Genomic DNA, 57671 nt, shown 5'->3' with positions numbered 1-57671 from the left:
GCGTCGGCATCAGCGAGCGGCGGATCTCCGCATCGATCTGCTGCGGCTCGAATTCACCGTAGGGCCGCATGCGGATCGCCCCACCGACCGTGTTGATCACGACATCGATGCCACCGAAGGTCTCCGCCGCGAAATGCATGGCGGCAGCCGCACCCTCATAGGCTTCAAGGTCGGCGTTGAAGGCCGCGGTTTCAGCATCCCGGGCCTCGGCCGCAGCATCGGCGACGAAGTCGGCGCGATCGACGAACAGAACCCGTCCGCCCTCTTCTGCCGCGCGGATCGCCACCGCACGACCGATACCTTGCGCCGCACCGGTCACCACCAGCACCTTGCCGGAAAACCGGCCTTTAAAGCGCCCCGCACTCATGCGGCCACCTTCGCGACCGCATTCGGCGTAAACTTCTCGTAGTGGAAGCTGTTCGGCGTCACGCCGTTCTCGTCGAAATGCCTGCGAACGGCATCGACCATCGGCGGCGGACCGCAGAGATAGACGTCGACGTCGCCGCCGTAGAGCACTTCGGCCGGCATGTGCTGCGTGACCCAGCCCTTGCGCGGATGACTGGAGGCTTCCTCGGCCACGACGGTCACAAAGGTGAAGTTGGCAAGCCGTTTGGCATAGGCCTCAATCTCGTCGACGAGGACCAAATCGAGATCGCGCGTGACGCCATAGATCAGATGGATGTTTTGCTGCGAGTTTTCGCGGGCGAGCACCTCCAGCATCGACAGGAACGGCGCAAGCCCGGTACCGCCGGCTAGAAACAGGAGTGGCCTCTGAACCTCACGGAGATAGAAGCTGCCGAGCGGCCCGGTCAGTTGCAGCGTGGTTCCGACCTCGGCACGCTCCAGCCAGTTGCTCATCAGCCCGCCGGGGATCTTCTTGATGAGAAAGCCGATGCGCGCCTCGCCAGGTGCCGTGCTGAACGAGTAGGAACGGTTCTGGCCGCTGCCGGGCACGTCGATGTTGGCATATTGCCCAGGCAGGAAAGCCGGCGCCTCGTCGATATCGAGCTCGAGCACGATCGCTGCGTCATTGTGCGGGCTCACGCGCGCAACCGTCGCGGAGAAGCTCTGCTGTCCGGTCTTGCAAGCGGCCGATGTCGTTGGAACTGCGACCACGCAATCCGATGTCGGCTTCATCTGGCAGGTCAGCACCAGGCCGCTTTCGGCTTCGTCCGAGGTCAGCGCATCATCGATGAAGTCATCGCCGAGGTCGTAGCTGCCGCTCTCGGCCCGGCACTTGCAGGTGCCGCACACGCCGTCGGAACAGTCCATCGGCAGGTTGATCTTGTTGCGAAAGGCGGCGTCGAGCACTTTTTCGCCGTCCTTGCATTCGATGAAACGGGTGACCCCGTCTTCGAAGTTCAATGCGATCCTGTAGCAGCTCATGGAACCCTCCTCTTCAGTCCCTGTTCCGACCGGCAACGTGCGTCAAAGGTGATAGACGTCGACGACCTGGCGGATGTAATCGTTCTTCAGCACGATCTTCTTGCTGGCGATCAGCAGCCTGTCGCCTTGCCTTTGCAGCGTGACGAACATGGTTCCGAAGAACAGGTCGGTAACCTTGTAGCGATGATTCAGGGTCTGGAAGTTGTAGCGCACGTCGACCGCACCGCCCCGGTCCTCCAGCACCTCGACATTCGTTACGTTGTGGCTGGTGCGCGGTTCCGGTGTGGAGGCGCCGGAGCGCTCGGTCTTGATGCGGAACACCCGGTCCTCCAATCCGTCGCGGCTCGGATAATAGATCAGCGAGATCTCCGAGTGCGGATCCTCGGTCAGTTGATCGTCGTCGTCCCAGGCCGGCATCCAGTAGGTGACGTCAGGCGCATAGCAGGTCAGCCACTCGTCCCATTGGCGATCATCGAGAAGGCGTGCTTCGCGATAGAGAAAGGCGCAGATGGCGTCGTAGGAAGTGCTCATGAGACCACTCCGCTCTTTTCGGCCACAAGCGCATCGCGCATCACCTTGGCCCAGTATTCGTGCTGGCGGACGAAAAGCCCCTCGTCCTCGCTGCGCTCGCCTGACAACAACGGCTCGATGCCCATGCGCCTGGCGTTTTCGTCCGGGCCGTCGATCCACAATGGCGCACCGCGCGACAGGTCGTTCCAGAGCGCTGTCGTTCCGGCGTAACCCTGCTGGCAGGCGCGGAATTCTTCGAGGTCGTCGGACGTGCCCATGCCGGAGACATTGAAGAAATCCTCGTACTGGCGGATGCGCAGCGCGCGGTCGGTGGCACTTTCGCCCTTCGGCGCGAAGCAGAAAATGCTGATCTCGGTCTTGTCGACGCTGATCGGGCGCGTCACACGGATCTGCGTGCTGAACTGGTCCATGAGGAAGACGTTCGGATAGAGGCAGAGATTGCGGGTCTGGTTGACGATGAAATCCGCCTTGTCCTCGCCAACCCGTGCCGCGATCTCGTCCCGCCGGTTGTAGACCGGGCGGACCTCGGGGTTCATGGTGTTGGTCCACAACAGGATATGGCCGTTGTCGAACCCGTAGACCCCTGCGACCGAGCGGCTCCAGCTGTTGGCGTCGACCGCCTTTGTGCCTTCCTCGTTGCGCCGGCCCATGGTGGCGGCGTAGTTCCAGTGCACGGAGCTGACGTGGTAGCCGTCGCAACCGTTCTCCATCTGCAGTTTCCAGTTGCCGTCGTAAATGTAGGACGAATTGCCCCGAAGCACTTCCAGTCCATCAGGTGCCTGGTCGACGATCTGGTCGATGATGACTTTCGTCTCGCCCAGATAGTCTTCCAAGGCTGGAACGTCTTCCTTGAGACTGCCGAACAGGAAGCCACGATAACTTTCGAACCGAGCGACACGCCTCAGGTCATGCGAGCCGTCCTTGCCAAACTGTGGCGGATACTGCGTGGACTTTTCGTCCTTGACCTTCAAGAGCTTGCCGCTGTTGGAAAAGGTCCAGCCGTGGAAGGGACAGGTGAAGCTGCCCTTGTTGCCGTGCTTGCGGCGGCACAGCATCGCGCCGCGATGCGCACAGGCATTGATGACCGCATGCAGTTCGCCGTGTTTGTCGCGCGTGACGACCACCGGCTGACGGCCGATATAGGTCGTGTAGTAGTCGTTGTTGTCGGGGATCTGGCTCTCATGGGCCAGATAGACCCAGTTGCTTTCGAAGATGTGTTTCATCTCCAGCTCGAACAGGTCTTCGTTGGTGAAGATGTCGCGGCGGCAACGGAATATGCCGGCCTCCTTGTCGTCCTGCACGGCGGTGGCGAGCAGATGATTGAGGTCCCGGGCCTTGTCGATGATCGCAGACATGATCTATCTCCCGCAAAGCGCGCACTTGAGGGCGCAGCCTTTGCAACACAGTCGTTTATGACGATGATTGTCGGGGATGGCGGCCCATCCGGGCCGCCGGTTTTGCCGCTCAGGCGGCCGCGCGCTTGCGCTGTTCGTTGACCTGGTTGTCGATGCCGTCGACCAGCGCCGTCAGGTGGATGTCGAACTTGATCTCCGCGAAGGGCCCGGCCAGGCCATTGGCCTTGATGCTGGCCTCGTCGGTCCGTTCGGTGACGGCCGGAACCAGTCCGTCCCTTGTGGCATAGGCGAAATCGTCATCGACCAGCGGATCGCCTTCGATGTTGATCTGCGTCGTCAGCTTGCGGTGATCGCCGGCGCTGATGAACAGGTGGATATGGGCCGGACGCTGGCCATGGCGGCCAAGCGCCGACAACAGCCGTTCGGTCGGGCTGCCGGGTGGTACCCCATAGCCATGCGGCACGATGCTCTGGAACTTGTAACAGCCGTTTTCATCCGCAACGATCGTGCGGCGCATGTTGAACGGCGCCTGCTTTCCCGTCGGGTCGAAGTGGGAATAGAAACCGCGGGTGTCGCAGTGCCAGACTTCGACGGTGGCCCCCGGCAACGGCTTGCCATTGGCGCCGAAGACGGTGCCGTGCATGATCAGGGTGTGGCCGTTTTCGTCGGTGCCATCGTCGAGGCGGGCAAATCCGTGCGACACAGGCGCGCCGGCCACGTAAAGCGGGCCTTCGATGGTGCGTGGGGTCGGATTTTCAATGCCGAGAGCCGCATCGATCGCATCGAGGCGCTCATCGAGGAAATGGTCGAGGCCAAGACCGGGCGAGATCAGCCCGGCCTGGCTGGTGGCGCCGATCTCGTTGAGCCAGGCGATGCCGGTCCAGTATTCATCGGGGGTGATGTCGAGATCGTCGATGGCCTTGAACAGGTCAGACATGATCCGGTGGACGATCTGCTTGACACGCGGGCTGCCGCCGTTGTTGTCGAGGCCGCTCAGAACCTTGAGAAAGTCCTGTGTCTCCGGCCTGTCGAAGATCTGCACGTTCATTTTTTATCCTCCTCTTGGATTGCTCAATAAATTCGCGCCATTCGCGTCCTCCCGGGCGCAGCGCCAAAGATGATCTAGCTATCGTCGTCGCGAACCGACGAGGGATGCCGCACGAGCGGCGTCACCTCGATCTCCATGAACTTGAACAGCGGAAGGCCGGAAAGTATCTCGTGCAGCTCCGCATTGTCCTTCACGTCGAAGACGCTGTAGTTCGCGTATTGGCCGACAATGCGCCAGATATGTCGCCACTTGCCGCTCTTCTGCAGCTCCTGCGAATAGGCCTTTTCCCGGGCGATGATCTCGGCCGCCTCGGCCTGCGGCAGATCGTCTGGAATGTTCACGTTCATGCGCACATGAAAGAGCATATTCAGCCTCCCTGCCCGGCAATGCTGATCGTCTTGCGTAGTCCATCGCGGGTGAAGAAGGCCACGCGCTCGGCATCCAGCTCGATGCCGAGTCCGGGCCCGGATGGCACGGTTAGTTCGAACTCGCTGTAGACGAGCGGTGTCGCCAGAATCTCTTCGGTCAGGAGCAGCGGCCCGAACAGTTCCGTCCCCCATTGGAGGTTGGCAAAGGTCGAGAACACCTGCGCCGACGCTACGGTGCCGACGGCGCCTTCAAGCATCGTGCCGCCATAAAGGCCGATGCCGGCTGCGTCGGCGATCGTCGCCACCCGCTGGGCATTGAAGAGCCCGCCGCTTTGCTCGATCTTGACGGCAAAGACGTCCGCACCACTGACTTTCGCCAGTTCGAAGGCGCTTTCGGCGCCGTGCAGCGATTCATCGGCCATCAGCGCGACGGGAAAGCGACGCACAAGCCGTGCGAGCGCCGCCGCCGAGGCGACCGGCTGTTCGACCAGATCGCAACCGGCGTCGGCCAGCGCGGCCATGCCATAGGCAGCATCCGTCTCGCTCCAGGCCATGTTCACGTCGACCCGCACCGAGGCGCGTTCGCCGAGCGCCCACTTGATCGCCGCAACATGGGCGATGTCCTGGCGCAGCGGTCGTGCTCCGATCTTGAGCTTGAAGATCCTGTGACGGCGCAGGTCGAGCATCTTCTCGGCCTCGGCGATATCGGTCTTCGTATCACCGGATGCCAGCGTCCAGGCGACCGGCAGGCGGCTTCGCAAACGCCCACCCAGCAGCTCGCTGACGGGCAGGCCGAGCCGCTTGCCATGCGCGTCGAGGAGTGCGGTTTCAACCGCACATTTGGCGAAGCGGTTCTCCTTGACCATCTTGCCGATGCGCGCCATCAGCGCCCGAACCGCGGTTGCGTCCTGACCGACCATGACGGGGCGAAAATAGGTATCGACCGCAAGCTTCATGCTTTCCGGGCTTTCGCCGCCATAGGCCAGGCCCGCAATCGTGGTGCCCTCGCCGATGCCGACGATGCCGTCGCTGCAATGGACTTTGACCAGCATCAGGGTCTGGCCGTTCATGGTCGCCACCGAGAGCTTGTGCGGCCGGATGGTCGGCAGATCGACGAGCAGGGTCTCGATGCGCTCCACCAGAGGGAACGCTGCTGCAGTCGGGCCAACGGATGTCAAGGTCGTGTTCATGGGGCGACTTTGCGCCGGGCACGAAGTCCCGTCCAACATCAATTGCGTCTGCTACGATACCTTTCTGGTATCATAGGCGAAAAAATGTCACCCTATCGGCACTTCCCGCGGTGCAGCATATCGTCGACACCAGCGAAATCGGCCTAAGGGGTGCAAGCAAATGATGGATCTCCGCCAGCTTCGCTATTTCGTAGCCGTCGCGCGCGAGCGAAATTTTACCCGCGCGGCCCAAATGCTGCACATCGCCCAACCGCCCCTGAGCCGGCAGATCCAGTTGCTCGAGGAGGACCTTGGCGTCCCCCTCATCATCCGCAAGAGCCGCCCGGTCCGGCTGACCGAGGCAGGGCGTCTTTTCTACGAGCAGGCGCTGCAGGTTCTCGGCCGGGTCGAACAGATGCAGGCGGCAACCCGCCGCATCGGCTTGAACCAGAACAGCGTCGTGTCCATCGGCTTCGTTGCCTCGACCTTGTATGGCGGGCTGCCCTCGCTCGTGCGAAAACTGCGCCAGCACGCCCCGGAAGTGGATATCCAGCTGTTGGAAATGGTCTCCGTCCAGCAGATCCCCGCCCTCAAGGAGGGTCGTATCGACATGGGGTTTGGTCGCCTGCGCCATAGTGATCCGAACGTGGTCGGCACAGTGTTGCGCGAAGAACGCCTAGTCGTCGCCATACCCAAAGATACGCCGCTTGCCGAGGATGCCTCGCCGCTTGCGGTCGCCGCCCTTGCCGGTCAGAAGGTCATCGTCTACCCCAAGGAACCTCGCCCCGGCTATGCCGACCATGTGCTCAACCTGCTGCAGAGCCATGACGCACGCCCGGCCGAGGTCCAGGAAGTGCGGGAGATCCAGACGGCCCTCGGGCTGGTGGCCGCTGAAGCCGGCGTCTGCATCATCCCCTCCTCCGCACGGCAGATGCGGTCTGACGTGCATTACCGTCTGCTTGAGGGAGAGGGCGCAACCTCGCCGGTCATTCTCAGCCACCGCGTCGGCGACAATTCCCGGTACATCGAACTCGTCAAACGGCTGATCGAGGAGATGTACGCGGAAAACCCGCCATGGCTGGATCCGGAATACAACCTTCTTCCCACCCGTGGCTCGACCGGCAGCCCAACGGCGCACCTAGAGAGGTTTTGACAGGCGCAATCCCCTCCTGGCAACCGCGCACGTCAAGCGGCTATCTCGGGCGACCGGTGGCCTCGCGATCATCCGATCGCTTTTATGACCCGGGCGCACCAAACGCAGCGACCGCGGCCAGGTCTTTCTTGAAATGGACCATCTCGACCTCTCGGCGGGCGGCATCCGGAATGCGCAGCAGGAAGGATGGATGAACTGTGACGAACACGGCCGGATCATGGTCTGAGCGCCGTATCGTTCCCCTGACATTGGCAATCTTCGGGCGCTCTCCGGTGAGCGCGAACAGCGCTGTCGCCCCCATCGCCACGACCAGCCTCGGTTTGACCAGTGCCAGTTCGAGGTCGAGCCACCACCTGCAATGTTCCACCTCGCCAGCATCGGGCCTTTGGTGCAGGCGCCGCTTGCCACGCATCTCGTATTTGAAATGTTTGACGGCATTGGTGACATAAAGGGAACGGCGATCGAGCCCGGCTTCGTGGGCCACCGCGTCAAAAAGCTTGCCGGCCGGTCCGACAAACGGTCGTCCGGCGAGATCCTCCAGGTCTCCGGGCTGCTCGCCGACGATCATGATTGGGGCATCGGCCGGCCCTTCTCCGAACACCGCCTGCGTGGCGCTGCAATGGAGTGGGCACCGAGTGCAGCGGGACGCCTCGGCACGAAGTTCCTCCAATGTCCCGGGCACCGGCGGCCCTTCTTCCCGCACTTTTGCTGCGGCCTCAATTCGCGCATGAAAGGCTGGCGGGTCTCGTGCCATTCGCTCGCCCATGGCAACGACGCTCGCCTCAGCACCTGCGATCATCGCGGGAATAAGCGAGGCCTCCGGAAGGTTTTTCCAGTACTTCTTCGGCATTTCCGCCTGCATCGCCTTCACCTTCAGTCGGGCGGGATTGAAGATGCTGGAAAAATAGGTGCGCCAGAGTTCTTCGGTGTCGTCCGACAACGCGGTCTTTTGGCCCGGGGTTGACGACACCTCCAGCAGCTTGCCGTCCCAAGCGGCGATGCCGCGCGGGGTTGCGATCATCCAATCCATGTCGAAGAACCGCCTGTGAAAGAACGGCGCGACCCGAGCGACGATGTAGTGATCCGGCTCGAACCACGCGACGAAACGACGACGGCCTGCGTCTCCACTCGGGCCGACCTCCTTGAAACGAACAAAGGCCGTCATCTTGTGACTGTCGCGCCGGACCGATTTGGCCAATCCGTGCAGCGCTGTGACGTCGCCATCCGTCGCGTTACCCAACAGGTCGCGATCCCGTTGCAGTCGATGGAGAACCCGGTAGAGAACGCCGAACCGAACCGGATCGGCATGACAGATGGCGGTGGCCGCAAGGTCGAGGAACAGCCTGGGCACCGTCAACGCCGGTGAGGCATGCTCCAACGGCACTTGCTTCTCCGGATCACCTCGCTCCCGATCAAACAGATCGGCGCTTGCATCGGCCTCTTGACGCCATTCAACCGCCTCCGGCGGCACGCCCGCAAGCAGCAGCCTGCGCGCCGCATCGCGCCATTCGCCGAGCTCACCTCGTCCTTCCAGGGCAACGACCCGCATCAAAACAGATCCAGCTGTTCGGGCTTGGGCTCGAACATCGAGCGTAAATCCGATCGGTCGATCAACTTGTGCGGCGTCCAGCCCTCCGTCGACAGGAATGACCGCACCTTCTTGACCGAGATGTGCAGCCGGGCAAGATCCTCCAACCTCAGACGACGCAAACGACGTGCCGAAAGAATGGCCCTGACGGCCTTCGTGCCAAGGCCGGGAACGCGCAAAAGCGCTTCTCTCGACGCGGAATTGACGTCGAGCGGGAAAAAATGCCGATTGACCAGCGCCCAGGAAAGCTTGGGGTCAAGCTTGAGATCAAGCATGCCATCCGGCTGGTTGGCGGTGATTTCATCGATGTCGAACCCATAGAAGCGATAGAGCCAGTCCGCCTGATAAAGCCTGTGCTCGCGCATCATCGGCGGCTTGATCAGCGGCAGCTTGCGGGATGCATCGGGAATGGGACTGAAGGCCGAATAATACACCCGGCGCAGTCCATAACTGCCGTAGAGCCTGGCGCTCGTGGCGAGGACCACGCGGTCATTCGCCTGGTCGGCTCCGACGATCATCTGGGTGCTTTGACCCGCCGGCACGAAGCGCTTCCTTCGCTTGGTCTGCAGTGTCGCGTCATTGGCCTCATCGATCTTCAGCCGCAACTCCCCCATCGATCTGCGGATGTGAGCCGGCCGCTTTTCCGGCGCGTAGGCCGCAAGACCCGCGTCTGTCGGAAGTTCGATGTTGATGGAAAGCCGGTCGGCATAGAGGCCGGCTTGCTCGACCAGCAGCGGCGATGCCTCGGGGATGGATTTCAGATGAATGTATCCGGAGAAATTGTGGTCAACGCGCAAAGCCCGGGCGATGCGGACCATCTCTTCCATCGTGTAATCCGATGACCGAATGATACCGGACGAGAGAAACAGCCCTTCGATATAATTGCGCCGGTAGAATTCCATCGTCAGCCAGACGACTTCTTCCGCCGTGAACCTCGCACGCTCGACATTGCTTGACGAGCGATTGATGCAATAGGCGCAGTCATAGATGCAGAAATTCGTCAGCAGTATCTTGAGGAGCGAAATGCATCTGCCATCGGGAGCATAGGCATGACAAATGCCGGAGCCTTCCGTCGACCCCAACCCGCCGGTATCCGCCGAGCTTCGCTTGACGGTTCCACTCGAAGCGCACGAGGCGTCGTACTTTGCCGCATCCGAGAGGATTGCGAGCCGTTCTTTGAGTGATTTCTTCATATTTGTTCACTATATGTTCCATTCGTGCTTGCGTCAACATCGACGTGCTTCATGCCGGTTCGTGCCCGGCGTCGCGATTTGCTGACTGTGGAAGACCGTGCCGGCAACGGGCCGGGTGATGCCGATGACACCGTCGAGCGAGGCGGTTGGACCCGCGTGTCCCCGGTCGGCCACCCTGGGCATCGCTCAGAAACGGCAAAGGCGCTCCAGCTTCGAGCCGGGGCGCCACAATGATCTCTACCGCAAATGGTCGGGCTGCAGCCTAGGCGGCCGCCTCCCGCTTGGGCAGCACCCAATTCGCCCGCGGAAAATGGCAGGTGTAGCCGTTGGGATAGCGCTTCAGGTAGTCCTGGTGTTCCGGCTCCGCTTCCCAGAAAGCGCTGGCCGGCTCGACCGCCGTCACGGTTTTTCCTGGCCAAAGGCCCGACGCATCCACATCCGCAATGGTATCTTCGGCTATTCGCCGCTGCTCATCCCCAAGAACGTAAATCGCCGATCGGTAGGAGGTACCGATATCGTTGCCCTGCCGGTCGAGCGTGGTCGGGTCGTGAATCTGGAAGAAGTACTCCAGAATCCGGCGATAGCTGATCATCTCGGGATTGAAAACGATCTCGATGGCTTCGGCGTGTGTGCCATGGTTGCGATAGGTGGCATTGGCCACATCGCCGCCGGTATAGCCCACGCGGGTCTCGATGACGCCGGGCAGCGCGCGGATCAGATCCTGCATGCCCCAGAAGCAGCCACCAGCCAAAACAGCTTTCTCGGTCATTTGTTATGTCTCCACTTGCTTGAGATCGGCACCATAGCGCTTGGCGTTCATTTCGCCGAGCGGAATGAACCGCAGTGCCGCGGAGTTGATCCAGGAACGCAGCCCGACACAGGCAAAGACGTCAGACCCGGCGCAAGGAAGGTCAAGGGATGGTGGCGTGCGGGCGGGAGAGTTGCCCGCACACCACCCCACGCTGCAAGGAAGCCGCATTGAGGCGTGAGCCCGAGGCGGCTTCCTTGCACGGCAGGATCGTTACTTGCTCGAACCGGCCTTCGGCAGAGCGGCCCATTCCGCGAGGAATGTGTCGCGGCTGCGGGCGGCCTCTTCCTCGTCGATCTTGAAGACCTTGATCGAGGCGAGTTCCGGCAGCTTCACGAAGTCGGAAACCTGGATGTCCGTGCGGCTCGGACGGCGAAAGGCGACCTTCAGTAACTCGATCTGCGCTTCCTTGGAAAGCAGCGTATCAATTGTCTTCTTGGCATTGTCGCCAGCCGGTGCGCCTTTGACGAGCGCAGCGAATTCCGGCGTCGTGAAGGTGCCGGAGGAGGGGTAGACGATGCTGATCTCCGTCTGGCCGCCGTCGACATAGCTGTAGCTGTTCGTCTCGAAGGTGATGCCGACGGCATATTCGCCCATGGCCACGCCCTTCGGCACGGCCGAAGACGAACTGCTGACGACGAGATTGGCAACCAGCGCCTTGTAGGTCGCTTCATCGAGCAGCTTCGACAGGCCCCAGACGATCGTGTAGCCGGTCGAGCTGTTGGCCGGATCGGGCAGGACGATACGACCCTTCCAGGACGGATCGGCCAGGTCCTTCCAGTCGGCCGGCGCCGCGGAACCGTTCAGCTGGTCGGTGTTGACCATCACGGTGACGACATGGACGTTGGCGGGCTGGAAGTAATCTTCGGGAACACGCAGGTCCGCAGGCATGGCGGCCAGTTCCGGCGAGGTGTAGGGTTCAAGCACATCCTTGAAAGCGCCCATCGTGTTGGCCGAGGACGACCAGAAGACGTCGCCCTGGGGGGCGGCCTTCTCCGCCTCGATGCGGCGCAGCAAAACACCGCTGCCACCGGTAATGATGCCGGTCGTCAGCCCGGCCTTCTCCTTGATGACGGCCTGCACGGCCTCTACGGCCGGGACCGGGTTGGTGGTGTAGATCACGGGATCGGCAGCGGCGGCGCCTGCTGCGGCAAAGCCGGCGAGAAGCATGGTCGTTGCGGCAAGTTTCATGATGGCAGTTCCTCCTGGTTGGTCTGAGATCGGCCGCGTCCCTCACGCGGCCGGATGGTCGTTGATCTTCACTTCGAGCCGAACAGGTCCACCTTGAACACGGTCGTGGCGATCACGACCGGCAGCAGGATCACGGCAACCAGCACCAGGCCATAGGCCGAGGCATAGGCCATCAAGCCCGAGTCGATCAGCCGGAAGATCTGGATCGGCAGGGTTTCGCGGCCGCCGGAATAGACAAGCAGCGAAGCCGAGAGTTCGGAGACGGTGGTCGTCCAGGTCAGGATCGCGGCCGAGGCGACGGCAGGCAGCATCATCGGCAGCACCACGCGCAGGAACGTCCTGAACGGCGGCGAGCCGAGGCTGATGGACGCCTCTTCGATGGAGTTCGGGATGTTGTGCAGGATCGCCTGGCCGTTGCGCATGCCGAAGGGCATGCGGCGGATGACATAGGCGAGCACGATGATCGTCGAGGTCCCGGTCAGCGAGAGGAAGCCGCCGTTGAAGGAGGCGAGCAACCCGACGCCGAGAACGGTGCCCGAGAGCGCCAGTGGAATGGCTGCGACATAGTCGATCAGCGGCGTTACCAGATTGGGCTTCTTGACGACGAGGTAGCTGACGAGCGTGCTGAAGGCGACCGAAATGAGCGTGGCGATGCCGGCAAAAAGGATCGAATTGACCAGCGGGCCGGGCGCCGTGATGAAGACGCGGGCCATGTTGTCGAGTGTCCATTCCCCCCAGCGCATGACCGGGCCACGCGAAACCGTGAAGGCGCCCACGGCAATAGTTAAGAGCGGCAGCAGCGAGATGGCGACGACGACGCCCGCAGCAGCGCTGACGAGCACGCCCCGGCCGCCCTTCAGCGGTTGGGGCTTGGCGCCCCTGCCCTGCACGATCTCGTAACGGCCCCTGGCGATGATGCGGCGATTGACGAAGAGCAGACCCATGACGATCAGCACGGAGGTGCTGGCAAGCGTGCTCTGCATGGTGAGGTTGCTCGCGCCCTCCGCCACGGCCGCCTGATAGATCGCGACCGAAAGCAGCGGCACGTTGTGGCCAAGGATGGTCGAGATCGCGAAATTACCGACGACCATGGTGAAGACGAGCAATGCCGAGGCAAGGATCGCTGGGCGAATGACCGGCAACATGACATGGAAGCGCGAGCGCACCGGTGCCGTACCGAGGCTTTGGGCGGCCTCCTCCAGCTGTGCATCGAATTTGCCGATGGCTGCCACCGTGCCGATATAGACATAGGTGTAGTAGATAAAGCTCATCGACGTGATGAGGCCGAACCAGCCGTAGAAACTCGGGAGGAAGATCCCGTGGCCCTTCAGGAAGCGGGTGATGAGGCCGTTGTTGCCCAGGATCATCAGCCAGGTCTGCGCCGTCACGACTTCCGGAATGACCAGCGTGATGAGCGGCAGCAGCGTGATCAGCAGCTTGCCGCGGAAACGGAAGCGCGCCGAGACATAGGCAAGCGGCACGCCGATCAGCGTCGAACACAGCGTGACGACGCAGGCGAGCACCAGCGTATTGCCGATGGCCGCCAGGCTGCGCCCATCATGCATGAGCTGGACCCAGCCCGAGCCGCCGTCTCCGAAGAAGCTCGCGGTGAAGATGTAAAGCAGCGGATAGACGACGAAGACGCCGAGTAGAGCAAGCGCCAGCGCGGAAAACCAGGGCCAGGGGGAGCGCAGAAGAGACGGGTTCATGACCGGATCACCCGTGCCGCGGCGGGATCGAAGCCGAGGTGGACAGAGGCACCCGGCAGGAAGGCGTCGTGCCCTGCACCGTGCAGTTCCGCATTGAGGACGAGGCCGCCTGCGCATTCGACGCTGTAGCTGGTACGGGCGCCGAGATATTGCCGGCCACGGATGGTTGCCGGCAACGATTGCAGGCCGGCAACCGGCGCTGAAGAAATCTTCAGGTCCTCCGGTCGAAGAACGAGGAGACCGTGCTCGGCTGGGCCCTCCAGTGCGTCCGTCGCCAGCAGGCGGTTGCCGGCGACTTCAAACTCGACGAGACCCGGAGAGGTCGAGCGCACGGCAACCTCTGTTCGGTTCGCTGCACCAACGAAATCGGCGACGTAGCCGGTGCGGGGCGTCGCATAGATCTGCTGCGGCGTGCCCAGCTGCTCGACCTTGCCCTTGTTCATCACACCGATCAGATCGGACATGGACAGCGCTTCTTCCTGGTCGTGCGTCACGAAGACCGTGGTGATATTCGCCTCGCGCTGCAATTCGATGATCGTCTCGCGGATCTGGACGCGGAGTTTCGCATCGAGATTGGAGAGCGGTTCGTCCATCAGCAGGACCGTCGGTTTGATCACCAGCGCGCGGGCGAGCGCCACGCGCTGACGCTGGCCGCCGGAAAGGGCTGCCGGATGGCGGGAAAGCAGATGGCCAAGGCCGACCCGCTCGAGTGCTGCCTTCACCTTGCGCTCGACACCCTCGCCCTTTTCGCCGCGCGCACGCAGGCCGTAGGCGACGTTGTCGGCCACCGTCTTGTCCGGAAAGAGCGCGTAGTCCTGGAACACCATGCCGATCGCGCGCTTGTGCGGCGGCAGTTCGGTGACGTCGCGTCCGCCGAAACGGATCTGGCCGCCGCTTGCCGGCGCAAAACCGGCAATGGTGCGCAACAGTGTGGTCTTGCCGCAGCCGGAGGGGCCGAGCAGCGTGAAGAAGCAGCCTTGCGGAATATCCAGCGACAGGCCGGAAATGACGGTCTCGGCGCCGTATCGCACCGACAGGTTGGAGATCGCTATGCCCATGAGTTCCCTCTTCTTTGTCTTCAGGCTTATGCGCTGACCGAAACGGCAGAGCCGGATTTCATGTCCTTGACGAGATCGAGCGCCTGGGCGTGCACCCTGGCGTCGCCCGCCCCCAGCAGCTGGCCGGAGCTTTCCAGCGTCAGCGGCGCGCCGGCCCAGTCCGTGACGATACCGCCGGCACCTTCGACGATGGGCCGGAAGGGCGCGAAATCAAAAACCTTCTGGCCGCCATCAAGCGCCAGATCGGTGCGCCCATCGGCAAGAAGGCCATAGTTGAGGCTCGCCCCGCCATAGACCCGCGCGCTGGTGGCCGCGCGCAGCCGGTCGAGCGCAGGGCGTTCGTTCTGTGCCAGATAATCCTGGTTGCTGTTGGTCATGATCGCCTCGGCAAGCGAGGCGCAGGAACGCACGCTGACCTTCTGGCCATTGCGCGTCGTGCGCCGGCCTTCAGCGCCGATCCAGCGCGAGTCGATTGCCGGAATGTCGATGATGCCGAGGCGCGGCACGCCGCCGACGGCAAGCGCGATCAGCGTACCGTAGACGGGCATACCGGCGATGAAGGCCGTCGTACCGTCAATCGGATCGAGCACCCAGACATGTTCGCTGCCGGGGCGGACCCAGTCGCGCTCCTCGCCGATGATGCCGTGGGAGGGATACAGCGCGGAAATCATGCCGCGCAGCCGGTCCTCGATGAGGATGTCCATGGCCGTCACAAGGCTGCGGTCCGCCTTGACCGAGACGTCGACCCGCGCCAGGCGGTTTTCCCTGAGCACGGCCCGAGCGATATCCGCCAGCTCCACGGCGAATGCCACATGTTTGTCTTCGATGAGGGCGGCGCTGGTCATTCTCTGTTTTACGCTTTCCCGTTTGCCGGCAGCCGCCATCGTTCCCGCAATGCATGCAGGTTGGGCGCCGGCCTTGGCTCCGACTGATTGAAGATGCTGATCGGGTAAGTCCGACCTGTGCGATCTACGTACAGGCAATTGTCGAATGTGGCAATATGCGTTTTTCGTGGCAATATGTGTTTTTATGCGGCGAGCGATATGGCGCTTGTGGCAATGCGAGGCGTCGCATATCAAGAAGCTGCAAGGGAGGCTTCGCGATGTGGCAAGAAGAGCGTCAACAGAAAATCCGTTCGCTGCTTGCGGCCTATGGCCAGGTATCGATCGACCGCATCGTCGATGATTTCGGCGTGTCGCGCGAAACGATCCGCCGCGACCTCATGGAAATGGAGATGGCAGGGGAGTTGCGTCGGGTGCGCGGCGGCGCTGTTCCGGTAACGCGGGAGGACACGACCTTCGGCGTGCGCATCACGCTGCGTCTGCAAGAGAAGCGTGCGATCTGCGCGGCCGCCCTCGGGTACCTCGAAAGCGGCCAGACCATCTTCATGGATGCGGGCTCGACCAGTTCGACGATGGCCGAGGCGCTCGCCGGCCCGAGCGGCCTCAGCAACCTCACCATCCTCACCAATTCCATCGACGTTGCCAGCCAACTGACGGAACGGGCCGGCGAGCTTTCGCGCGGCACGCGCGTCATTCTGCTCGCCGGAAACGTAAAGCAGGATCCGATGGAGACCTTCGGCGAGGCAACCATCAACGACATCCAGCGCTACCGCGCGGACATTGCGCTCCTTGCTCCCTGGGGTGTCGACGCCACGATGGGCGCGATGAACTATTTTCTCCATGGCGCCGAGATCGCCCGTGCCATGGTGCGCAATTCCGGCCGGACGATCATTCTCGCCGACCATTCCAAGGTGGGTGTCGTCAGCCGTTCGGTCTTCTGCGAGACCGGAGAGATGGCCCATCTCATCACCGATTCGAAAGCCCGTCAAAAGCCCGGCTTCGATGCGCTAGCGGCCGCTGTCGAAGGGCTTGTCGTCGCGGGCGAATAGGCCGCTTCTGATAGCGCGGAACCGGTCACGCCAACTGCAGGACCGAAAGGCGTTCGCACGAAACCGTGTCGCTCACCGGGAGGAATTCATATCTCACCCCGTCTCGGGTGGGAATCCGTGCTCGCAAACGATGTAAAGCGCTACGGCGTGCGGCTCGACGCACGCTCATCCATCGATTGCCGCAAGGTCGTCATCCTGGCCGTGGGCACCACCGGCACGGTGGTAGCGCTCCTCGCAGGCCTTTCTGTCGTGCGAAATGTCAACGGCAAGATCTCACATCGGACTTTGGTCTTGCGGGGCCGGTACCTACGTCGAAAACCTCGCTGAACCTAAGTCTGTGTCACGCCTTCCTAAAAAGCCCTACTATACGAGGGTTCGAAATCGACCATTCCGGACGGATCGAGCCAACCGCACTGAGGAGGGGGCAATGGACTACAGTGTCTTTTTTACCAACGCCCTGGAGGGACTGCGCCAGGAAGGGCGATATCGTGTCTTTGCCGATATCGAACGCATGGCCGGCGCTTTTCCGCATGCCAGACTCCACGAGGGAGATCGTGTTCGCGAGGTCATGGTCTGGTGTTCGAATGACTACCTCGGGATGGGCCAGCACGAGAAAGTCCGAAGCGCCATGCACCAGTCGCTGGACCTGTCCGGCGCCGGTGCCGGCGGAACGCGCAACATCGCAGGCACGAACCACGCGCATGTGTTGCTTGAGCGCGAACTGGCCGATCTACACCGCAAGGAAGCAGCATTGCTGTTCACATCAGGCTATGTCTCCAACTGGGCGGCGCTGTCGACGCTTGCGGCCAAGTTGCCGGGATGCGTCGTTCTGTCGGATGCAGGCAATCACGCCTCGATGATCGAGGGCATCCGCCACTCGCGCGCGGACTACCGGATTTTCAAACACAACAGCCCGGAAGATCTCGCCCGCTGCCTGGAACAGGTGGAGCCCGATCGGCCCAAGCTTGTCGCATTCGAATCCGTCTATTCGATGGATGGTGACATCGCCCCGATCAAGGAACTTTGCGACGTTGCCGACCGCTACAATGCCATGACCTACCTGGATGAAGTGCATGCGGTCGGGCTCTATGGTCGCCGTGGCGCCGGCGTCGCCGAACGCGACGGCGTCATGGATCGCCTGACCATCGTCCAGGGTACGCTTGGAAAGGCGTTCGGAGTGGTCGGAGGTTATATTGCCTCGACGGGGCCGATCGTCGATTTCGTGCGCTCCTTCGCCTCCGGCTTCATCTTCACGACCGCGCTGCCGCCGATGCTGGCAGCCGGTGCCCTAGCCTCCGTCCGGCATCTGAAGACCAGCCAGAGCGAGCGCAGGGCACAGCAGGACAGGGTGCGCATGCTGCGCGACAAGCTCGACGCCGCCGGCATCCCGCATATGCACAATCCAAGCCATATCGTTCCGGTCGTCGTTGGCGACGCGGCAAAGTGTCGGGCCGTTTCCGACCGGCTGCTCGATGGCTTCGATATCTACATTCAGCCGATCAATTACCCGACCGTGCCGCGCGGCACCGAGAGGCTGAGGATCACCCCGTCGCCGCTGCACAGTTACGAAGACATCGACTATCTCGTCGACGCGCTCGATGCGGTCTGGTCGCAGCATCACCTCGCCCGCACCCGGCCGATCGGACCGACGATGCCGCGCTGGCGCGTGGCAAACAGGCTGCCTCTGCCCGACCCCGCGCAATGCGAGGGCTGTCGAAAAGTGATGGCGCTGGTGCCCGCGACGGCGGCCGACGATGTTCCCGTCCACGAGATGCACTCATAGGGGCAAGAGGTGTCGTCATGATCCGCAGACGACCAACACATCTCGATACGTCGCCGCTGGACCGACAGCCAGGAACCGCGTCGGAAAAGAACCACAGGCGACGCAGAACGGTCGGTTCTGTCGCACTCATTGCCGTAGCTGCCCTGCTTGCGGCAGCCTACCCGATGGTTGTCGGCCATCTCTCCCCAACCGCAGGGACGGCAATGGCGGTCGCTACAGGATCGGCCGGTGCCACCTCTGGCGACGATGCCTCCGTGATGAGCGTGTCGGTCGTCAATGCGTCACCCGGCGACCTCACGACCACAAGCACTGTTTCCGGGTCGATCGTCGCCCGCGAGGACGTGCTCGTGGGGACGGAGAGCGATGGCGCCGGCATTCGGTCCATCCTGGCCGAGGAAGGCGATACGGTTCGAGAGGGCCAGGTCCTGGCCGTCCTGATGTCCGACCTGGGCGAGATCGCCCTGGCGATGAACGACGTCGAAATCGAGCGTGCCACCGCTCTGTTGATCCAAAGCGAGAGTACGATCGCGCTTGCGCAAACAAATCTCGATCTCGCTGGCAAGGCACTTGCCCGTGCCGACCCACTCTCGAAGTCCGGAGTAACGTCCCTGGATGTCCTCGAGCAACGCCAGGCCGATGTGCTTGTCGCCGAAGCCAAGCTTGCCACCGCGCAACAGGCAAAGAGGGTCGCCTTGGCCGAGCGCGCCATCGCGTTGGTCAAGCGCCGCGAACTGACTGCCCATCTCGAGCGAACGCGTATACGAGCGCCCGCGTCCGGCATCATCGTCGAGCGCTTCGCGCATGTGGGCGACATAGCCACGGGAAAGACGCCGCTGTTTCGCATCGCCCGGGACGGACTTTTCGAGCTCGAGGCGCTGGTTCCCATGCGCATGATGGATCGGATCCGGCCTGAAACGGCAGCCTCCATCTCCATCCCGGGGATCGAGGTACCCCTGGCCGGCACCGTCCGGCATCTATCGCCGCGGATCGAACCGACCACCAGAATGGCGCGTGTCCGCATAGCCCTTCCGCCGAACGTCATGGTTAGGCTCGGCGCCTTTGCGCGCGCGGAAATCCGCACGACGGAGCAGATGCAGATCGTCCTTCCACTCAGCGCCGTCCAGCCCACGGCCGATGGCAGCCAGGTGCAGCTGGTGGCCAACGGAACCGTCGAAACGCGCGCCGTCGTCACCGGCCGCAAGACCGCCGAGGCTGTCCAGATCGTCTCAGGGGTATCGTCCGGCGAGCAGGTCATCCTGCGGTCGGGCGGCCTGGTGCGCGCCGGCATGCGCGTCACGCCCGTTTTGCCCGCCGCCGTTATCGCCTCAAGCCGGTGAGGCATCCGATGGCCATCAACGTCTCGAAATGGTCGATCGAGCGTCCCGCCGTCGGCATTGCGCTGTTTCTCGTTTTGACGGTTATGGGGTGGCTGTCCCTGACCTCACTGCCGGTCAACCGCTTTCCGGAAATGGACTTTCCTGTCGTCACGATCATGCTGCGTCAGCAGGCGGCATCGCCGAGCGACCTGGAAATGCAGGTAGCGAAAAAGATCGAGGACGCCTTCGAGGACATCGAAGGTCTTGAGCGTCTGGACGCCACGATCAGTGGCGGCAGTGTCACGTTGAGTGCAGAATTCGCCACCCACATTTCGCCAGATGTCGCGCTGGATCGGGTACAGGCGGCGATGCGGACGGTCCGCAGCCAGTTGCCGGCAAATCTGGAGGAGCCTTCGATCGAGCTTTCCAACATACGGCGTATGGCCATCGCCACTTATGCTCTGCGCTCCGACCAGCTGTCGCTGCCCGCGATCTCCAGGCGCGCCGAAGAGCGCATTCGCCCCATCCTGGAAAAAGTGCCGGGCGTCGGCAGGATTGTCCGGGTTGGCGGCAGCGAGCGGGAGATCAGGGTCTGGCTGCAGCAAGATGAAATGATCGCCCGTGGCTTGGCGCCACAGGACGTCAGCCGGGCACTGCGTGCCGTCAGCGACAACCGGGCCTCCGGAACGACGGAGACCGACGGCTTCGACGAGCCGATCCGCACCGTCTCGGCACCTATGTCGGTGGAGGATCTCGACGCGCTTGCCGTCAGAACCGGCCCCGGATCCAGCAACCGGCTTTCCGACATTGCCAGGATCGAGGATGCCTGGAGCGAGCCTTCGGGTTTCGCGACGCTCGATGCCGATCCGATCGTCGCCTTGGCGATCTTTGCCGAAAAGCGGGCCAACGAGGTTGAGACATTCGAGCAGATAAGATCCGCAGTTCAGCATCTCGACGATGCCGAGACTGCGGTGCAGTTCACGCTGCTCGATGAAAACGCCAGCTACGTCAGCAACAATTTCACCGGCACGATGCGAACCATGGCCGAGGGCGCGCTGTGCACCATCGCAGCCGTCTTTCTGTTCCTGCGGGATCGGCGCGCGACGCTCATCGCTGCCATCGCTCTGCCGCTGGCGGTGATCCCGACCTTTCTCGCCATGGAAGTTCTCGGCTTCTCACTCAATCTCGTTTCCCTTTTGGGCCTGACGCTGGCGATCGGCCTTCTCGTCGATGACACGATAGTGGAGATCGAGAACGTGTCGCGTCACCGTGAAATGGGAAAGACGATCTGGCGCGCGGTCATCGATGCGACGGAGGAGATCGGCGGCTCGGTCATCGCGATATCGCTGACCGTTGTCGCGGTTTTCCTGCCGCTGGCGCTGATCGAAGGTCTGCCCGGTCGATACTTCCGGGAATTTGGACTGACCGTGGCCGTCGCGACGCTCCTTTCATTGCTGGTCGCACGAGTGATCACGCCCATGCTGGCGGTGGCATTGCTGAAGCCCGCGCCGCCGGGCAAGTCCAGCAATTCCGGAAGGAGGCTTGGATTTTACTCGCGACTGCTTCGGCTGTCGATCGGCCGGCAGAAAGTGTCGCTGGGAGAGCGAAGCATCCACATCGACATGACCCTCGTGACTTTGGCGCTCGGTCTGCTTTCCGTCGCGGCGCCGTTCCTGGCGGTACTGCCGACCTTGCCACGCGGCTTCATCCCGACGGAAGACGGGACCCGCCTGGCTTTCGCAATCGACATGGCCGACGGAGCCAGCACCTCGTCGATGATGCAAAAATCAGTCGAGATTGCACGCTCCCTGAAGAAGGACACGGATGTCCAGCACATCTACGCCTATCGCGGTGATCGCAATCTCGGTCCGCCGAACCAGCAGTCCTTCATCGTTCACCTGACGCTGACAGCACCGGCCGAACGCAACCGGACCCGCCAGCAGGTCGCCACCGATATCACCAGGCAACTGGCGGCGATTGCGGATATCCGCAGCAGCGAACTGGGGTTGACCGGCAGCCGCCAGTTCTCGCTGACGCTCCTCAGCGATGAGCCCGGCCGCCTGGAGCAGGCAAGCGACAGCCTGTCGTCGGCGATGGCTGAGATGCCTGACTTCCGAACAGTGACGTCGCTTCGCCCCTCCCTTCGCAGCGAGTTGCAGATCGTGCCCGACCGGGACCTCGTTTCGGAACTCGGCATCAGCCTCGACGCGCTATCGGACGCGGTGCGCGTGGCCACTGTCGGAGATATCAGCCGCGAGCTGGCCCACATCGATCTGCAGGGCCATCGGGTTCCGGTGCGGGTCCGGGTGGAGGCTGAAGATGACATCGACATTTCGCTGATAGAAGGCATGCCACTGAGGACTGCCGATGGCAACGTCGTGCCGCTGGCTGCAATCGCCGAGGTCGTGGCAGGTTCCGGCCCGGCCGAGATCATCCGGCGCGACGGGTTGCGGCGCATCGATATCACCGCCGATCTCAAAGGGGCTGTCTCGTCAGGCACCGCCCTGTCGGCGGTGACGGCGTGGATTGCAGACAACCCCTTGCCGGAGGGCGTCAGCCTGCAGCCTGCCGGCGAGACCCTGTCGATGCAGGACTTTTTTTCAAGCTTCCTTCGCGCAGTGCTCCTGGGGCTCGCCGCCGTGTTCGCGATCCTGCTGATCCTCTTCGGCAACCCGTTCCAGCCGCTGACAATCCTGTTGTCCCTGCCTCTCGCCCTGTCCGGCGGCATCCTGGCCCTCGCTCTCACCGGAAACGGCGTGACAATGCCGGTGCTGATCGGCGCATTGATGTTGATGGGCATTGTCGCGAAGAATGCGATCCTGATCGTCGATCTCTCTGGCCAGCTGATCAAGCAGGGCCACGCCCCCCGCGAGGCCGTGGTCACCGCCGCCGAACAGCGGGCGCGGCCGGTGATCATGACCACCGCGGCGATGATCGCCGGCATGGTACCCGTGTCGCTCGGTTTCGGCGACGGCGGAGCCTTCCGCGCGCCGATGGCGATCGTCGTCATCGGCGGACTGCTCGCCTCCACCGCCCTTTCGCTGCTTTTCGTCCCGGCGCTGTTCCTGCGCGTTCACGCGCTACAGGTCCTTGTCGCAAGACGCGTCGGCGCCGTGCTCCGCGCGCCCGAGGCGCACGCAGACAGCTGACCGCGGCGGCCGGGTCAACATCCCGCTCGCCCTCGGGCGCAAAGGGAGACGGATGCAAATCGGCAGCCATTGGCTATAGTCGCAGCGACAGGGTCATCAAATCCGCAGGATTTGCCGGCCCTGCTCATGCCAATCTCTTCGCTAAGTGGAAAACCGAAGAGGACGCCGATGCACAAGGGATTGACTGAGGCGAGCTACAGTGCCCGGATGATCCGGGTGATCGACCATGTCTATGCCCATCTGGAGGACGACATTTCGTTCGACCGATTGGCTGAAGTCGCCTGCCTTTCCCCCTATCACTGGAGCCGGATCTATTCGGCGATGCGTGGCGAAACCATCGTCGCGACCATTCGCAGGCTCCGGCTGCAACGCGCTGCCGACCGGCTCGCCAATTCGCAGGTCGATATCGCAACCGTTGCCGATCGCGCCGGATACGGCTCAACCGATACATTCGGACGAGCGTTCCGGAATGCCTTTGGCACAACGCCCGCTGCCTATCGCGAAAACGGCCAGCACGCAGCCTTCAGAAATGCCAACGCCGCCGACGACGCGACCGGGTTCCCGGTGAACATAGTCGATCTGCCCGAGCGACGCTGTGCGTCGATCGATCACCGGGGCTCCTACATGGAAATCGACCGGGCGATGGCGCGGCTCTTTGCCGAACTCGTGGCCCGCGGAGCATTGCCCGCGCAACAGGAGATGATCGGGGTTTTCTTCGATGATCCCGAGCTCGGGCCTGAGGAGGACCTGCGTTCTCGCGCCTGCATGCTGATTGCCGACTCCGTCGCGCTTGATGCGTCGTTGACAGAAACGGTCCTGCGCGGAGGCCCCTACGCCAGGCTGAGTTACACCGGCCCCTACGCGGCCATGCCTGGCGCCTATCGATGGCTTCTGGGCGTCTGGTTGCCCGGGTCAGGGCATGAACCGGACGATCAGCCGGTCTTCGAAGCCTATCTCAACGATCCGCGAATGGTTCCGCAAAGCGAATTGCGGACCGATATCCATCTGCCGCTGAAGAAACGCGTGCCATGACGAGCCCACCCGTTCCTGCCGATATCGCCGAGGTGCTGGTACAGCATAGCGCGACAGTGCGGACGCGCCTGCTGCAGGTTCGCGATCTCATCTTTGTCGTCGCCGCCGAGACAGAAGGCGTCGGGCCGCTGACGGAGGCACTCAAATGGGGAGAGCCAGCCTACCTCACGGAAGCAAGCAAAAGCGGAACGACGATCCGGTTGGGCGTTGTCAAATCAGCACCGGCACATTGCGCGGTGTTCTTCAATTGCAAGACGACGCTGGTCGATACCTTCCGCGTTCACTTCGGGAGCGAATTTGCCTTTGAGAGCAACCGTGCCCTCCTCATCCCCGCCACAGGCGACCTTCCCGCAGAACCGCTTGCCCACTGTCTGAGGGCGGCGCTGACATATCATCAGCGCAGCAGGAGGCAGCCGGTGGCCTGGGCCAATATGCCGACACGCCAGTGAAGTCTGTAAGTGCTTCAATTCATGCCATGACGGCTCGCGTCTGGCTTCAACGCCCTATCTGGTGGATTAGAGGCGCGCGCGATACCGAAGCAGCTTCTCGCGCGCCGTCCATTGCCTCGCTCAAACGATGAAGCGAATAGCGCGCTGGATTTCGAAGAAGTCCTTCGCCTCGAAGCGCAGCGTGCGCGCCGCGATATGCTCGACACCTGGGTACCAGCTGCCGCGATAGGCCTCGATTGGTGTCGTGTACTCGACCACCAGCTCGAAACTGTCGGCGAGCTTAGGCAGGCAGGCCTTCAGATCGCCCGAAAGCGCCTTCTCCACGCCCTCGCGAATAGAGGCAACCGCAGCCTTCGGCGTCAGCGACCGGGTCGCGGGACCGAACCCTTCGCTTGTCGCTACAGTGCCGATACCCGGAGCAATCGCCTTGGCCTCGGCGCACATGCCGGCATCGCCCGAAAGAAACGCCGAAGGCACGCCATAGCGCGCGGCGCAAAGCGCGTTCAGCGTGAATTCCGACGCCACTTCGCCATTGATCAGGAGCCGCGACACCGTGCCGGTCAGCGTGTGGGCGAGCGGATTGGTGTCGGTCCCGGCCTTGTTGTGATAGCCGGTGTAAAGCGCTGCCGAGAAACTCTTGTCGATGCCGAACATCATCAGATCGGGATGGCCGCTCCAGCCTCTGATGATGCTGACATAGGCCGGCAGTTTCGACAGGATAAGGTTGCGGGCGGTCGAGTGGGCGTCCTTGACCACGATCTCCTTGGCACCGGCGGCCTTCGCGCCTTCGCAGGCGGCCACCAGCTCGTCGGTCATGTATTCGCGGAATTCCTCGTATTCCGGGTGGCCCTTCTTGGCCTCGTCCCAGGCGGTAATGCCCGCCGTGCCTTCGATATCAGCGCTGATGAAAACCTTCATGATCGTTCTCTCATCTCTCAAATAAGCTCGGCCATCGACTGCAGCAGCCGATCGATCTGAGCCGGGGAATGTTCGGAAAACACCGCGAGCCGCAGGCTCGGCACATCGGGCGCGTCGGAATAGCCGCCCGCCTGCTGCACCCGGACGATGATGTCGCGTTCGGCAAGGCGGTCGCGCAGTTGCTCGAGATCGGTCACGCCCTTGACGGTGACGATCGGCACCGGTGTGTCGGCGACCTCGAAGCCAAGCGTCCGCAGACCGCTGCGCACATGCCTGATGTTGCGCGTGAGGTTTGCGCGCTTTTCCGGCGTCGTTTGCAGCACCCGCAACGATGCGGCGGCCGCCGCGGCAAGGCCCGGCGGCGCCGGCGAGGCGCCGCGCATGATCATCGCGTTGCGGGCGATCTTTTCGGCAAGGGCGACATCGCCGGGAACCACCCCGCCGAGTGCCCCGAACGCCTTGCTCATGGTGCCGGCCAGATAATTGCCCTCGCCTTCGAGCCCGGCATGCTGCAGCGAACCGCGGCCTGTCTCGCCGAGAACGCCGACGCCATGGGAATCGTCGATGCACAGAAGCGCCCCTTCATAGGAGGCCATTGCCCGGCGATAGTCGGCAAGCGGTGCAAGCGTCCCGGAGGACGGGAAAACGCCATCTGTCAGAACCGCAGGCCGCTCGCCTGCCTTCACATGCAATGACAGCTGCGTTGCGAGGTCATTGGGATCGGCATGGCGAAACTCGTGGATCCGCTTGCCGAGCGTTGGGATGGCGTCCCGCGTGCTGTAATGCGTGGCGGAATCCATCAGGATCACGTCGAAATCGTCACGCAGCCCCTGCAGCAGCACCATCGGGCTGGTGTAGCCGGAGATCATGTAGACGACCTCCTCCGTGCCGAACCAGTCGCGCAGCCGCTCCTGCAGGTCGGCATAGACCTGCATATGGGCAAGCGTGCCCGGCCCCAGGCCGTACTGTCGCGTGGCATCGCAAGCCGCCTCGATCACCTCGGGGTGGCCATGCAGGCAGAAGTAGGACGTACCGCAGTAGTAGTCGACCTCGCGCCCGCCGATGAACATGCGGGCGCCCAGGGGTGACTCCATCCTGATCGGGGCAGCCACGGTCCGGCTCACGCCGCTTCCGCCTGGGACGAACCGCGCCGCTCCAGGAACATCGGCCCGACGCGGATGCCGCGCTTGCCGCTGTCGTCGACGGCATCGAGTTCGAGGATCTCGTCTTCATAAAGCCGCCCATGCATGCGGAAGCGGCCTTCTTCGACCGGCTCGCAGGTGTGCGTGCAGAAGTACTCGATCAGGCATTTTAGCCCGCCATGGCTGTAGGTCAGGTAGGTGATGTTGAAATCCGGCCCGTATTCGCCGAGATGCGGCGCGATCGCGTCGGGCACGGTCTCGTCATCGGGCGCCTCGATGCGGGTCCAGGTCGCATCCTTCCATGCAAGCTTGCCGGCTTCCGGGAAGGAGAGGTTCATGTGGGCGTAGTCGGCGCCGCGCCCGTAGATGCGGCCGTCGATGACGAAATCGTTGCCGGCGACCGGCCGGATCCTGTGTGGTACGCCCTCGCCCATCAGATAGATCTTGCCGTCCGTCGACTTGACCTCGACAACTTCCTGCGTGGCGTCGTCTCGGTAATAGCCGGGAAGCGTTTTGAACTGCGCTTCGGAAATCTCGGGCGGACGCTGGACGCGTTCGGGCATTTTGCCCATCTTGCGTTCGGCAAGGACAATGCGCACACCGTCGACGCCGAGGCGCGAGGCGATCTGGTTGGCAAAATCAAGAGTCGCAAAGATCAGCACGCCGACGCCGGCGGCCGGCAGCAGCATCATCTGCGAAGCGTAACCATAGACGGCACCGCCATGGCCGACGGAAGTCCAGCCGTCGACGTCACCGGAGCCGAAGCACAGGCCGTAGCCGTTGAGCGTCTTGTCGTGGCCGGCCGGACGCTTGCCGAACGGCGTCCACATTTCGCGCAGCGACGCCGGCGAGATGATGGAATTGCCCTCGGCGTCGAAGCCGCCACGCAGCAGGCACTGGGCGTAGCGCGCCATGTCGCCTGTGGTCGAGAAGATGTTGCCGGCCGGCGAACCGCCGAGGCTGAACACCGGCGCCGGCGTATCGCCGTCAAGCGTCCACATGTCGGCAGGTGCCAACCGCTCGCGGATGCCGGGCGCCATGCCGCAGGACGAGCTGTCCATGCCGAGTGGCTTCAGGATGTTGGCGGCGACATAGTCGGAATAGCTCTGGCCAGTCACCGTCTCGATCACCCGGCCGACGACGGCGATGCCGGCGTTGGAATAGTGCATTACCCCGAGGCTCGGATCCTGCTTCAGAACGGAGCTTGCCAGTTCGTTGACCGTATCTTCGAGCGGCGGCCGGGTGGCGTCGAGATAATGGCCGCTCTTCGGCTCGCGCACGATGCCCGCCGTATGGGTCATGAGCTTGCGCAGGCTGATGACCGAGCCGTAAGGCCCGCCCTCGGCACCGGCGAACGGGTTCTCCGGCTTGAAGCCGGGCAGATAGGTCGAGACGTCGACGTCGATATCGACAAGGCCCTTCTCGACCAGTTGCATGATCGCCAGCGACGTGAAGGTCTTGGTGATCGAGCCGATGCGGAAGCAGGTGTCCTTGCCCATGTCGAAATGGCGGTCGTGACGCTGGACATGGCCTTCGGCAAGCACGCCGTCGCGGTCGACGAGGGCGTAGGAGATCGACGGGATCGCCTTGTCTTCGACCTCATAGCGGATCAGATCCTCGAATAGTTCGATCGAGGCGGCAGACAGAGAGGACATCGGGAATGCTCCTTGAACCTTAAACGGATTGGGTCTTGAAGGGATTGGGTCTCAATGGGTGTGGCGGGGGTCGAGCATGTCGCGCAGGGCGTCACCGACAAGGTTCCACGACAGCACGAACAGGAAGACGGCAGCGCCTGGGAAAGCCAGCGTGTACCAGAACTGGAAGGGATTGCCGGGCTGGCCGACGATCCAGTTGCGCGAGTAGGCGATGAACTGGCCCCAGTCGGCATAGCCTTCTTCGGTGCCGACGCCGAGGAAGCTGAGCGCCGAGGCCGACAGCACCATGGAGCCGGTCGCCATCGTCGCCAGCACCAGCACCGGGAACATGGCGTTGGGCAGGATATGCAGCACGATCAGCCTGAGGTCGCTGGCGCCGTAACTGCGGGCCGCGTGGATATAGTCCATCTCGCGGATCCTCAGGATCTCGCTTCTGACGATGCGGGCATAACTCATCCAGCCGAATGTGGTGAGCGCGATGGTGATCGGAACGATGCCCTTGCCGAGCAGCGCTGTCAGCACCATGGCCGCGATCAGGAACGGCACCGCCATGAATACGTCGACGATGCGCATCAGCACCTCCTCGATGACACCGCCGTAGTATGCGGCGACCGCGCCGACGAAGGTCCCGATCAGGACGGAGATCGCCACGACCCCGAGCCCGATCTTGAACGCGGTGCGCGTGCCCCAGACGACGCCGTAGAAGATGTCGTACTGGCCCTGCGTGGTGCCGAAGACAGCCTCCGGTGAAGGCGGTTGCGGCGTTGCCAGGAAGCCGGCACGCGGCGTGTCGTAGGGCGAAAGCTGGAAGCTTTGCGGCGGCGCCAGCACCGGCGCGAAGACGGCGATGAGCACGAAGGCGGTAAGGATCACGACGCCGAACAGCGACACCGGATTTCTTGCGAGGTAACGAAGAAACTTCATTGCGTCTTCACCCTCGGATCGAGCAACGGATAGATGAGGTCGACGATCAGATTCATGACCACCAGAACGACCGCGAAATAGAGGCCGAAGCCAAGCACTGCCGGGAAGTCGAGATTGGCGGCGGTCTTGGCGGCGAATTGGCCGAGCCCGGCATAGTCGAAGATGGTCTCGGTGATGACGACACCCCCCATCATGACGGCGAGCTCCATGCCGGCGATGGTCGCAAGCGGAAGCAGCGCGTTGCGCCGGGCATGACGCAGCTCGACCACGCGGCGCGGCAGACCCTTGGCCCGGGCGGTACGGACATAATCCTGGCGCAGGGTTTCCAGCATCGAGGTGCGCATCACCCGTGTCATGCTGGCGACGTTGACATAGGTCAGCGTGATGACGGGTGCGGCAAGATGGCGAAGTGCATCGCCGAAGACCGCAAGATTGCCGTTCAGCAGCGCGTCGATGGTGTTGGCGCCGGTATAGCGCACGAAGTCGCTGGAGCTGACCACGGTCTGCGCCCACTGGCTGAGCCGGCCAGGCGGGAACCAGTCGAGCGCCGAATAGAAGATCAGCAGCATCAACAGGCCGAAGACATAGACCGGGAAAGACCAGCCGAGAATGGTGAAGATGCGGATGACGTGGTCGGGCCAGCGGTTGAGATAGATGCCGGCGCGCGATCCCAGGAACACAGCCAGAAGCAGGCAGGGGACGAAGGCCAGCACTACCAGTTCCAGCGTTGCTGGAAAGAGCGACATCAACGCCGTCGACACCGGCTGGCGGGCCGTCTCCGACCAGCCGAGATTGCCGGTCAGGATACCGCCGATCCAGCGGCCATACTGGATATAGAAGGGATCGTTCAGCCCATACTGCTCGATCATCCGGCGGATGCTTTCCTGGCCGCCCTTGAGATAGTCAGGCGACGGCGCATAGGCCGCCAGTCTCTGGGTGGGCGAAAGCGACATCTGCAGCGCGAAGATCATCAACGACAGGGCGAAGAGAACGATCGGCAGCATCATCAGTCGTCTGAGTGCATAGTTCAGCACGGTTCACACGTTCCGATTTCAGGGAAAATGAAACAGGCGCATGTCGGGCGGGTTCGCCGCCCGACATGCGCTCGCCAATCAGTCGTTGGCCTTGGTGACCGGGTAGAAGTCCCAGGCGCCGTAGAGGATCATGTTGTCGACATAACCATCGATGTTGCTGCGGGTGACGACATAGCCGAAGTCTTCCCAGAGGAACTGGGTGGTGGCGTATTCGTAGGACATTTCCTGCAGCTTGGCGTAGATCGGCTCGCGCACGGCGGGATCGACCGAGGCCCAGGCTTCATCAAGCAGCGGCTTGAACTTTTCCGCCATCAGGTCGCGGTAGCCCTGGCCAACCATGCCGCCGACGAGACCCGTGGGCGAGAGGTAGTAGCTGGCGGCACCGAGCGGACCACCCGGGTCGGAATAGTCGGGACCCCAGCCCATCACCGTCAGGGGTGCTGCCGGCTTTTCGCGGTTGTTGAGCTTGTCCGAGACGGAGGCCCATGGCAGCGCCTGGATCTGCATCTTGAACTTCGGATTGATGCGCGACAGGCCTTGCTGAAGTGCGGAGAGTGCCGCGGTCAGCTGCGGATTGCCTTCGGTCACGTAGGCGGTGAAGGCAAAGCCGGTATCCCAGAGCTTGCCGCCGAACGCCTTCTTGAAGTGTTCCTCGGCCTTGGCGGGATCGTAGCTGTAGACAGGAGAATCCGGGCGGTAGCCCATGATGCCGCGCACGGTCGGCCCGCGCGACTGCACGGTCTTGTTGAGCAGCACCTGGGTCAAAAGCGCATCGTAGTTCTGGGCGTAGTTGAAGCCCTTGCGGACGTCGATGTCGGCGAAGAAGTCCGGCGGAATGCCCGCGCCGTCGAGCTTGCCGCTGCCGATGGCTGGATTGTCGTTGTCGTCGAGCGGCCAGGCGAAGAAGACGCCGCGTGAAAACACCTTCTGCAAGCCGTCGATGACTTTGACGCCTTCGGTCTTGCTGAGCTCGTCGATGAACTCGACGGGTGCAGTGACGAAATCGGCATCACCGGACAGAAGCTGCAGGCGCCGCGTCGTCCATTCCGGAACGGTGCGCATGACCACGCGATCGAGCTTGGCCGGCCCCATGAAGTAGTTGTCGAAGCGCTTCAGCGTGATGCGCCGGTCGGTGCGGTCCCATTCCTCGAGCATGAAGGGGCCGGTGCCGTTTTCTTCGGCAAACAGCGGATTTGCGCCGAGTTCCGGGCGGTAATGGGCTTTCCAGGTATCGCCAGAACCATCCCAGCCGCCGACCGAAGCGACCCATTCCTTGTCGAGAACCGAGGTGCCGAAGGGCAGCGCGATGACGCCGAGCGTAGCCGGAAACGACTTCGGCAGTTTCAGCGTGACATTGTCGCCGTCGACGACGATCTGCGAGGCGAGCTGGTCATAGACCTTGCGCAAAACCTCGGGGCTGGCGTCATTGATGGATTTGACTTCGCCTTCGGTTTCGACCCACTTGGCGATGTCGGTGTACTTGCCGGCGGTGATCACCTCGGTGATGGCGTTCGACATCCACGACTGGCCCTGGAGGATGGCGCGCAGCAGCGAATAGCGCACGTCCTCGGGCGTGATCTGGCCATAACCGGGCTCGATCGTCGCCTTCTGGGCGTCGCTCAGCTTGTCGTAGTATTCCCAGGTGACCTTGCCGTCAGCGCCCTTGACGCCGACCTTATGGGCGAAAACGCCCTTGCGGATCGGGAAGGTATAGCTCACCGAACCATCGTCGGCCTGCTTGATCAGGCCGTTTTCGAGCGAGGGCACCTCGGTCGAAAGCGACGGCACGAACTCGGAAATCTTCGAGCCGTTGAAGTTCAGCAACCGGCTGTAGATGTTGAGCGAGCCGTAGGAGCTCGGTGTGTTGGCGATGTAGGCCGGATCGAACGACTGGATGTCGTCGGTCCACATGAAGACGAAGGTGCCGGGGTTCTTGGTCTCGGCCATAGCGGGCGCAGCCGCGATGCCGAGCCCCAGGCAGAGGGCTAGGGCTAAGGTGCGTTTCATCGTTGTTCCCATTTGGTGGAGGCGGAAGTTTTCTTCTCGTTACAGGGGAGGCTAGAAGAGCGCTTGCGGGTCTGTCCAATGTGTAGTTAGGATAGACTATGCAAAACACGCATGAGGGCCGGCATGGAACTGCAATGGCTTGAAGATTTTCTGGAAATTGCCGCGACCAGGAATTTCTCGACGGCGGCGACGGCGCGCAACATTTCCCAGCCGGCCTTCAGCCGACGGATCAAATCGCTTGAGAACTGGATCGGCGCCGATCTGATCGACCGCAGCACCTATCCGGTACAGTTGACGCGGGCAGGCACGATGTTCCTGCCGGGCTGCCAGCGGCTCGTGCGCGAAGCCTATCGGCTGCGCACCGACTGCCGCAATGTCGCCGGCGAAAGCTCGGCCATGCTCACCTTCACCTCGCTGCATACGCTGGCAATGTACTTCTTCCCGAAATGGATCGGCTCGCCGCTGATCTCGCGCCTGCCACTTCGCACCAGCATGCACGCCGCCGACTTTCTCGAAAGCATCGACCATCTGTGTTCCGGCCAATGCGATTTCGCCATCACCTATGTGCACCCGGATGGCCCGCCGGTGCTCGAAGGGGGACCCTTCGAATCCCTGCAGATCGGCAAGGATCGGCTCATTCTCGTCTCGGGAACCGACGACAGCGGCCGGCCGCTTTTCGACATCGATGGGCCCGAGACCACAGAAATTCCCTATCTCGCCTATTCCTGGAGCGACGGCTACATCGGCAAGCTGGCGACACTGATCCAATCGCGCTGGCGCCGCCCGCTCAACCTCAGCACCGTCTACCAGTCCGGCCTTGCCGACGGCCTGAAACATATGGCCGTCGCCGGCCGCGGCGTCGCCTGGCTGCCGCAGATCTGCGTCGCCGAGGCGATGCGGCAGGGGCGCCTCGCCCAGATCGGCGGGCAGCAGATGTCGCTGGAACTGGAGATCCGCATCTTCCGCCGCGCCGGCTCCGGAAGCCATGACAGCGATGCCCTTTGGCAGCACCTCAAGCAATGCGCCGCCCTGCCCCAGTACAAGAACAGTTTCGACGCCGTCATCGACGCGGCCTGAGGCATCGTACCGTGCAAAAATGCGTGTGCGGTGCGATATGCGAAGACAGGCGATACAATGCGCAACGCGCATAGTTTTGTCTGCCACAATCGTGACACATTGATTTTACTCGATTTTGCCGGCGCAACCGGCCCACCGGATCAGATTGAGCAGTTGCAGCGACGCGGTCGAACACCGCAACCGCCTCCCTCACCCGTATTGACAGGATGCGACCTCGTTGCGAGACCTGACGACACAACGTCCCCTCGAAATCGGGTCCCTGTGCTGATGCTCCTGTCGAAATCCGCAACGCCTGAACTGCCCGAGGATGTCATCCTTTCCGTGGAAGACCTCGAAGTCTCCTTTGCTGCCGGCACCAAGGCGCAGCTGCGCGCGGTCCGCGGTGTCTCCTTCCAGATCGCCCGCGGCGAGACCGTGGCGCTGGTCGGAGAATCCGGGTCGGGCAAATCAGTGACGGCGATGACGATCATGCGGCTGACCGAATATGACGGCGCAAGCATTACCGGCGGGCGGGTGCTGATGCGCCTGAAGGACGGCAAGGTCGCCGACCTCGCCAAGCTCTCGGACAAGCGGATCGAAGCGCTTCGCGGCGCTGATATCTCGATCGTATTCCAGGATCCGATGTCGAGCCTGAACCCGGTTTTCACGGTCGGTGACCAGATTGCTGAGGCGGTGATCCACCACCAGGACAAGACGCCGGAACAGGCACGCCAGATCGCGCTCAACACCCTGAAGCTGGTTCGTGTACCCGACGCGGAACGCCGGCTCGACCAGTATCCCCACCAGCTCTCCGGCGGCATGCGCCAGCGCGTGATGATCGCCATTGCCCTTGCCTGCCGCCCGTCTTTGATGATCCTCGACGAGCCGACGACCGCGCTCGATGTCACGATACAGGCGCAGATCCTCGACCTGGTGCGCGCCCTGCAGCACGAAATCGGCATGTCTGTGCTGTTCATCACCCATGACATGGGCGTGGTTGCCGAGGTCGCCGACCGCGTCTGCGTCATGCTCAAGGGCGAGATCGTCGAGACCGGTTCCGTCTACGACATCTTCGCCCAGCCGAAACATGCCTATACCCGTGCCCTCATTTCCGCTGTGCCCCGCCTTGGCAGCATGGCGGACAAGGACGCGCCGGAGAAATTCCCGTTGCTTGTGTTCGAACCGGAGCGTGCGCTCGCAGAGGTGACAGAATGAACGCGTCCGCACCGATGAAGGAAACCCGCCAGCCGCTCGTCTCGGTGCGCAACCTGGTCACGCGCTTCGATCTCAAGGCCGGACTGTTCGGCCATGTCTCCGGCCGCGTGCATGCGGTGGAGAACGTCTCCTTCGACATCTTTCCCGGTGAGACGCTGGCGCTGGTCGGCGAATCCGGCTGTGGCAAGTCGACCGTCGCCCGCTCGATCATGCAGCTCGACCGGCCGCGCTCGGGCTCGATCCGCTTTGACGGCACCGAATTGATCGGTGCACCGCGCGCCGTGCTCGCGCGGTTCCGGCGCGACGCCCAGATGGTTTTTCAAGATCCGTTCTCCTCCCTCAACCCGCGCATGACCATCGAGCAATCGCTGATGGACCCGATGCGGGTTCACAAGCTGGGCTCGACCGACATGATGCGCGCCCGCGCCGCCGAGCTTCTGGCCAAGGTCGAACTGTCGCCCGAGCATCTTGAGCGCTATCCGCACGCTTTTTCCGGCGGCCAGCGCCAGCGCATATGCATCGCCCGCGCGCTTGCGCTCAGCCCGCGCCTGATCGTCGCCGACGAGGCCGTCGCCTCGCTCGACGTGACGATCCAGGCACAGGTGATCAACCTGCTCATGGATCTCCAGCGCGAAATGCAGATCGCGCTTCTTTTCATCAGCCACGACATGGCCGTGGTCGAGCGTATCGCCCACCGTGTCGCGGTGATGTATCTGGGCGAGATTGTCGAGATCGGCGACCGCCGCTCGGTGTTCGGCAATCCCCAGCATCCCTATACCCGCAAGCTCCTGTCGACCGTGCCGATCGCGGATCCAACGCGCCGCCCGGAGGGTCGCCAACCGATGTCCGACGAAATCCCCAGTGCCGTGCGCGCCCCGGACTTCGTGCCCCGTGAACTGCCGATGCATCAAATCTCATCGACCCATTTCGTAAGGCAGGTCGCAACGGGCTGACGCCCGGCAATTCCCTTTTCAAATCAGAGCACTCCAAGATGACCACTTCCGAAGTGACGGTGGCGGCTGCGCCTGCCGCCGGCAGCGCGACTGCCGACATTGACAATGGTTCAACCGACCCGAAGACCTCGGGCTTCTGGCGTCCATCGGCCGCGGAGCGACCGACGCCCTATATCGAAGTCGACGAGGCGCGCCTCGTCCGCAACATGAGGGCCATGCAGCAACGCGCCGCCGCCGCCGGCGTCTCGATGTTCCCGCATGTAAAGACGCACAAGAGCGTCCATATCGCGCGACAGCAGCTGGCGCTTGGCGCGCGCGGCATCACCGCATCCAAGCCGAGCGAGGCGCTGGTCTTCGTGGAAGCAGGCATCCCGTCGATCATCCTGGCCTATCCCATCGTCAAGGCGAAGTCGCTCGACCGTCTGCTGCCCGCGGTAAAGGCGCGCGGCACGGAACTGCGGACGATTGCGGCAAGCGGAACGGGTGTCGATGCGCTGGCTGAAGCCGCCAGGCATCACGGCGTCGAGATCGGCGTCTTCCTCAAGGTCGATGTCGGCCTCGGCCGTGTCGGTCTCAAGCCTCACGATCCGGCAGCACTCGAACTTTGCGCCCGGATCGCGGCCGCCGACGGTCTGCGCTTTGCCGGGCTGCTCTCGCATGCCGGCCATTCCTACGCTGCCGCAAGCCCGCAAAGTCTCGCCAAGGTCGCGCTTGATGAAGCGGCAGACCTCGCCGGTCTTGCCGGACGGCTTCGCGACCGCGGCATTGCCGTCGAGTGCCTCTCCGTCGGCGCGACACCGACCTGTCTGGGGGCGCCGCTGCCTTCAGAGGTCGATTGCATCCGACCTGGCAACTACGTCTTCCTCGACGGCACGGCACTCAGGCTCGGCATCTGCACCGCCGACGATCTGGCGCTTTGCGTCGTCGCCCGGGTCGTCGCGTCCAACGACACTCACTTCATCATCGACGCCGGCTCGAAATCAATGAGCTCCGATCGCGGGGCACACGGCATGGGCGGCGCTGGATTCGGCACCGTCGTCAGCGCCGAGGATGATGGCGAAACGGGCGCGTGGACGCTCGAGCGCCTTTCCGAAGAGCATGGCTTCGTTCCCTTCTCGGGACGTCCCTTGGCACTCGGAAGCCGGGTGCGGGTCTTCCCCAACCACTCCTGCGCATCGATCGCCAATTTCGACCATTTCACGCTGCGCCATGCCAATGGCGAAGCCACAGTGCTGCCTGTCGATGCCCGCAATTGCCAGACGTAATGGGGTTCGGGCACGGCCAACCGCCACTCGAATTGGGAGATAGTCAACAGACATGCCCCGCGCCCGAGACCCGGCATGTCGTTGACCGCACGAGGCAAACCCATCGACTAGAGGCGCCGTCCCTGAGTGATCAGAAACACCGCCAGTAAAGAGCACAGCGCACCGAGGGACAATGGCAGCCCCTGAGGTCCGATCAGTTGCATCGCCAGTCCGGTCGTCGGAGAGCCCACGATGCCGCCGATGCCCCATGCGACCGCGAAGGCCGCGTTGCCGGCAATCAGGGCCTGACCGCGAAAGCGCTCGCCAAGCCGGATCAGCGCCATGGTATAGATCCCGAACGAGACCCCGCCCCAAACGAAAACGAGCGGCCAGATGAGCCACGAGCTCAAGAACCACGGCAGCAGCAGGCAGCCGAGCAGCGAAAAGAGCGCGCAGAGCAGCATGGTTTGCGTCGAACCGAACGTCTCGGCAGCGCGGCCGAGCAAAACCTGCAGCACGGCATTGCCGGCGATGAAACAGGTGATGAGCGAAGCAACCCGCCCCTCGGCATTGCCGAGCGCGGCGCCATAGACCGCAAACAGGGAAAGCACGACCTGCTCAAAGGCGGCTGCGACGAGAACCGCGAACAACAACAGCGGCGCCCGCGCGAAGAAACCGCCGACCGAGGGCGCCTCGCCGTCATTCGGCATGTCAGGCAACCGCGGCACGACCGCAAGCACGATCAGACCGCAGGCGATAAAGGCCAGCATGCCGACGACGAAGGGTGGCCAACCCTGCGTCCCGACCAGCCCGAGGGTCAAAGGGCCCATGGCGAAGCCGCCCGAAACGATCGAGGAGTAAAGACCCATGATGCGGCCCCGGCTGGACACGGGCGTGATCGACATCAGCCAGGTTTCGCTGATCACGTAGAGTGGATTGGCGAAGATGCCGAGCAGGAAGCGCAAAGGCATCCATGCCCAGACGTCCTGTTGCCAGGCAATTGCGAACAGGGCGAGCGCCGCCAGCAGCGAGCACACGATCGCGAGCCTTGCTGCGCCCACGCGCCGCGCCAGCGCCGGGAGGAAGGGCGCCGAGACGATGAAACCCAGCGGCGTCATCGCCGCCGACAAGCCGATCAGCCCCGGCGTCGTTCCCTGCCGTTCAAGGATGAAGCTGAGCAGCGGATAGGTCAGCCCCTGCGCCACGGCGAATACCGTGACGGTCGCGATGATGCCCGCCATCGCGGCCCAGGGGATCCGCTCTTCCGGCGGTGATATCGACCGCTGCGGGTGACCGCTCATCACCTCGGCAGGCGGAAACTGGCGATCCCTGGCCATTGCGGCATTCCCCTTACAGCACTTGCCAGAAGGGCCTGTCGAGCTCCTCCTGGATCTGCCGCCGCGACAGGCCGACGTCATCGATCAGGTGCGGATCTCCGTCCAACTTTTGTTCGAGTTCAGAACGAAAGCGGTCTCGTGCACGCCATCGCGCAACCAAACGGCGCAGCTCCCGAACAATGGAGGGGCGATGCGACCGGTCGGCAGGCTCCCCGCGCAGTTCGGGTTGTGCTCCTTGGTATGCGGCTGAGCCGACAGTGGGCATATCGGTCATGGCAACCTCCATGGGGGCTTGAGGGTCCGATGACCCGAGCTGGAAGAGGTTCAATTCTGCAGTCCCCGATCAGCGCCGTCATTAAGCCCTCCCAAAGAGTTCCAAAAACTTCCAAACGCGCTATAGATGCGCCGTATGCAGGGATCGCAGGTCGTCTTTGGTCCATTCGTGCTTGATCCGGGTGCGGGAACGCTCTTTCGGAACGCAGAGCCCGTCGCTGTCGGTTATCGCGCCCTAAGGCTGCTTGCAGCACTCGTTGCACGACCCGGCGAAGTCATTGGAAAGGCCGAGCTGATGGACGCGGCGTGGCCAGGCATGGCCGTCGAGGAAGGCAACCTTACTGTCCAGATTTCTCAACTGCGCAAGGCGCTTGGTCCGACCGCCGACGGCGGTGAATGGATCGCCACGATTGCGCGCGTCGGCTATCGCTTCACAGGGGCCATCTATGAGCGCGGCGATGCCAAGCGTCTGCCTTTGCCGGTGCCCGACAAACCATCGATAGCCGTGCTGCCTTTCGTCAATCTCAGCAATGACCCCGAGCAGGAAAGCTTGGCGGACGGGTTGACCGAAGACCTGATCACGGACCTGTCGAGGATTTCCGGCCTGTTCGTCATCGCCCGCAACTCCTCCTTCGCCTACAAGAAGAAGGTGATGGACATGCGCGCGATCGCCGACGACCTCGGCGTGCGTTACCTGCTGGAAGGCAGCGCAAGACGTGCCGAAGGACGCGTACGCATCAACGCCCAGCTGGTCGACGCGACGAGTGGCGATCATCTATGGGCGGAGCGCTTCGACCGCGACGTCAAAGATATCTTCGCCGTTCAGGACGAGGTCACCGGCAAGATCGTGCAAGCCCTGCTCGGCCAGCTGCGCACACCGCCCGCGCGCAACCGGCCCAAAAACCTTGAGGCCTACGATCTCTGCGTGCGGGCGCGCAAGCTGATGGATGATGCACCGCAGGCAGCACAGGAAGCGCATCTGATGCTCACGCGCGCGGTTGCGCTCGATCCTGATTATGCCGAGGCCTACCGCTGGCTGGCCATGAACCACTGGATGGGCTGGGTCCATTCCGACGGCCCCACCGACGCTGGCCGTATCGCTGCTCTGGGGCTGGCGCGCAAGGCTGTGGCGATCGACCCCAACGATGCCGGCTGTCGTTGGATCCTGGCTTACCTGCTTGCCTATGAGCGCAATTTCGCCGAGGCCGATCAGGAATTCGCCAAGGCGATCGAGCTCGACCCGAACGAGGCCGACACCTGGGCGGCATTATCCGACATCACCATCCTCGCCGGCCGGATCGACGAAGGTATCGAGCACATCGGCAAGGCTTTCCGGCTGAACCCATACCCGGCAAGCTGGTACTATCTGACGCTCGGACAGGCGCTGTATGCGGCCCGCAGATATGAAGCTGCGATAGAGACGCTGCGCAGGGACGAGACCTACCGGACAAGCTCACGCCGTTTCCTCGCCGCAAGCCTTGCTCAATTGGGCCGGCTCGACGAGGCGCGCGCGGAAGCCGAACTTTTCCTTGTCGGCAATCCGCATTTCACGACCCGCCACTGGGCCGCGACCGAGCCATTTCGCGATGCTGCGACGCTTGAGCATTTCGTGGACGGATACCGAAAGGCCGGGCTTCCGGAGTGAGCCAATCGCGCGACCGTCCGACGTTCGCCTGACCGCTGCTGCAACTTCTGGGAAACAGTTTTGCGATAGACCAACCGCCTGGGACGGACCGGCGCATGACGTGCCTCCGGTGTTTGGAGAGGCCAATGCACGAAGACAAGATCCGCCAGGCTCTGATCGAGCTTTTGTATCGCAACTCCTATGGCGTGGTCATCTCCAACATCGTCATTTCTCTCGCCGCCGTGTCCGTCCTTCGGCATACGGTATCGGTGAGTTGGCTGGCTGGATGGGTTGGCGCGCTTTACCTGCTCATCATCCTCCGTGTCCTGGCCTCCCGACGGTTCTTCAGCCGCGCAAGAGACCCCCGGTCCATCATGCGATGGGCCTGGCTCGCAGCAGCATTCACCTGGATATCCGGCCTGCTGTGGGGCACGCTCGGCTGGGTCGGGTTCCTTCCGGACGAACCAATCGTGCTCTCCTTCACGGTCATCGTGCTGACTGGCCTCGTCTGCGGCACGGTCCCTTCTCTCTCGGCTTTTCCGCCCGCGCTCATCGGCTCTATTCTGGTGACGGTTCTGCCAATTGCCGTGCGCTGCATTACCACGGACAGCGATATTTCCGGCGCTTTCCTGTTCCTGCTCGCCTCGCTTGTGGCAATCAATTTCTACTACTGCCGCATCACCTATCGGATGCTGCGTGAAACTGTCAGCCTGCGACTGGAAAACGAAAGCCTCGTCGGCAACTTGCAGGAGGAACGCGATCGGGCACAGGCAGCGGACCGCGCCAAGACGCGCTTTCTGGCAGCGGCCAGCCACGATCTGCGCCAGCCTATCCATGCATTGAGCCTGCTCGTCTCCACACTTGCGATATTGGGGCAGCGCGGAAACGTCGCCTCCGGTGACGCTCGCGATCTGGCAGCCAGGGCGAAATCCGCGGTCGGCAATCTCGGCGGACTGCTGAACGCGCTGCTCGATATCTCCCGTCTTGACGCCGGCATCGTAACCATTGCCAACGAGGCGGTGGCCTTGCGCGATCTCTTTCGCGATTTGCGCGATGAGTTCATCGCCGACGCAACTGATCGCGGCGTGCAATTGCGGGTCGTCGGCAGCGACCTTCTGGTCGACAGCGACCCCATGATGCTCCGGCGGATCCTGAACAACCTGTTGTCGAACGCCTTCCGCTACACGAAAACGGGCAGCATCCTGCTTGGTTGCCGCAGACGCGGCAACTCGGTCGAAATCCAGGTGTGGGATACGGGCTGCGGCATCCCGGCGGATCAGCAGGCGATGGTCTTCGAGGAGTTCGTACAATTGCAGAACCCGGCAAGGGACCGCACACAGGGCCTGGGTCTGGGTCTTGCCATCGTTCGCCGCACTGCGGAACTGCTGCAACACCCCTTGAGACTGGTTTCCGTTCCCGGACGCGGCTCCATGTTCTCGATCACCGTTCCGAAAGCCCGTCCGATAACGTCTCCGCTGCAACTCTCCCGGTCCTTGCCTGCAGCCGGCATTGCCGCGGGCATCATGCTGGTGGAAGACGAGAAGGACGTCCTCGACGCCATGACCGGGCTGCTCACCCTGGAAGGCCATCGCGTCTATGCCGGTCGATCCGTTGGCGATGTGCTGAGCACTCACGCCGAAGCCCTGAGCGCGGGCGACGCGTCGATCGATCTTGTCGTTGCCGACTACCGCCTCGAGCATGGCGCCAACGGTTTGGAAGCGATCGAAAGCCTTTACGCCCATATCGGTCGTCGTGTTCCGGCAATCATCTTGACGGGCGACACCTCGCCATCACGTCTCAAGGAAGTCAGCGCAAGCAGCGTTCGTATTCTGCACAAACCAGTCACCGGTGAGGAACTGAGCGAAGCGATCCGTGTCGCCTTGAGCGAAGTCGACGCTGTAGCACCAACGCGAAATCCCGCCGCGGGCACAACGGAGGGCCTGAGCCTTCGATAACGGCAGTGCGCCGGGCGATGACGCGCCAGGCCCAGGCCGGCCACCCTTTCTCAGAGGCGCGGTGCGTCTCGACACGAAAAGGAAGATATCTTATCGCTTCTTCTGACGAGGAAGACGGAACGGGCGGAGGACGCTTGCGAAGCGCGATGAGCCGATCGGAGCGATGACATGAACGCCGGAGCAAAGCGGAAATCTGCTTCGCCCAAGGCCGCGCTGAGCGCGAAGTCGGCATCCATGGCGGCGAATTCCCCGACCTTCGAGCATATCGTTACCGACGTCAACGAGACGTTTCTCTGGCGCCTCGACGATTACCCCTGGGAGCGCAACGTCTGGAACTTCCATCCCGAGATCGAGATCCATCTGCTGCGCAAGTCCACCGGCATGGCGTTCGTCGGCGACCACATCGGCGAGTTCTCGCCAGGATACCTGACCGTTATCGGCAGCAACCTGCCGCATGACTGGGTTACGGCAACGGCGCCGGGTGAGATCATCGAGGGGCGCGATATCGTCATCCAGTTCCATCCGGATCGGATCCGGCAGATCACCGGCGCCTTGCCCGAATTCGCACAGCTCGAGGATTTTTTCACCCGGGCCGAGCGCGGCCTCGTCTTTCATGGCGAGGCACGCGCAAGGGGTGGCGAACTGATCGAGCGGATGGGCGAGGTGAAAGGGCTGTCACGGCTTTCGCTTTTCGTTCAGCTTCTGGATCTGCTCGTCAACAGTGGGGAACACGAGGTGCTGTCGTCGCCCGAATTCGCGCCGAAACTGGACGCGGAATCGCTTGATGTGCTCCGTCGGTCTCTGGCCTATATCTACGAGAACATCGCCACCGACATCCACCTAAACGACGTGGCGTCCGCGGCCGGCATGAGCGACACGGCCTTCTCGCGGTTCTTCAAGAAGAACACCGGCAACAGCTTTACCGACCACGTCAACAAGCTGAGGATCTGGCAGGCCTGCAAGCTGCTTGCAGAAAGCGACATGCCGATTACCGACATCTGCTTTGAAGTCGGTTATCTCAACATCTCCAATTTCAACCGCACCTTCCTGCGCCACCACCGGATGACACCCTCGGCCTACCGCCGCCTGACGGGTCAGCGCCGCACCTCGCGCAGTTGAGATCCTCACGGCTGCACGCGTCCGCGAGCAATGAACCAATGCTCGAACAATGGCACGTTGAAGGCATATCCGGACCATACTCCGCATTAAAGTACAGAACAGGCGCATCGCGGGCGCTAGTTCACGTCCCGATAGCGCCTATGATGACCGCCAGCGAAACGGTTCGCTATCAAAGAGACATGCGCCCGATCTGAGGAGTTTCCGGCGCGTGTCGTTACGACCTTGGGGAGGTCCATCACATGAGAAAAGCCAGAAAGCTCGTTTCGAGCATCGCCTTCGCATGCCTTCTTTCCAGCACGGCATCGACCGTTGCAATTGCCGCCGAATGCTCTGATACGATCAAGGTGCTCGCACAGCCGCGCGACGGCCTTACATTGCTCGAGGACTACAAGGCCGAGTTCGAGAAGCTCAGCGGCGGCGCGTCGTTCGAGATCGACTACCTCAATGAAAACGATCGCCGCGCCAAGACGAAGGCCGATGCTTCGACGATCGGCAAGTACAATGTCTATTACATCGACGAAGCCAACGTCGCCCTGTTCGCCTCGGCCGGTTGGGTCGCACCGCTTTTGGACTACTATCCCGCGGACTATGATTACGCCGACTTCGATCCGGGTCGCCAGAAAGTCGCGACCTATGACGGCAAGGTCTGGTTTGCCCCGATCACCGGCGGCGGCGACCTCATGGTCTACCGAAAGGACCTGCTCGAAGCGGCAGGCATAACACCGCCGAAGACGCTTGATGAATATATCGCCGCGGTGAAGAAGCTCAACCAACCCGACCAGGGCATCTACGGCACCGCCCTTCGCGGCCAGCGAGGCTCCGGCGCGAATGTCTGGCGCTGGATGCCCTTCTTCAAAGGCTTCGGCGGCAACTGGTTCGACGGCAAGACGCCCGTGTTCGACGGCGAGCAGGCGATCAAAGCAACCGAAACCTATCTCGAGCTGTTCAAATACTCCGCGCCCGGCAGTCAGACCGGCGGTTGGGACGAGGCCGTTGGCGCCTTCACGTCGGGCCAGGTGGCGATGCTGATCGAATCCACCCCGCTTGTCGGCATGGCGATCGATCCGAAGTCGTCGAAGGTCGCCGGCAAGGTCGGCTATCTGCCACCGCCGGCACCGCTGACGGGAGGCGGCTACGGTCACGGCCTGGCGATCGGTGCCAAGGCCAACAAGGACGAGGCGTCCAAGGCCTGCGCCGGCCTGTTCATCGCCTGGGCGACGTCGAAGGAAAATGAGAACCGGCGGCTGGAGGCCAATCAGTTCAGCGAACTCAATCGCACCAGCATCATGACCAGCAAGAAATTCGCCGAACTCTACGGTCCGGATCTCGGCCAGGCGCTTGCCGACACCGGCAAGGTGACCGCCGTCAACTTCTGGCAGAACCCGCAATGGCCCGATCTTGGCGACCGCTGGGGCATCATCCTCGAAGAGCTGATCACCGGCACCCGTACCGATATCAAGGATGGCCTCAACGAACTCGACGGGTTCGCCAAGGAGCTCGTGGCCCGCAGCCAATAGGCAGGCAGACCCGACTGATCGCTCCGGCAGGATGCCCCCTTGCCGGAGCCGCTTCACCCAGCCGGAAGCACGCCCGCCCCTTGCCGTAGGATGTCTATCCCATGAAACAGAAAAACAGTCTGCCGGCGGTCTTCCTGACCCCGGCGATGATGATCCTGGCCGTGCTCGCATTCGTGCCGACTGTCTACGCGATCTATATTTCCTTGCAGAACCGCGAACTCAGCCGCCCCGTCGGCGACTTCGTCGGGCTCGCCAATTACATCGACCTCTTTTCCGACCGCCGTTTCATCAATGCCATCGGCGTATCGCTGACATGGGAAGCGGTGACGGTCGGCATGACGTTGATCGTAGCCGTCGGCCTCGGCATACTTCTGTTCGAATGTGCCGCGCCGCGCATGCGAAACATGCTGGCCCTTCTCTTTCTGATGCCGGTGATCCTACCGCGTGTCTCGGCGGCTTTCGTCTGGAAGTTTGCATTCCATCCGCTCTACGGCATCGCCACTTACCCCTACAAGGCCATCACCGGCCGGCCGCTCGACCTGCTGTCCAATCCGGCAACCGCGCTTGCGACCGTGGCGCTGGTCGACGTCTGGCAATGGGGGCTGTTCTTCTCGGTCATCGTGCTCAAGCTTCTGGAGACCTTGCCGCCGCAACCGTTTGAGGCGGCCCGCCTCGATCATGCCCGCACCTGGGAGATCTACACCCACATCGCCATCCCGATGCTGAAGGCGCCGCTGATCTCGCTCACATTCGTCAAGATGATCGAGTCGCTTCGCGCCTTCGACCTGATTTACGTGATGACGCGTGGCGGCCCCGGCATCACGACGGAAACGCTCGACATGTACGCCTTTTCCCAAGGCTTCATCGAGTCCGGACGGATTTCCTACGCATCGAGCATGGCCGTCCTGATGATGATTGCCACCTCCATCGCCTTTACCTTCATCTGGAAGAGGGTCCAGTGATGAACGCCCACAAGCTCGGCCGCGTGGTCGGCCGCATCCTTCTGCTCCTCGCGGCGTTCTCCGCTGTTTTCCCCGTCTTCTGGACATTGCTCAATGCCTTCAAGAACCGGGTCGATATCGTCACCCCGACCCCGCTGTTCTTCTTCACACCGACGCTCGACAACTTCGCCTATGTGCTCGGACGCGAGAGCGTCTTTGCCGGGCTGATCAACTCGCTGATCATCTCGGGGGCCTCCGTTCTGATCGGTGCGCTTCTGGGGCTTCCTGCGGCATATGCGATTGCGCGTTACCCCAATCGCTGGTCGGGCGATATCCAGTTCTTCGTGCTTTCGCTGCGCTTTCTGCCGCCGGTGGCGATCGCCATCCCGCTGATGGTCATCTGGCTCGACTTCGGCCTCTACGACACACGCCTCTCGATGATCGTCACCTACACCCTGCTGACGCTCGCAACCGTCATCTGGCTCAGTGTGCCGGCCTTCGCGAGGGTCCCGAAAGAGGTCGAGGAGGCCGCTAGGGTCGATGGCTACGGACCCTATGCGATCTTCTTCCTGATCGCGCTGCCCGTCGCGCTCCGATCGCTGATCGGCGCCGTTGCCTTTGCCTTCGTGCTGGTCTGGAACGAGTTCCTGATCGCGCTGATGCTGACGACATCGGATGCCAAGACCTTGCCGATCGTCGCTTCGGAGCTGACGCAGCTCGGCCGCGACGTGCCCTGGGGCATCCTCAATGCCTCCGTCGTTCTCCTCTCGATACCACCGCTGCTCTTCATCGGAGTGCTCAGCGGCATGCTCAACAGCGCCTTCAAGCGCAAGACATCGTGACAATAAGGAAAGCTTTCATGCAAGCGTTGGTCCTCGAAGAGAAGGGCGTCCTGTCGCTGAGGGAGATCGAACTCCCCCTCGAACTTGGCCCGGATGACGTCAAGATCGCCATCCATACCGTCGGCGTCTGCGGCAGTGACGTGCACTACTACACCCATGGCGCGATCGGCCCCTATGTCGTGCGCGAGCCGATGGTGCTCGGACATGAGGCTGCGGGAACCGTCATCGAGCTCGGCAGCAATGTCGGCAGTCTGCAGGTCGGCGACCGGGTCTGCATGGAGCCGGGCGTGCCGGACCTGTCGTCCCGCGCCTCGAAACTCGGTCTCTACAATGTCGATCCGAAGGTGCGCTTCTGGGCAACGCCACCGATCCACGGCGTGCTGACGCCTGAGGTCGTGCACCCCGCCGCCTTCACTTACAGGCTGCCCGAAAACGTGTCGTTTGCCGAAGGCGCCATGGTCGAGCCCTTCGCCATCGGCATGCAGGCAGCCGCCCGGGCCCGCATCGCGCCCGGCGACGTGGCGGCAGTCATCGGCTGCGGCCCGATCGGCATCATGGTCGCGCTCGCCGCGCTCGCAGGCGGATGCAGCCGCGTCTTCATCTCCGACTTCAGCGCCGAGAAGCTTGCAATCGCCGGGCAATACCCCGGCATCACCCCGGTCAACATCGCTGAACGATCCTTTGCCGAGACCATCGCCGCGGAAACCGGCGGCTGGGGAGCGGACGTCGTCTTCGAGGCGAGCGGCAGTGCCAAGGCATTTGCCGGCATCTTCGAGCTGGTTCGCCCCGGCGGCGCCCTCGTTCTCGTCGGTCTGCCCGTCGAGGCGGTCACCTTCGATGTGCCGGGCGCGATCTCGAAGGAAGTCAGGATCGAGACCGTCTTTCGTTACGCCAACATCTTCGATCGCGCGCTGCAACTGATTGCATCAGGGAAAGTGGACCTCAAGCCGCTGATTACCGGGACATTCCGCTTCAAGGACAGCATCAGCGCTTTCGAGCGGGCCGCCGCTGCGCGTCCGTCCGACGTCAAGCTTCAGATTCTCATCGGCAGCGGGGAGGAATAGGTCATGGCGAATATCGTCTGCTCAAATGTCGACAAGCAATACGGTGCCGTCAACGTCATCAGGGATTTCAACCTCGATGTGGCCGACCATGAGTTCATCGTTTTCCTCGGGCCCTCCGGTTGCGGCAAGTCGACCCTTCTCAGGATGATCGCCGGACTGGAGGACATCTCTGGCGGAAAGGTGATGATCGGCGGAAAAACCGTCAACGATCTGCCACCACGCGACCGCGGCGTGGCGATGGTGTTCCAGAACTACGCGCTCTATCCGCACATGACGATCTACGACAATATTGCCTTCGGTCTGAAGCGGATGAAGGTGCCAAAGCCGGAGATCGACCAGCGCATTCGCGCGGTGGCTGCGACGCTCGGTCTCGACCCCTATTTGCAGCGCAAGCCGACCGAGCTCTCCGGCGGCCAGCAGCAGCGCGTGGCGATCGCCCGCGCCATGATCAAGACGCCGCGGGTGTTTCTCTTCGACGAGCCGCTCTCCAATCTCGATGCGAAGCTTCGCAACCACATGCGGGTCGAGATCGCGCGGCTGCATCAGAAGCTGAAGACGACGACGATCTATGTCACCCACGACCAGCTGGAAGCAATGACGCTCGCCGACCGGATCGTGCTGATGAAAGGCGGCGCGATCGAACAGGTCGGCACGCCGGCCGAGATCTACGACCGACCGAGAACGCTGTTCGTGGCGGGTTTCATCGGCACGCCCAACATGAACTTCATCGACGTATCGGCAGAGAAGGTGGAGGACGGATGGGCGCTGCGCAGTGCCGGCGTCGATTTCCGTGTTTCCAGAAAAAGGTTTGCTCTGGCCCCGGGCCAGAAGGTCGTTCTCGGCTTTCGCCCCGCCGACCTGCTGATGCAGGAGCCGTCGGCGGCCCGCACGAACGTCGTCGCCGGCATGGCCGATCTCGTGGAATTTCATGGCAATGACGCACTGGTGACGTTTGTCTTCGCCGGTTGCGAAATCGGTGCGCTGGTCAAGGCCAACGGCTGCCCGAAGCCGGGTGATCCCGTTTCATTTGCTGTCGACGAGGACAGCATCCATCTGTTCGATCAAGCAACGGGACTGTCCCTTCTGAGGATGTGACGGACACAGCGCCGGCCCGACAGCCAGGTTTTGGAGCGGGCCGTTGCATCAACCGAGCGCGCCCGATCCCTTTGCATCTGTTCGATCGAACCATCGTCCTGCCGTCACGCGGTCCGAGATAGACGATAATCCGGGACTGTCGTAGACTGCTGGCCGGCTGTGGCGACGGTCCCCTGGGGAGCGAACGAATGCCTATCTTCATGGACCGGCACGATCTTGCGGGCGCTTCTGCCGAGGATGTCGCCGAAGCGCACCTCAAAGATCTCAGCATACAGGACCAGTATGGCGTCAAGTTCCTGACTTACTGGTTTGACCACAGGCGCGGAACGACGTTTTGCCTCATCGACGCGCCGGATGCTGAAACCGCGCAGTGCGTGCACCGGGAGGCGCATGGGTTCATCGCAGGCGAAGTCGTGGAGGTTGCCCTGTCTGCCGTCGAGGCATTTCTCGGGCGAATACAGGATCCGGAGGCGGCGGGTGCGATCTCGAAAGACATGGACCCCGGTCACCGGGCAATCCTTTTCACCGATATCGTCGGATCCACCGAAATGACATCGCGTCTCGGCGATCGCATGGCCACGGAACTCATCAGAGCGCACGACGCTCTCGTTCGCAGCTGCCTGGGACGACTATCCGGTCGCGAGGTCAAGCACACCGGGGATGGGATTATGGCGGCGTTCTCTTCCACGGCATTTGCAGTCGACTGCGCGATTGATATCCAACGCGAGTTCCACCGCTACAACGCAGGCAATGGCGAACCTATCCACATCCGCATCGGACTGGATTGTGGCGAACCTGTCGAAGACAGCAATGATCTCTTCGGCACGACGGTGCAGCTGGCAGCAAGGCTTTGCGCTGCCGCCCGTAGCGATCAAATCCTGATTTCGGAGAACATTTTCCAGGAGTATGGCAAGGTCGATGTCTTCACCCATGGCGCCCGCCATAAGCTGAAGGGCTTCGCAAAACCCGTTATGGCCTATCGATGCGAATGGCTGGGTTAGCTGCCGCCTGCGCCCGCCCGTGAGGTGATCAGGAGCGCAAACCTTGCAAATGCATCCGCGATTGGTCGGCCGCTTGTCAGAGGACTGCGGTCCGCCGGCCGCTTCGCCTCGTGCGCGATACCGTGTTCGAAGGGCCCGCCCCGATCCCGGCCCGGTCCGGAGCGAAGTTTTGACGGTTGCATTGACCATCGGCCCGGATGACGAGGGATGGGATCGGCAGAGTTACGTGCTGGGCGAGGGACACCAAGCCGGGCGATCTCACCATTCGTCACCGCAACACCCGGGACGACGTCGGCCAGTATGCCCTGGTGACGCAACCGGACGATCTCTTCGCCGGCCCCCTCGGACGTCACCGGGTCACCGGATGTCAGGCGGACGACATGCTTGCCGGCACGCGCCAGCGACACCACCGTGCCGTGGACGTCCTCCTGCCCATGGCACGTGCGGCCGCTGCGCTCATCGACGGGAAGGCGGGTAGCCTCACGTCGGGCAAGTTCCAGCACCTCATCGGAAATGCCGTGGTCGAAAAGGATGACATCGGCTGCCTGAAGGGCGCGCACCGCCTTCAGCGTCAGATGCTCCGCCCCGCCGGGGCCGGCGCCGACGAGCGTGACGCGGCCGGTGTCGGTCCGGTTCGCCGAGAAGCGATCCATTTCCGTCACCAGCCGCATCTCGACACCCTCCTCCGGTGTCTCCTGAAAGGCCCGATCGACAAAACGTTCCCAGAAAGCGCGCCGCGCCGCACCCGCCTTCAGCCGCGCATTGACCGTTTCGCGGAGCGTCTGCGCCAGTGAGGCCCAATCCTTAAGAGCCGGCGGCAGCAGCGTCTCGATGCGCCTGCGGATCGCTTGCGCGAGGATCGGCGCCGCACCGTCCGTCGAGATCGAGACCACGACAGGAGAACGGTTGACGATCGATCCGAACTGGAACTGGCAGTAAGCCGGCTTGTCGATGACATTGGCAGGGACGCCCGCATCCCGCGCCGCCTGACAGAATGCCTGCGCCTCCTCCTCCGTTTCGCAGTCGGCAATCGCGAGCGCCGCACCGGCGAGCACCTCGGGCGTCCAGGCCACGTTGTGATGCACGAAGCTGCCCTGCGGGTGCGGGGCCCTCCCCGCAATCAGGCGGGCACAGACCTCTCCCAGATCCCCGCTCGGCGCATAGACGTGAACCTCAGCGCCGCAGGCCGCCAACAATTCGGCTTTCCAGACGGCGGCGTCGGATCCACCGACCAAAGCGACGCGGCGACCCTCGAGCGCCCAGAAAACCGGGAGCTTCGCCAGAGGCATCATGCGCGGTCGCTCGGCGCGCAAGGGTTTTTCATTCCGCGGCAGCAGCAAGGCATCCATCGACGATCCCCCTGATCTCGGCGCGGCAGGAGCCGCAGTTGGTTCCGGCATTGAGTGTCTGGCCGACGGCTTCGACCGTGCGGCAGCCGTTGCGCACCGCTGCAACGATCTGATTGACGCCGACATTGAAGCAGGAGCAGACGGTGGCACCCGGATCAGGCTTGTCCGCGCCCGGACGGCCGGCCACGAGCGCGAAGCGCAGGCGCAGATCTCCATGCGAAATGCTGAGCTGCTCGACCGCCCAGTTGCGGGCAACGGCGACGGGCTCCGGCGCGAGATACAGCGCCAGCAAAAGCCGGTCGCCATCGAAAAAGGCAAGCCGGCGATGGCCGGACGGCCCGTCGGCATAGCCGATAGGCTCGACCTCACCGGGGAGGTCGAAGATGCGGCGGCACCAGCCGACCCAATCCTCGGGCGCACGCCCGACCGCCAGCTCCAGCCGCCACCCGCTCTTTGCCTTTGCCAGCGCCCAATAGGCACAATCGAGCCCTCGTGGCTTTGCGGCACTCACCGCAAACCCATAGGCGGAGGCGGCGAAGCGCCGAGCGGAAACGGCAACGTTCTTGGAGGCGGGTTGGCCGGAGACGGGGTCGGTGATCGGCGGCACCAAGGCATCGATGCGGGCCTTTGCCGCGAACTGGTCGCTCCAATGCATGGGCACGAAGAGGTTGCCACGCGCCTGACGTTCGGTAATCAGCGCCCGAACGATCGACGTACCATAGGGGCTTTCCAGTGCCACGAGATCGGCGGGCGACAGGCCAAGTTCCATCGCGTCCCGTGGATGGATTTCGACGAAGGGCTCGCCGATGTGGGCGGAAAGCCGCGGGCTTTTTCCCGTCCGGGTCATCGTATGCCAGTGGTCGCGCACCCGGCCGGTGTTGAGGGTGAAGGGAAAGGCAGCGCTAAGGCGATCAGCGACCCCACTTGCCGCCGCGACGAAGCGCGCGCGACCGTCCGGATGATAGAAGCCGCCGTCGGCGAAGAAGCGCGTCGTCACGCTTTCCGTGCCGCGCGGCTGCGGCCATTGGAATGGCTGCAGTTCATCATAGTGCGGGCGATCGATTTCGGCATGGGCGCCGATATCGAAGTCGCGCCGCCCGTCGTTTTCGAAGCTGGAAAGGCCGGCATGTTCGGCAAAGATTTCGCACGGCGACGCATAGGCAAACGCACCTGAAAAGCCCATGCGATGCCCGACTTCGGCCAGTTGCCACCAATCGGCTCGCGCCTCGCCGGGGGGCGGCAGGAAACCGCGTTGGCGGGAGATGCGGCGCTCGGAGTTCGTAACGGTCCCATCCTTCTCGCCCCAGCCAAGCGAGGGCAGCAGCATATGGGCGTGGCGGGTCGTATCGGTCTGTTTCAAGACATCGGAGACGACGACGAAGGGACAGGCCTTGAGCGCCGCCTCGACCGCATCGGCATCCGGCATGGAGACAACGGGATTGGTCGCCATGATCCAGATCGCCTTGATGCGTCCGTCGGCGACCGCGCGAAACATGTCGACGGCCTTGAGACCCGGTTTCGACGCCAAGGCGGGCGCGCCCCAGAAGCGCCTGACCTGATCGCGGTGTGCCGACTTCTCGATATCCAGATGGGCGGCGAGCATGTTGGCAAGACCGCCAACCTCGCGGCCGCCCATGGCATTGGGCTGGCCGGTCAGCGAGAACGGCCCCATGCCGGGCCGGCCGATGCGGCCGGTTGCCAGATGGCAGTTGATGATGGCGTTGACCTTGTCGGTGCCTGCCACCGACTGGTTGACCCCCTGGCTGTAGCAGGTGACGACCCGTTCGGTCGTTTCGAAAAGCCGGAAGAAGGCCGCGACTTCCGATATGGCAAGCCCGGTCGCCTCGACGAGTGCGGCCTCGTCGAGTGTGCCTGCCGACGACAACGCCTCGGCGAAACCGCTGGTGTGCGCTGAGACGTAATCATGATCGACCGCCGCGCTTGCGGCCAGATGCTTGAACAAACCGTTGAAGAGCGCGACGTCGCCATCCGGGCGGATCGCCAGATGAAGATCGGCGATATCGGCGGTCATAGTGCGGCGCGGATCGATGACGAGGACTCGCATTTGCGGCCGCGCGGCCTTGGCCGCCGCCAGGCGCTGGTAGAGGACCGGATGACACCAGGCGAGGTTGGAGCCGGTCAGGATGACAAGATCCGCCAGTTCCAGATCCTCGTAGCAGCCGGGCACGGTGTCGGCGCCGAAGGCACGGCGATGGCCGGCCACGGACGACGACATGCACAGGCGCGAATTGGTGTCGATGTTGCCCGAGCCGATGAAGCCCTTCATCAGCTTGTTGGCGACATAATAGTCTTCCGTCAGCAATTGCCCCGAGACGTAGAAGGCAACCGAATCCGGACCATGTTCGGCAATCGTCCGTGAAAAACGCTCGGCAACGCGGTCGAGCGCCTCATCCCAATCCACGCGTTCGCCATCGATCTCGGGATAAAGCAGCCGGCCATCGAGATCGAGTGTCTCGGCCAGTGCCGAGCCCTTGGAACAAAGCCGGCCAAAGTTGGCCGGATGGTCCGGGTCGCCCTTCACGCCAACGCCGCCGTCATCGCCAACCGTCGCGATCACGCCGCAGCCGACACCGCAATAGGGACAGGTGGTCTTGACCTCGGTTGCCATGACTACTCCGCCGCGATCATCAGGCTTTTGAGTGCGATGAAGAGCACGCCGCCATCGTTGCGCACGGGGATCGTGCGCACGGCCCCCTCGTCCGCACCCAGCGCCTTGCCGGTTTCGAGTGAAATGACCCAGTTGTGCAAGGGGCAGGTGACGGCCGTGCCGTGCACGATGCCCTGCGACAGCGGCCCGCCCTTGTGCGGGCAATGGTCCTCGATGGCGAAAACCTCGTTCTCGGCGGTGCGGAAGACGGCGATCTTGCCTTGAGGTGTTCGCACGCAGCGTGCGCCCCTCAACGGAATGTCGGAAATATCACCGATTGGGTGCCAGTTTTCTGTTGGCCAGTTCATATCCATCATCTCACTCCGCAGCTTGCGAAAAGCCGACCGTCGCCATCGGCCGGAACTCGTGCTTGTCCTTGCCGGAGACACGCTCCGACCAGGGATCGACCTGGGCGAATTTCTGGCTGAAGACGAAGCGGTCGAAGAACGCCTTGCGCCGTTCGGCGTCGCCCATGATCTGACGGCGGATCTCCTCGACGCCAATGCGCTTGGCCCATTTGTAGATACGCTCGAGATAGCGGCCCTGCTCGCGGTACATCTGCGTCAGCGCGACGATGTGCTCGAGCGCCTCGTCCTCGGTCCTCACCAGACCGAGAACCTCGGTGCCCTTGATGTCGAGCCCGGCGGCACCGGCGAAGTGGATCTCGAAGCCGCTGTCGACGCAGATGACGCCGATATCCTTGCAGGTCGCTTCGGCGCAGTTTCTCGGACAACCGGACACCGCCAGCTTCAGCTTGGCAGGCGTCCAGGATCCCCACATGAATTTCTCGATGCGGATGCCGAGCCCGGTCGAATCCTGGGTGCCGAACCGGCACCAGTCCGAGCCGACGCAGGTCTTGACCGTGCGCAGGCCCTTGGCATAGGCCTGACCGGAGACGAAGCCGGCCTTGCCGAGATCGGCCCAGACGGCGGGAAGATCTTCCTTCTCGATGCCGAGAAGATCGATGCGCTGACCGCCAGTGACCTTGACCATCGGGATCTCGAACTTGTCGACCACGTCGGCGATCGCCCGCAATTCCTGAGAGTTGGTGACGCCGCCCCACATGCGCGGAACGACCGAATAGGTACCGTCCTTCTGGATGTTGGCGTGCACACGCTCGTTGATGAAGCGGGACTGATAGTCGTCGGCGTATTCGTCGGGCCAGTCGCTGACGAGATAATAGTTGAGCGCCGGCCGACATTTGGCGCAGCCGCAGGACGTCTTCCACTCCAGTTCCTGCATGACGGCGGGAATGGTCTTCAGCCCCTTGGCCTTGATCAGTCGGCGGACATCGTCGTGGCCGAGTTCGGTGCAGGTGCACATCGGCTGGACGGCGGCGGGATTGTAGGCTTCGCCCAATGTCAGCGACATCACCTGCTCGACAAGCCCGGTGCAGGAGCCGCAGGATGCGGACGCCTTGGTATGGGCACGCACCTCGTCGAGCGACGTCAGTCCCTTGCCGGTAATCGTCGCGACGATCTTCCCCTTGCACACGCCGTTGCAGCCGCAGATTTCCGCATCATCCGGCAAGGCTGCAACGGCCGCCGTAGGGTCCAGCGGCGACCCTCCCTGATAGGCCTGGCCAAAAATCAGGGTTTCGCGCATGGCGGTGATATCAGCGCCCTTCTTCATCAGATCGAAGAACCAGGATCCGTCCGATGTCTCACCGTAGAGGACGGCACCGATGATACGGTTTTCCCTGAGCACGAGACGCTTGTAGACGCCGGCAGTCGCATCGCGCAGGACGATCTCCTCGCGACCTTCGCCATCGGCAAAGTCGCCGGCGGAGAAGAGATTGATGCCGGTGACCTTCAGCTTCGTGTTGGTGACCGAGCCATGATATTCCGCCTCGCCGCCGGCGAGCCGATCGGCAAGCACCCGGGCGCTCTCATATAGCGGCGCCACGAGGCCGTAGCAGGTCCCGCGATGTTCGGCGCATTCGCCGAGCGCATAGACAGCCGCATCCGACGTCATCATGCCGTCGTCGACGACGATGCCGCGGTTGACGGCGATACCCGCCTCCTTCGCCAGATTTGACGCCGGACGAATGCCGACGGCCATGACGACCATCGACCCCTCGATGATGCGGCCGTCCTCGAGCTCGATACCCTCGACCTTCGCTTCCCCCAGGATGCGCTTGGTATTGGCCTTGGTTACGATCTCGATGCCGCGTTCGGTGAGCGCCTTTTCGAGCAGATAGGCGGCGGCCGGATCGAGCTGCCGCTCCATGATCGTCGGCATCAGGTGGATGACGGTAACGTCCATGCCCTGACGCTTGAGACCATAGGCCGCCTCGAGACCGAGCAGACCGGCGCCGATGACGATCGCGCGGCCGCCATGCCTGCTGCCGGCGAGCATTTTCTCGACGTCGTCGAGATCGCGATAGGCGAGCACGCCTGGCAACTGGTGGCCGGGCACCGGAATAATGAAGGGGCTGGAGCCGGTGGCGATCACCAGCTTGTCATAGGTGGCGGTGATGCCGTTTTCCGCCGTGACCGTGCGAGCGACCCGGTCGATCTCTGCGACCTTCGCGCCCTTGTGCAAGGTGACGCCATTTGCGGCATACCAGGCGTCGTCGTGGATGACGATATCCGCATAGGCCTTCTCGCCTGACAGCACCGGCGACAGCATGATGCGATCATAGTTGACGCGTGGTTCGGCGTTGAAGATCGTGACCTCGTAACGATCAGGGGCCTTTTCGAACAATTCCTCGAGCATTCGGCCGGGCGCCATGCCGTTGCCGATGATCACGAGTTTCTCGGGAGCTTGGTGAGCCATGGGAAATCACTCCGCAGCTTCGACGAAACGGTGGCGCTCGTAGAGGAACTTGAGCACCGCTTCGCGGCATTTGAGATAGGTTCGGTCGGCCGCAAGCTCGATGCGCCGGCGCGGACGGGCAAGCGGCACGGCGAGGATCTCGCCGATGCGCGCCGACGGGCCATTGGTCATCATGACGATACGATCCGAAAGCAGCACCGCCTCGTCGACATCATGGGTGATCATCAGCACCGTGTTGCCGAGTTCGGCATGGATCTGCATCACCTGGTCCTGCAGGTGGGCGCGGGTCAGCGCATCGAGCGCGCCGAACGGCTCGTCGAGCAGCAGAACCTTCGGCTCCATGGCCAGCGCCCGGGCTATGCCGACGCGCTGTTTCATGCCGCCCGACACCTCGGAGGGGCGCTTGTCGCCGGCATGCGCCATCTGCACCAGCTCGAGATTGCGCATCGTCCATTCATGGCGCTGCGCCTTCGACTTCGTCGAACCGAAAACCTTGTCGACGCCGAGGCGAACGTTCTCGTAGACCGTCAGCCAGGGCAGCAGCGAGTGGTTCTGGAAGACAACGGCGCGGTCCGGTCCCGGCTCGTCGGCAACCCGGCCGTCGAGCAGCACCACGCCGGTGGTGGCCTGTGTCAGGCCGGCGACGATGTTGAGCAGCGTCGACTTTCCGCAGCCGGAATGGCCGATGATCGAGATGAATTCGCCCTTGTCGACGGAAAGCGAGACCTGCTTCAGGACCTCTGTCCTGACATTGCCGCGTTCAAAACTCTTGTCGATCAGTTCAAGCGAGAGATAGCTCTTGGTCATGATCTTTACCTTTCTCACGCGGTGGCAGTGCCGCGGGTGACGACGCGGCCGACGAGGGCGATGAGACGATCGAGGAAGAAGCCGACGATCCCGACGTAGATCAGCGCAACGATGATGTCGCTGATCAGCGACGAGTTCCACGCATCCCAGATGAAGAAGCCGATGCCGACGCCACCGATCAGCATTTCGGCGGCGACGATGGCGAGCCACGACAGGCCGATGCCGATGCGAAGACCGGTGAAGATGTAGGGGGCTGCCGCCGGCAGCATGATCTTGCCGAAATACTCGAAGGCATTGAGCCGCAGCACCTTGGCGACGTTCTGATAGTCCTGCGGAATGTTGCGGATGCCAACGGCGGTGTTGATGATGATCGGCCAGATCGCGGTGATGAAGATCACGAAGATCGCCGAGGGCGTACCGTCCTGGAAGGCGGCCAGCGACAAGGGAAGCCAGGCAAGCGGCGGCACCGTGCGCAGAACCTGGAAGATCGGATCGAGGCCACGCATGGCCAGCTGGCTCTGGCCGACCAGTGCACCGAGCGCGATGCCGACGACTGCAGCGAGCGCATAGCCGATGGCCACCCGCTGCAGGCTCGCCGCAATGTGCCAGAACAGGCCCTGGTCGACGCCCTGGCCGACATAGAAGGGATGGGCGATCAGCTCCCAGCTTTCCTCAAGCACCCGTGTCGGAGACGGCAGGCTGGAATCGGGCGCCGAACAGATGATCTGCCAGGCGATGAGGATCAGCGAAAGCGTGACGATGAGCGGCGCGACGTTTGCGGCCCCGGCGGCGAGCCGCGCCAGCAGCGGACGGCTGCCTGCCTGCTTCACCGAGCGGGTAAAGGCAATCACGGGGGCCGCAGGCCGCGACGCCGGCTGGTCCTTGAGTTTGAGGTTGGTGACGGACATACCGTTCTCCTTGGAATTCGAAACCGGATGCCGGCGAGCGACGCCCGCCAGCACCGCGATGGTTCAGG

Annotated in this window: 47 protein-coding genes and 1 pseudogene (2 of these 48 cut by a window edge); 19 read left to right on the top strand and 29 right to left on the bottom strand. The window is 62.9% G+C overall.

From position 1 onward, the window contains the following. The 7 genes from benD to AC1Q80_RS21085 all read right to left on the bottom strand — a co-directional run. A protein-coding gene (gene benD, locus AC1Q80_RS21115) for a benzoate diol dehydrogenase BenD (RefSeq protein ID WP_492361708.1) crosses the window boundary here: on the bottom strand, positions 1 to 367 show its start. The gene continues 422 nt to the left of window position 1, outside the view; 367 of the gene's 789 nt are visible here — the first part of the coding sequence; its start codon is at positions 365 to 367; the stop codon falls past the left edge of the window. Beyond that, a complete protein-coding gene (benC, locus tag AC1Q80_RS21110) occupies positions 364 to 1386 on the bottom strand; it encodes a benzoate 1,2-dioxygenase electron transfer component BenC (protein WP_492361707.1) in 1023 nt (340 codons plus the stop codon). Before benC ends, benD begins: the two co-directional genes overlap by 4 nt. A 42-nt stretch (positions 1387 to 1428) precedes the next feature. Then, entirely contained in the window at positions 1429 to 1917 is a 489-nt protein-coding gene (gene benB / locus AC1Q80_RS21105) for a benzoate 1,2-dioxygenase small subunit (protein ID WP_173421429.1), read from the bottom strand. Next, entirely contained in the window at positions 1914 to 3272 is a 1359-nt protein-coding gene (locus tag AC1Q80_RS21100) for a Rieske 2Fe-2S domain-containing protein (protein WP_492361706.1), read from the bottom strand. Before AC1Q80_RS21100 ends, benB begins: the two co-directional genes overlap by 4 nt. Positions 3273 to 3381: 109 nt before the next feature. Next, complete coding sequence (gene catA / locus AC1Q80_RS21095) at positions 3382 to 4320, bottom strand: catechol 1,2-dioxygenase (protein WP_176353897.1); 939 nt, start codon at positions 4318 to 4320, stop codon at positions 3382 to 3384. 74 nt (positions 4321 to 4394) lie between these two features. Further along, positions 4395 to 4685 (bottom strand): muconolactone Delta-isomerase, encoded by a 291-nt coding sequence (catC, locus tag AC1Q80_RS21090; RefSeq protein WP_492361705.1) that lies wholly within the window; start codon positions 4683 to 4685, stop codon positions 4395 to 4397. 2 nt (positions 4686 to 4687) lie between these two features. Continuing rightward, positions 4688 to 5878, bottom strand: a complete 1191-nt coding sequence (locus AC1Q80_RS21085) for a muconate/chloromuconate family cycloisomerase (RefSeq protein ID WP_492361704.1) — start codon at positions 5876 to 5878, stop codon at positions 4688 to 4690. A 163-nt stretch (positions 5879 to 6041) separates the two neighbouring features. Here AC1Q80_RS21085 and AC1Q80_RS21080 point away from each other — a divergent pair, with 163 nt between their 5' ends. Beyond that, entirely contained in the window at positions 6042 to 7010 is a 969-nt protein-coding gene (locus AC1Q80_RS21080; protein WP_492361731.1) for a LysR family transcriptional regulator, read from the top strand. 82 nt (positions 7011 to 7092) lie between these two features. Here AC1Q80_RS21080 and AC1Q80_RS21075 read toward each other — a convergent pair whose 3' ends face one another. The 7 genes from AC1Q80_RS21075 to AC1Q80_RS21045 all read right to left on the bottom strand — a co-directional run bounded on the left by AC1Q80_RS21075 (position 7093) and on the right by AC1Q80_RS21045 (position 15402). Continuing rightward, on the bottom strand, positions 7093 to 8559 hold the full coding sequence (locus tag AC1Q80_RS21075; RefSeq protein ID WP_492361703.1) for a UdgX family uracil-DNA binding protein: 1467 nt from the start codon (positions 8557 to 8559) through the stop codon (positions 7093 to 7095). Beyond that, positions 8559 to 9791: a putative DNA modification/repair radical SAM protein gene (locus AC1Q80_RS21070; RefSeq protein WP_492361702.1), complete on the bottom strand. Its 1233-nt coding sequence runs from the start codon at positions 9789 to 9791 to the stop codon at positions 8559 to 8561. Before AC1Q80_RS21070 ends, AC1Q80_RS21075 begins: the two co-directional genes overlap by 1 nt. A 262-nt stretch (positions 9792 to 10053) precedes the next feature. Continuing rightward, positions 10054 to 10560 carry a peptide-methionine (S)-S-oxide reductase MsrA gene (gene msrA, locus AC1Q80_RS21065; protein ID WP_209789175.1) on the bottom strand — a complete coding sequence of 169 codons (507 nt, stop codon included), beginning with the start codon at positions 10558 to 10560 and terminating at the stop codon, positions 10054 to 10056. A 252-nt stretch (positions 10561 to 10812) separates the two neighbouring features. Further along, on the bottom strand, positions 10813 to 11790 hold the full coding sequence (locus AC1Q80_RS21060; RefSeq protein ID WP_492361701.1) for an extracellular solute-binding protein: 978 nt from the start codon (positions 11788 to 11790) through the stop codon (positions 10813 to 10815). A gap of 68 nt (positions 11791 to 11858) precedes the next feature. Further along, positions 11859 to 13499, bottom strand: a complete 1641-nt coding sequence (locus AC1Q80_RS21055; RefSeq protein ID WP_209789171.1) for an ABC transporter permease — start codon at positions 13497 to 13499, stop codon at positions 11859 to 11861. Continuing rightward, complete coding sequence (locus tag AC1Q80_RS21050; protein ID WP_492361700.1) at positions 13496 to 14557, bottom strand: ABC transporter ATP-binding protein; 1062 nt, start codon at positions 14555 to 14557, stop codon at positions 13496 to 13498. Before AC1Q80_RS21050 ends, AC1Q80_RS21055 begins: the two co-directional genes overlap by 4 nt. 26 nt (positions 14558 to 14583) lie before the next feature. Further along, complete coding sequence (locus tag AC1Q80_RS21045; protein ID WP_492361699.1) at positions 14584 to 15402, bottom strand: inositol monophosphatase family protein; 819 nt, start codon at positions 15400 to 15402, stop codon at positions 14584 to 14586. Positions 15403 to 15659: 257 nt separating this feature from the next. On the opposite strand from AC1Q80_RS21045, the gene AC1Q80_RS21040 reads away from it, so the two are divergent. The 6 genes from AC1Q80_RS21040 to AC1Q80_RS21015 all read left to right on the top strand — a co-directional run bounded on the left by AC1Q80_RS21040 (position 15660) and on the right by AC1Q80_RS21015 (position 24177). After that, on the top strand, positions 15660 to 16448 hold the full coding sequence (locus tag AC1Q80_RS21040; RefSeq protein WP_492361698.1) for a DeoR/GlpR family DNA-binding transcription regulator: 789 nt from the start codon (positions 15660 to 15662) through the stop codon (positions 16446 to 16448). Between the two features lie 427 nt (positions 16449 to 16875). Beyond that, the gene (gene hemA, locus AC1Q80_RS21035) at positions 16876 to 18231 is read left to right on the top strand and encodes a 5-aminolevulinate synthase (protein WP_492361697.1); all 1356 of its coding nucleotides are present in this window, start codon (positions 16876 to 16878) and stop codon (positions 18229 to 18231) included. 17 nt (positions 18232 to 18248) lie between these two features. Next, a complete protein-coding gene (locus AC1Q80_RS21030) occupies positions 18249 to 19568 on the top strand; it encodes an efflux RND transporter periplasmic adaptor subunit (RefSeq protein WP_492361696.1) in 1320 nt (439 codons plus the stop codon). A gap of 8 nt (positions 19569 to 19576) precedes the next feature. Next, positions 19577 to 22696, top strand: a complete 3120-nt coding sequence (locus AC1Q80_RS21025) for an efflux RND transporter permease subunit (RefSeq protein WP_492361695.1) — start codon at positions 19577 to 19579, stop codon at positions 22694 to 22696. 168 nt (positions 22697 to 22864) lie between these two features. After that, positions 22865 to 23728 carry an AraC family transcriptional regulator gene (locus AC1Q80_RS21020; protein ID WP_492361694.1) on the top strand — a complete coding sequence of 288 codons (864 nt, stop codon included), beginning with the start codon at positions 22865 to 22867 and terminating at the stop codon, positions 23726 to 23728. Beyond that, on the top strand, positions 23725 to 24177 hold the full coding sequence (locus AC1Q80_RS21015) for a DUF1801 domain-containing protein (RefSeq protein ID WP_492361693.1): 453 nt from the start codon (positions 23725 to 23727) through the stop codon (positions 24175 to 24177). The genes AC1Q80_RS21020 and AC1Q80_RS21015 overlap by 4 nt, the downstream gene beginning before the upstream one ends. Positions 24178 to 24297: 120 nt before the next feature. On the opposite strand, the gene AC1Q80_RS21010 is transcribed toward AC1Q80_RS21015, so the two are convergent. From AC1Q80_RS21010 to AC1Q80_RS20985, 6 genes are all read right to left on the bottom strand, one after another. Further along, complete coding sequence (locus AC1Q80_RS21010; protein WP_492361692.1) at positions 24298 to 25095, bottom strand: M55 family metallopeptidase; 798 nt, start codon at positions 25093 to 25095, stop codon at positions 24298 to 24300. A gap of 17 nt (positions 25096 to 25112) precedes the next feature. Further along, positions 25113 to 26219 carry an aminotransferase class I/II-fold pyridoxal phosphate-dependent enzyme gene (locus AC1Q80_RS21005; RefSeq protein WP_492361691.1) on the bottom strand — a complete coding sequence of 369 codons (1107 nt, stop codon included), beginning with the start codon at positions 26217 to 26219 and terminating at the stop codon, positions 25113 to 25115. Beyond that, positions 26216 to 27892 carry a serine hydrolase domain-containing protein gene (locus tag AC1Q80_RS21000; protein WP_492361690.1) on the bottom strand — a complete coding sequence of 559 codons (1677 nt, stop codon included), beginning with the start codon at positions 27890 to 27892 and terminating at the stop codon, positions 26216 to 26218. The genes AC1Q80_RS21005 and AC1Q80_RS21000 overlap by 4 nt, the downstream gene beginning before the upstream one ends. A 51-nt stretch (positions 27893 to 27943) precedes the next feature. Continuing rightward, positions 27944 to 28816 carry an ABC transporter permease gene (locus AC1Q80_RS20995; protein WP_492361689.1) on the bottom strand — a complete coding sequence of 291 codons (873 nt, stop codon included), beginning with the start codon at positions 28814 to 28816 and terminating at the stop codon, positions 27944 to 27946. Continuing rightward, entirely contained in the window at positions 28813 to 29850 is a 1038-nt protein-coding gene (locus tag AC1Q80_RS20990; protein ID WP_492361688.1) for an ABC transporter permease, read from the bottom strand. Before AC1Q80_RS20990 ends, AC1Q80_RS20995 begins: the two co-directional genes overlap by 4 nt. 78 nt (positions 29851 to 29928) lie before the next feature. Continuing rightward, positions 29929 to 31857 (bottom strand): ABC transporter substrate-binding protein, encoded by a 1929-nt coding sequence (locus AC1Q80_RS20985; RefSeq protein ID WP_492361687.1) that lies wholly within the window; start codon positions 31855 to 31857, stop codon positions 29929 to 29931. A gap of 123 nt (positions 31858 to 31980) precedes the next feature. On the opposite strand from AC1Q80_RS20985, the gene AC1Q80_RS20980 reads away from it, so the two are divergent. The 3 genes and pseudogenes from AC1Q80_RS20980 to AC1Q80_RS20970 all read left to right on the top strand — a co-directional run bounded on the left by AC1Q80_RS20980 (position 31981) and on the right by AC1Q80_RS20970 (position 36346). Next, complete coding sequence (locus AC1Q80_RS20980) at positions 31981 to 32934, top strand: LysR family transcriptional regulator (RefSeq protein ID WP_173421408.1); 954 nt, start codon at positions 31981 to 31983, stop codon at positions 32932 to 32934. Positions 32935 to 33201: 267 nt separating this feature from the next. Further along, a pseudogene (locus AC1Q80_RS20975) lies at positions 33202 to 35081 on the top strand (ABC transporter ATP-binding protein). Positions 35082 to 35119: 38 nt separating this feature from the next. Beyond that, a complete protein-coding gene (locus AC1Q80_RS20970) occupies positions 35120 to 36346 on the top strand; it encodes an alanine racemase (RefSeq protein WP_492361686.1) in 1227 nt (408 codons plus the stop codon). A 107-nt stretch (positions 36347 to 36453) separates the two neighbouring features. On the opposite strand, the gene AC1Q80_RS20965 is transcribed toward AC1Q80_RS20970, so the two are convergent. Then, the gene (locus AC1Q80_RS20965) at positions 36454 to 37626 is read right to left on the bottom strand and encodes an MFS transporter (protein WP_492361730.1); all 1173 of its coding nucleotides are present in this window, start codon (positions 37624 to 37626) and stop codon (positions 36454 to 36456) included. 49 nt (positions 37627 to 37675) lie between these two features. Continuing rightward, positions 37676 to 37936: a DUF1127 domain-containing protein gene (locus AC1Q80_RS20960; RefSeq protein ID WP_492361685.1), complete on the bottom strand. Its 261-nt coding sequence runs from the start codon at positions 37934 to 37936 to the stop codon at positions 37676 to 37678. A gap of 126 nt (positions 37937 to 38062) precedes the next feature. Here AC1Q80_RS20960 and AC1Q80_RS20955 point away from each other — a divergent pair, with 126 nt between their 5' ends. The 9 genes from AC1Q80_RS20955 to AC1Q80_RS20915 all read left to right on the top strand — a co-directional run bounded on the left by AC1Q80_RS20955 (position 38063) and on the right by AC1Q80_RS20915 (position 49093). Beyond that, positions 38063 to 39580, top strand: coding sequence for a winged helix-turn-helix domain-containing tetratricopeptide repeat protein (locus AC1Q80_RS20955; protein WP_492361684.1), 1518 nt, complete (start codon positions 38063 to 38065; stop codon positions 39578 to 39580). A 125-nt stretch (positions 39581 to 39705) separates the two neighbouring features. Further along, positions 39706 to 41514 (top strand): sensor histidine kinase, encoded by a 1809-nt coding sequence (locus tag AC1Q80_RS20950; RefSeq protein WP_492361683.1) that lies wholly within the window; start codon positions 39706 to 39708, stop codon positions 41512 to 41514. 234 nt (positions 41515 to 41748) lie between these two features. Then, a complete protein-coding gene (locus AC1Q80_RS20945; RefSeq protein WP_209789139.1) occupies positions 41749 to 42633 on the top strand; it encodes an AraC family transcriptional regulator in 885 nt (294 codons plus the stop codon). Positions 42634 to 42872: 239 nt separating this feature from the next. Next, entirely contained in the window at positions 42873 to 44150 is a 1278-nt protein-coding gene (locus tag AC1Q80_RS20940) for an ABC transporter substrate-binding protein (RefSeq protein WP_492361682.1), read from the top strand. A gap of 101 nt (positions 44151 to 44251) precedes the next feature. Next, a complete protein-coding gene (locus AC1Q80_RS20935; protein ID WP_492361681.1) occupies positions 44252 to 45112 on the top strand; it encodes a carbohydrate ABC transporter permease in 861 nt (286 codons plus the stop codon). Continuing rightward, positions 45112 to 45933, top strand: a complete 822-nt coding sequence (locus AC1Q80_RS20930; protein WP_492361680.1) for a carbohydrate ABC transporter permease — start codon at positions 45112 to 45114, stop codon at positions 45931 to 45933. Before AC1Q80_RS20935 ends, AC1Q80_RS20930 begins: the two co-directional genes overlap by 1 nt. A 17-nt stretch (positions 45934 to 45950) precedes the next feature. Continuing rightward, positions 45951 to 46997 (top strand): NAD(P)-dependent alcohol dehydrogenase, encoded by a 1047-nt coding sequence (locus AC1Q80_RS20925; protein WP_492361679.1) that lies wholly within the window; start codon positions 45951 to 45953, stop codon positions 46995 to 46997. A gap of 3 nt (positions 46998 to 47000) precedes the next feature. Further along, positions 47001 to 48092 (top strand): ABC transporter ATP-binding protein, encoded by a 1092-nt coding sequence (locus tag AC1Q80_RS20920; protein ID WP_492361678.1) that lies wholly within the window; start codon positions 47001 to 47003, stop codon positions 48090 to 48092. A 188-nt stretch (positions 48093 to 48280) separates the two neighbouring features. Next, on the top strand, positions 48281 to 49093 hold the full coding sequence (locus AC1Q80_RS20915; RefSeq protein WP_173421396.1) for a nickel-binding protein: 813 nt from the start codon (positions 48281 to 48283) through the stop codon (positions 49091 to 49093). Here AC1Q80_RS20915 and AC1Q80_RS20910 read toward each other — a convergent pair. The 7 genes from AC1Q80_RS20910 to AC1Q80_RS20880 form a co-directional block, all read right to left on the bottom strand. Next, entirely contained in the window at positions 49090 to 50442 is a 1353-nt protein-coding gene (locus AC1Q80_RS20910) for a siroheme synthase family protein (RefSeq protein WP_492361677.1), read from the bottom strand. The genes AC1Q80_RS20915 and AC1Q80_RS20910 overlap by 4 nt on opposite strands. Further along, entirely contained in the window at positions 50414 to 53071 is a 2658-nt protein-coding gene (locus tag AC1Q80_RS20905) for a nitrate reductase (protein ID WP_492361676.1), read from the bottom strand. The genes AC1Q80_RS20910 and AC1Q80_RS20905 overlap by 29 nt, the downstream gene beginning before the upstream one ends. A 2-nt stretch (positions 53072 to 53073) precedes the next feature. Further along, positions 53074 to 53424, bottom strand: coding sequence for a nitrite reductase small subunit NirD (gene nirD / locus AC1Q80_RS20900; protein ID WP_492361729.1), 351 nt, complete (start codon positions 53422 to 53424; stop codon positions 53074 to 53076). Between the two features lie 4 nt (positions 53425 to 53428). Beyond that, positions 53429 to 55888: a nitrite reductase large subunit NirB gene (gene nirB / locus AC1Q80_RS20895; RefSeq protein WP_492361675.1), complete on the bottom strand. Its 2460-nt coding sequence runs from the start codon at positions 55886 to 55888 to the stop codon at positions 53429 to 53431. Positions 55889 to 55894: 6 nt separating this feature from the next. After that, the gene (locus AC1Q80_RS20890; RefSeq protein ID WP_492361674.1) at positions 55895 to 56695 is read right to left on the bottom strand and encodes an ABC transporter ATP-binding protein; all 801 of its coding nucleotides are present in this window, start codon (positions 56693 to 56695) and stop codon (positions 55895 to 55897) included. A 14-nt stretch (positions 56696 to 56709) separates the two neighbouring features. Next, positions 56710 to 57603, bottom strand: a complete 894-nt coding sequence (ntrB, locus tag AC1Q80_RS20885) for a nitrate ABC transporter permease (RefSeq protein ID WP_173421390.1) — start codon at positions 57601 to 57603, stop codon at positions 56710 to 56712. Between the two features lie 63 nt (positions 57604 to 57666). Beyond that, positions 57667 to 57671, bottom strand: partial view of a CmpA/NrtA family ABC transporter substrate-binding protein gene (locus AC1Q80_RS20880; protein WP_492361673.1) — the 3' end only. The gene runs 1288 nt beyond the window's last position; only the last 5 of its 1293 coding nucleotides appear in the window; its start codon lies off the right edge, out of view — the gene reads right to left on this strand; its stop codon occupies positions 57667 to 57669.

The organism is Ensifer sp. GW823-FHT05D09 (assembly GCF_058795755.1).
The sequence above is the reverse complement of the archived record's forward strand: the minus strand, read 5'-3'. Positions and strand labels throughout refer to the sequence as shown.

Bases quoted from the DNA above. Each gene is read 5' to 3' on its own strand.
- AC1Q80_RS21070 (WP_492361702.1), bottom strand. From the start codon at position 9,791: ATGAAGAAATCACTCAAAGAACGGCTCGCAATCCTCTCGGATGCGGCA.
- AC1Q80_RS21040 (WP_492361698.1), top strand. From the start codon at position 15,660: ATGTGGCAAGAAGAGCGTCAACAGAAAATCCGTTCGCTGCTTGCGGCC.
- AC1Q80_RS21075 (WP_492361703.1), bottom strand. From the start codon at position 8,559: ATGCGGGTCGTTGCCCTGGAAGGACGAGGTGAGCTCGGCGAATGGCGC.
- AC1Q80_RS20950 (WP_492361683.1), top strand. From the start codon at position 39,706: ATGCACGAAGACAAGATCCGCCAGGCTCTGATCGAGCTTTTGTATCGC.
- AC1Q80_RS21030 (WP_492361696.1), top strand. From the start codon at position 18,249: ATGATCCGCAGACGACCAACACATCTCGATACGTCGCCGCTGGACCGA.
- AC1Q80_RS21060 (WP_492361701.1), bottom strand. From the start codon at position 11,790: ATGAAACTTGCCGCAACGACCATGCTTCTCGCCGGCTTTGCCGCAGCA.
- AC1Q80_RS21085 (WP_492361704.1), bottom strand. From the start codon at position 5,878: ATGAACACGACCTTGACATCCGTTGGCCCGACTGCAGCAGCGTTCCCT.
- AC1Q80_RS21000 (WP_492361690.1), bottom strand. From the start codon at position 27,892: ATGTCCTCTCTGTCTGCCGCCTCGATCGAACTATTCGAGGATCTGATC.
- AC1Q80_RS20945 (WP_209789139.1), top strand. From the start codon at position 41,749: ATGGCGGCGAATTCCCCGACCTTCGAGCATATCGTTACCGACGTCAAC.
- hemA (WP_492361697.1), top strand. From the start codon at position 16,876: ATGGACTACAGTGTCTTTTTTACCAACGCCCTGGAGGGACTGCGCCAG.
- AC1Q80_RS20960 (WP_492361685.1), bottom strand. From the start codon at position 37,936: ATGACCGATATGCCCACTGTCGGCTCAGCCGCATACCAAGGAGCACAA.
- AC1Q80_RS20940 (WP_492361682.1), top strand. From the start codon at position 42,873: ATGAGAAAAGCCAGAAAGCTCGTTTCGAGCATCGCCTTCGCATGCCTT.
- AC1Q80_RS21025 (WP_492361695.1), top strand. From the start codon at position 19,577: ATGGCCATCAACGTCTCGAAATGGTCGATCGAGCGTCCCGCCGTCGGC.
- AC1Q80_RS20965 (WP_492361730.1), bottom strand. From the start codon at position 37,626: ATGAGCGGTCACCCGCAGCGGTCGATATCACCGCCGGAAGAGCGGATC.
- AC1Q80_RS20930 (WP_492361680.1), top strand. From the start codon at position 45,112: ATGAACGCCCACAAGCTCGGCCGCGTGGTCGGCCGCATCCTTCTGCTC.
- nirB (WP_492361675.1), bottom strand. From the start codon at position 55,888: ATGGCTCACCAAGCTCCCGAGAAACTCGTGATCATCGGCAACGGCATG.
- benC (WP_492361707.1), bottom strand. From the start codon at position 1,386: ATGAGCTGCTACAGGATCGCATTGAACTTCGAAGACGGGGTCACCCGT.
- AC1Q80_RS20915 (WP_173421396.1), top strand. From the start codon at position 48,281: ATGCCTATCTTCATGGACCGGCACGATCTTGCGGGCGCTTCTGCCGAG.
- AC1Q80_RS20910 (WP_492361677.1), bottom strand. From the start codon at position 50,442: ATGGATGCCTTGCTGCTGCCGCGGAATGAAAAACCCTTGCGCGCCGAG.
- benB (WP_173421429.1), bottom strand. From the start codon at position 1,917: ATGAGCACTTCCTACGACGCCATCTGCGCCTTTCTCTATCGCGAAGCA.
- AC1Q80_RS21050 (WP_492361700.1), bottom strand. From the start codon at position 14,557: ATGGGCATAGCGATCTCCAACCTGTCGGTGCGATACGGCGCCGAGACC.
- AC1Q80_RS20920 (WP_492361678.1), top strand. From the start codon at position 47,001: ATGGCGAATATCGTCTGCTCAAATGTCGACAAGCAATACGGTGCCGTC.
- AC1Q80_RS20995 (WP_492361689.1), bottom strand. From the start codon at position 28,816: ATGAAGTTTCTTCGTTACCTCGCAAGAAATCCGGTGTCGCTGTTCGGC.
- AC1Q80_RS21010 (WP_492361692.1), bottom strand. From the start codon at position 25,095: ATGAAGGTTTTCATCAGCGCTGATATCGAAGGCACGGCGGGCATTACC.
- catC (WP_492361705.1), bottom strand. From the start codon at position 4,685: ATGCTCTTTCATGTGCGCATGAACGTGAACATTCCAGACGATCTGCCG.
- AC1Q80_RS20935 (WP_492361681.1), top strand. From the start codon at position 44,252: ATGAAACAGAAAAACAGTCTGCCGGCGGTCTTCCTGACCCCGGCGATG.
- AC1Q80_RS20890 (WP_492361674.1), bottom strand. From the start codon at position 56,695: ATGACCAAGAGCTATCTCTCGCTTGAACTGATCGACAAGAGTTTTGAA.
- msrA (WP_209789175.1), bottom strand. From the start codon at position 10,560: ATGACCGAGAAAGCTGTTTTGGCTGGTGGCTGCTTCTGGGGCATGCAG.
- AC1Q80_RS20955 (WP_492361684.1), top strand. From the start codon at position 38,063: ATGCGCCGTATGCAGGGATCGCAGGTCGTCTTTGGTCCATTCGTGCTT.
- AC1Q80_RS21055 (WP_209789171.1), bottom strand. From the start codon at position 13,499: ATGAACCCGTCTCTTCTGCGCTCCCCCTGGCCCTGGTTTTCCGCGCTG.
- ntrB (WP_173421390.1), bottom strand. From the start codon at position 57,603: ATGTCCGTCACCAACCTCAAACTCAAGGACCAGCCGGCGTCGCGGCCT.
- AC1Q80_RS21015 (WP_492361693.1), top strand. From the start codon at position 23,725: ATGACGAGCCCACCCGTTCCTGCCGATATCGCCGAGGTGCTGGTACAG.
- AC1Q80_RS20985 (WP_492361687.1), bottom strand. From the start codon at position 31,857: ATGAAACGCACCTTAGCCCTAGCCCTCTGCCTGGGGCTCGGCATCGCG.
- catA (WP_176353897.1), bottom strand. From the start codon at position 4,320: ATGAACGTGCAGATCTTCGACAGGCCGGAGACACAGGACTTTCTCAAG.
- AC1Q80_RS21045 (WP_492361699.1), bottom strand. From the start codon at position 15,402: ATGACCAGCGCCGCCCTCATCGAAGACAAACATGTGGCATTCGCCGTG.
- nirD (WP_492361729.1), bottom strand. From the start codon at position 53,424: ATGGATATGAACTGGCCAACAGAAAACTGGCACCCAATCGGTGATATT.
- AC1Q80_RS20970 (WP_492361686.1), top strand. From the start codon at position 35,120: ATGACCACTTCCGAAGTGACGGTGGCGGCTGCGCCTGCCGCCGGCAGC.
- AC1Q80_RS21020 (WP_492361694.1), top strand. From the start codon at position 22,865: ATGCACAAGGGATTGACTGAGGCGAGCTACAGTGCCCGGATGATCCGG.
- AC1Q80_RS21100 (WP_492361706.1), bottom strand. From the start codon at position 3,272: ATGTCTGCGATCATCGACAAGGCCCGGGACCTCAATCATCTGCTCGCC.
- AC1Q80_RS20905 (WP_492361676.1), bottom strand. From the start codon at position 53,071: ATGGCAACCGAGGTCAAGACCACCTGTCCCTATTGCGGTGTCGGCTGC.
- AC1Q80_RS20980 (WP_173421408.1), top strand. From the start codon at position 31,981: ATGGAACTGCAATGGCTTGAAGATTTTCTGGAAATTGCCGCGACCAGG.
- AC1Q80_RS20925 (WP_492361679.1), top strand. From the start codon at position 45,951: ATGCAAGCGTTGGTCCTCGAAGAGAAGGGCGTCCTGTCGCTGAGGGAG.
- AC1Q80_RS21080 (WP_492361731.1), top strand. From the start codon at position 6,042: ATGGATCTCCGCCAGCTTCGCTATTTCGTAGCCGTCGCGCGCGAGCGA.